The sequence below is a fragment of the Diaphorobacter oryzae DSM 22780 genome, assembly GCF_059568935.1.
The window spans coordinates 1-55,499 of record NZ_JCANUL010000008.1 but is presented as its reverse complement, the minus strand read 5'-3'; the positions used below and the strand labels follow the sequence as shown (position 1 = coordinate 55,499).

At 67.0% G+C, this 55,499-nt stretch carries 53 protein-coding genes, 6 tRNA genes and 1 pseudogene (1 of these 60 running past the window's edge); 29 read left to right on the top strand and 31 right to left on the bottom strand.

Going from position 1 to position 55,499, the window contains the following annotated elements:
* The 9 genes from cyoA to BP68_RS13385 form a co-directional block, all read left to right on the top strand.
* Positions 1-977 carry the 3' portion of a ubiquinol oxidase subunit II gene (gene cyoA, locus BP68_RS13425; RefSeq protein ID WP_496372556.1) on the top strand. The gene continues 70 nt to the left of window position 1, outside the view, so only the last 977 of its 1,047 coding nucleotides appear in the window; the start codon falls outside the window, past its left edge; its stop codon occupies positions 975-977.
* A gap of 63 nt (positions 978-1,040) precedes the next feature.
* Entirely contained in the window at positions 1,041-3,047 is a 2,007-nt protein-coding gene (gene cyoB / locus BP68_RS13420) for a cytochrome o ubiquinol oxidase subunit I (RefSeq protein WP_496372554.1), read from the top strand.
* Positions 3,040-3,675 (top strand): cytochrome o ubiquinol oxidase subunit III, encoded by a 636-nt coding sequence (gene cyoC / locus BP68_RS13415; protein WP_496372552.1) that lies wholly within the window; start codon positions 3,040-3,042, stop codon positions 3,673-3,675. Before cyoB ends, cyoC begins: the two co-directional genes overlap by 8 nt.
* Positions 3,676-4,077 carry a cytochrome o ubiquinol oxidase subunit IV gene (cyoD, locus tag BP68_RS13410; RefSeq protein WP_496372550.1) on the top strand — a complete coding sequence of 134 codons (402 nt, stop codon included), beginning with the start codon at positions 3,676-3,678 and terminating at the stop codon, positions 4,075-4,077.
* A 77-nt stretch (positions 4,078-4,154) separates the two neighbouring features.
* Positions 4,155-4,943 (top strand): SURF1 family protein, encoded by a 789-nt coding sequence (locus tag BP68_RS13405; RefSeq protein WP_496372744.1) that lies wholly within the window; start codon positions 4,155-4,157, stop codon positions 4,941-4,943.
* Positions 4,927-6,261, top strand: a complete 1,335-nt coding sequence (locus BP68_RS13400; protein WP_496372548.1) for an ATP-binding protein — start codon at positions 4,927-4,929, stop codon at positions 6,259-6,261. Before BP68_RS13405 ends, BP68_RS13400 begins: the two co-directional genes overlap by 17 nt.
* Entirely contained in the window at positions 6,251-6,784 is a 534-nt protein-coding gene (locus tag BP68_RS13395; RefSeq protein WP_496372546.1) for a response regulator transcription factor, read from the top strand. Before BP68_RS13400 ends, BP68_RS13395 begins: the two co-directional genes overlap by 11 nt.
* 97 nt (positions 6,785-6,881) lie before the next feature.
* Entirely contained in the window at positions 6,882-8,258 is a 1,377-nt protein-coding gene (trhP, locus tag BP68_RS13390; protein WP_496372544.1) for a prephenate-dependent tRNA uridine(34) hydroxylase TrhP, read from the top strand.
* Between the two features lie 158 nt (positions 8,259-8,416).
* Positions 8,417-9,304, top strand: coding sequence for a plasmid replication/partition related protein (locus tag BP68_RS13385; RefSeq protein WP_496372542.1), 888 nt, complete (start codon positions 8,417-8,419; stop codon positions 9,302-9,304).
* 7 nt (positions 9,305-9,311) lie between these two features.
* Here BP68_RS13385 and BP68_RS13380 read toward each other — a convergent pair whose 3' ends face one another.
* Positions 9,312-9,743 carry a hypothetical protein gene (locus BP68_RS13380; RefSeq protein ID WP_496372540.1) on the bottom strand — a complete coding sequence of 144 codons (432 nt, stop codon included), beginning with the start codon at positions 9,741-9,743 and terminating at the stop codon, positions 9,312-9,314.
* Positions 9,744-9,848: 105 nt separating this feature from the next.
* Here BP68_RS13380 and BP68_RS13375 point away from each other — a divergent pair.
* Positions 9,849-10,664: pseudogene (locus BP68_RS13375) on the top strand (MmyB family transcriptional regulator).
* Between the two features lie 221 nt (positions 10,665-10,885).
* On the opposite strand, the gene acnB reads toward BP68_RS13375, so the two are convergent.
* The 5 genes from acnB to BP68_RS13350 form a co-directional block, all read right to left on the bottom strand.
* A complete protein-coding gene (acnB, locus tag BP68_RS13370; RefSeq protein ID WP_496372538.1) occupies positions 10,886-13,477 on the bottom strand; it encodes a bifunctional aconitate hydratase 2/2-methylisocitrate dehydratase in 2,592 nt (863 codons plus the stop codon).
* Between the two features lie 94 nt (positions 13,478-13,571).
* Positions 13,572-14,198: a hypothetical protein gene (locus BP68_RS13365; protein ID WP_496372536.1), complete on the bottom strand. Its 627-nt coding sequence runs from the start codon at positions 14,196-14,198 to the stop codon at positions 13,572-13,574.
* 56 nt (positions 14,199-14,254) lie between these two features.
* Entirely contained in the window at positions 14,255-15,265 is a 1,011-nt protein-coding gene (locus BP68_RS13360; protein ID WP_496372534.1) for an HpcH/HpaI aldolase/citrate lyase family protein, read from the bottom strand.
* Positions 15,262-16,038: a trans-aconitate 2-methyltransferase gene (gene tam / locus BP68_RS13355; RefSeq protein WP_496372532.1), complete on the bottom strand. Its 777-nt coding sequence runs from the start codon at positions 16,036-16,038 to the stop codon at positions 15,262-15,264. Before tam ends, BP68_RS13360 begins: the two co-directional genes overlap by 4 nt.
* Before the next feature lie 11 nt (positions 16,039-16,049).
* On the bottom strand, positions 16,050-17,036 hold the full coding sequence (locus BP68_RS13350; protein WP_496372530.1) for a malate dehydrogenase: 987 nt from the start codon (positions 17,034-17,036) through the stop codon (positions 16,050-16,052).
* Between the two features lie 211 nt (positions 17,037-17,247).
* Between BP68_RS13350 and BP68_RS13345 the strand changes: the two genes are divergently transcribed.
* From BP68_RS13345 to BP68_RS13315, 7 genes are all read left to right on the top strand, one after another.
* Complete coding sequence (locus tag BP68_RS13345) at positions 17,248-18,039, top strand: GntR family transcriptional regulator (protein ID WP_496372528.1); 792 nt, start codon at positions 17,248-17,250, stop codon at positions 18,037-18,039.
* 134 nt (positions 18,040-18,173) lie between these two features.
* The gene (gene sdhC / locus BP68_RS13340) at positions 18,174-18,608 is read left to right on the top strand and encodes a succinate dehydrogenase, cytochrome b556 subunit (protein WP_496372526.1); all 435 of its coding nucleotides are present in this window, start codon (positions 18,174-18,176) and stop codon (positions 18,606-18,608) included.
* A 46-nt stretch (positions 18,609-18,654) separates the two neighbouring features.
* Positions 18,655-19,020, top strand: a complete 366-nt coding sequence (gene sdhD / locus BP68_RS13335; protein ID WP_496372524.1) for a succinate dehydrogenase, hydrophobic membrane anchor protein — start codon at positions 18,655-18,657, stop codon at positions 19,018-19,020.
* Between the two features lie 22 nt (positions 19,021-19,042).
* Positions 19,043-20,848 (top strand): succinate dehydrogenase flavoprotein subunit, encoded by a 1,806-nt coding sequence (gene sdhA, locus BP68_RS13330; RefSeq protein ID WP_496372522.1) that lies wholly within the window; start codon positions 19,043-19,045, stop codon positions 20,846-20,848.
* A gap of 27 nt (positions 20,849-20,875) precedes the next feature.
* Positions 20,876-21,580, top strand: a complete 705-nt coding sequence (locus tag BP68_RS13325; protein ID WP_496372520.1) for a succinate dehydrogenase iron-sulfur subunit — start codon at positions 20,876-20,878, stop codon at positions 21,578-21,580.
* A 5-nt stretch (positions 21,581-21,585) separates the two neighbouring features.
* The gene (locus tag BP68_RS13320) at positions 21,586-21,858 is read left to right on the top strand and encodes an FAD assembly factor SdhE (RefSeq protein WP_496372518.1); all 273 of its coding nucleotides are present in this window, start codon (positions 21,586-21,588) and stop codon (positions 21,856-21,858) included.
* Between the two features lie 41 nt (positions 21,859-21,899).
* Positions 21,900-23,210, top strand: a complete 1,311-nt coding sequence (locus BP68_RS13315) for a citrate synthase (protein ID WP_496372516.1) — start codon at positions 21,900-21,902, stop codon at positions 23,208-23,210.
* A gap of 277 nt (positions 23,211-23,487) precedes the next feature.
* On the opposite strand, the gene BP68_RS13310 is transcribed toward BP68_RS13315, so the two are convergent.
* From BP68_RS13310 to folC, 12 genes are all read right to left on the bottom strand, one after another.
* Positions 23,488-23,564: transfer RNA gene (locus BP68_RS13310), tRNA-Asp, on the bottom strand.
* A 54-nt stretch (positions 23,565-23,618) separates the two neighbouring features.
* Positions 23,619-23,694, bottom strand: a tRNA-Glu gene (locus BP68_RS13305).
* Positions 23,695-23,717: 23 nt separating this feature from the next.
* Positions 23,718-23,793 (bottom strand) — tRNA-Ala (locus tag BP68_RS13300).
* An 8-nt stretch (positions 23,794-23,801) separates the two neighbouring features.
* Positions 23,802-23,878 (bottom strand) — tRNA-Asp (locus BP68_RS13295).
* 54 nt (positions 23,879-23,932) lie between these two features.
* Positions 23,933-24,008: transfer RNA gene (locus tag BP68_RS13290), tRNA-Glu, on the bottom strand.
* A 30-nt stretch (positions 24,009-24,038) separates the two neighbouring features.
* Positions 24,039-24,114, bottom strand: a tRNA-Ala gene (locus tag BP68_RS13285).
* A gap of 64 nt (positions 24,115-24,178) precedes the next feature.
* Entirely contained in the window at positions 24,179-25,585 is a 1,407-nt protein-coding gene (gene gltX / locus BP68_RS13280; protein WP_496372514.1) for a glutamate--tRNA ligase, read from the bottom strand.
* 4 nt (positions 25,586-25,589) lie between these two features.
* Entirely contained in the window at positions 25,590-26,798 is a 1,209-nt protein-coding gene (locus BP68_RS13275; protein WP_496372512.1) for an O-succinylhomoserine sulfhydrylase, read from the bottom strand.
* A gap of 118 nt (positions 26,799-26,916) precedes the next feature.
* Positions 26,917-28,425, bottom strand: a complete 1,509-nt coding sequence (gene purF / locus BP68_RS13270) for an amidophosphoribosyltransferase (RefSeq protein WP_496372510.1) — start codon at positions 28,423-28,425, stop codon at positions 26,917-26,919.
* Between the two features lie 83 nt (positions 28,426-28,508).
* A complete protein-coding gene (locus BP68_RS13265; protein ID WP_496372508.1) occupies positions 28,509-28,997 on the bottom strand; it encodes a CvpA family protein in 489 nt (162 codons plus the stop codon).
* Positions 28,998-29,033: 36 nt separating this feature from the next.
* Positions 29,034-29,885, bottom strand: coding sequence for an SPOR domain-containing protein (locus BP68_RS13260; RefSeq protein ID WP_496372506.1), 852 nt, complete (start codon positions 29,883-29,885; stop codon positions 29,034-29,036).
* Positions 29,886-29,899: 14 nt separating this feature from the next.
* Positions 29,900-31,225, bottom strand: coding sequence for a bifunctional tetrahydrofolate synthase/dihydrofolate synthase (gene folC, locus BP68_RS13255; protein ID WP_496372504.1), 1,326 nt, complete (start codon positions 31,223-31,225; stop codon positions 29,900-29,902).
* A gap of 48 nt (positions 31,226-31,273) precedes the next feature.
* Between folC and BP68_RS13250 the strand changes: the two genes are divergently transcribed.
* The 4 genes from BP68_RS13250 to argG all read left to right on the top strand — a co-directional run bounded on the left by BP68_RS13250 (position 31,274) and on the right by argG (position 34,313).
* Positions 31,274-31,660 (top strand): ArsC family reductase, encoded by a 387-nt coding sequence (locus tag BP68_RS13250; protein WP_496372502.1) that lies wholly within the window; start codon positions 31,274-31,276, stop codon positions 31,658-31,660.
* 115 nt (positions 31,661-31,775) lie between these two features.
* Positions 31,776-32,438 (top strand): glycine zipper 2TM domain-containing protein, encoded by a 663-nt coding sequence (locus tag BP68_RS13245; RefSeq protein WP_496372500.1) that lies wholly within the window; start codon positions 31,776-31,778, stop codon positions 32,436-32,438.
* A 147-nt stretch (positions 32,439-32,585) separates the two neighbouring features.
* Positions 32,586-32,903: a pyrimidine/purine nucleoside phosphorylase gene (gene ppnP / locus BP68_RS13240; protein ID WP_496372498.1), complete on the top strand. Its 318-nt coding sequence runs from the start codon at positions 32,586-32,588 to the stop codon at positions 32,901-32,903.
* Between the two features lie 66 nt (positions 32,904-32,969).
* Entirely contained in the window at positions 32,970-34,313 is a 1,344-nt protein-coding gene (argG, locus tag BP68_RS13235) for an argininosuccinate synthase (RefSeq protein ID WP_496372496.1), read from the top strand.
* A 102-nt stretch (positions 34,314-34,415) separates the two neighbouring features.
* Here argG and queC read toward each other — a convergent pair whose 3' ends face one another.
* The 3 genes from queC to BP68_RS13220 all read right to left on the bottom strand — a co-directional run bounded on the left by queC (position 34,416) and on the right by BP68_RS13220 (position 37,207).
* A complete protein-coding gene (gene queC / locus BP68_RS13230) occupies positions 34,416-35,126 on the bottom strand; it encodes a 7-cyano-7-deazaguanine synthase QueC (RefSeq protein WP_496372494.1) in 711 nt (236 codons plus the stop codon).
* Entirely contained in the window at positions 35,123-35,797 is a 675-nt protein-coding gene (locus BP68_RS13225; RefSeq protein WP_496372492.1) for a 7-cyano-7-deazaguanine/7-aminomethyl-7-deazaguanine transporter, read from the bottom strand. The genes queC and BP68_RS13225 overlap by 4 nt, the downstream gene beginning before the upstream one ends.
* A gap of 198 nt (positions 35,798-35,995) precedes the next feature.
* Positions 35,996-37,207, bottom strand: coding sequence for a helix-turn-helix transcriptional regulator (locus BP68_RS13220; protein WP_496372490.1), 1,212 nt, complete (start codon positions 37,205-37,207; stop codon positions 35,996-35,998).
* A 274-nt stretch (positions 37,208-37,481) separates the two neighbouring features.
* Here BP68_RS13220 and BP68_RS13215 point away from each other — a divergent pair, with 274 nt between their 5' ends.
* The 4 genes from BP68_RS13215 (at position 37,482) to BP68_RS13200 (ending at position 41,336) form a co-directional block, all read left to right on the top strand.
* Positions 37,482-38,591, top strand: coding sequence for an IPTL-CTERM sorting domain-containing protein (locus BP68_RS13215; protein ID WP_496372488.1), 1,110 nt, complete (start codon positions 37,482-37,484; stop codon positions 38,589-38,591).
* 26 nt (positions 38,592-38,617) lie between these two features.
* Positions 38,618-39,142 carry a superoxide dismutase [Cu-Zn] SodC gene (sodC, locus tag BP68_RS13210; protein WP_496372486.1) on the top strand — a complete coding sequence of 175 codons (525 nt, stop codon included), beginning with the start codon at positions 38,618-38,620 and terminating at the stop codon, positions 39,140-39,142.
* 213 nt (positions 39,143-39,355) lie between these two features.
* Positions 39,356-40,888, top strand: a complete 1,533-nt coding sequence (locus BP68_RS13205; protein WP_496372484.1) for a DASS family sodium-coupled anion symporter — start codon at positions 39,356-39,358, stop codon at positions 40,886-40,888.
* 82 nt (positions 40,889-40,970) lie between these two features.
* Entirely contained in the window at positions 40,971-41,336 is a 366-nt protein-coding gene (locus BP68_RS13200; RefSeq protein ID WP_496372482.1) for an SPW repeat protein, read from the top strand.
* 114 nt (positions 41,337-41,450) lie between these two features.
* On the opposite strand, the gene murB is transcribed toward BP68_RS13200, so the two are convergent.
* Positions 41,451-42,539, bottom strand: coding sequence for a UDP-N-acetylmuramate dehydrogenase (gene murB / locus BP68_RS13195; protein ID WP_496372480.1), 1,089 nt, complete (start codon positions 42,537-42,539; stop codon positions 41,451-41,453).
* Between the two features lie 66 nt (positions 42,540-42,605).
* On the opposite strand from murB, the gene BP68_RS13190 reads away from it, so the two are divergent.
* The 3 genes from BP68_RS13190 to BP68_RS13180 are packed head-to-tail and all read left to right on the top strand — an operon-like array spanning position 42,606 to position 44,763.
* Complete coding sequence (locus tag BP68_RS13190) at positions 42,606-43,091, top strand: YajQ family cyclic di-GMP-binding protein (RefSeq protein WP_496372478.1); 486 nt, start codon at positions 42,606-42,608, stop codon at positions 43,089-43,091.
* A gap of 17 nt (positions 43,092-43,108) precedes the next feature.
* On the top strand, positions 43,109-43,750 hold the full coding sequence (locus BP68_RS13185) for a retropepsin-like aspartic protease family protein (RefSeq protein ID WP_496372476.1): 642 nt from the start codon (positions 43,109-43,111) through the stop codon (positions 43,748-43,750).
* 14 nt (positions 43,751-43,764) lie between these two features.
* Positions 43,765-44,763, top strand: a complete 999-nt coding sequence (locus tag BP68_RS13180) for an HD-GYP domain-containing protein (RefSeq protein WP_496372474.1) — start codon at positions 43,765-43,767, stop codon at positions 44,761-44,763.
* 22 nt (positions 44,764-44,785) lie between these two features.
* On the opposite strand, the gene plsY is transcribed toward BP68_RS13180, so the two are convergent.
* The 8 genes from plsY to BP68_RS13140 all read right to left on the bottom strand — a co-directional run bounded on the left by plsY (position 44,786) and on the right by BP68_RS13140 (position 53,635).
* The gene (plsY, locus tag BP68_RS13175) at positions 44,786-45,418 is read right to left on the bottom strand and encodes a glycerol-3-phosphate 1-O-acyltransferase PlsY (protein WP_496372472.1); all 633 of its coding nucleotides are present in this window, start codon (positions 45,416-45,418) and stop codon (positions 44,786-44,788) included.
* A gap of 129 nt (positions 45,419-45,547) precedes the next feature.
* A complete protein-coding gene (locus BP68_RS13170) occupies positions 45,548-46,759 on the bottom strand; it encodes a GGDEF domain-containing protein (protein ID WP_496372470.1) in 1,212 nt (403 codons plus the stop codon).
* Positions 46,760-46,777: 18 nt separating this feature from the next.
* Positions 46,778-47,296 (bottom strand): Cys-tRNA(Pro) deacylase, encoded by a 519-nt coding sequence (gene ybaK / locus BP68_RS13165; RefSeq protein WP_496372468.1) that lies wholly within the window; start codon positions 47,294-47,296, stop codon positions 46,778-46,780.
* A 70-nt stretch (positions 47,297-47,366) separates the two neighbouring features.
* Entirely contained in the window at positions 47,367-48,428 is a 1,062-nt protein-coding gene (locus BP68_RS13160) for an aldo/keto reductase (protein WP_496372466.1), read from the bottom strand.
* Between the two features lie 78 nt (positions 48,429-48,506).
* Complete coding sequence (locus tag BP68_RS13155; RefSeq protein WP_496372464.1) at positions 48,507-49,388, bottom strand: LysR family transcriptional regulator; 882 nt, start codon at positions 49,386-49,388, stop codon at positions 48,507-48,509.
* A 22-nt stretch (positions 49,389-49,410) separates the two neighbouring features.
* On the bottom strand, positions 49,411-50,496 hold the full coding sequence (locus BP68_RS13150) for an ABC transporter ATP-binding protein (protein WP_496372742.1): 1,086 nt from the start codon (positions 50,494-50,496) through the stop codon (positions 49,411-49,413).
* A gap of 16 nt (positions 50,497-50,512) precedes the next feature.
* A complete protein-coding gene (locus BP68_RS13145) occupies positions 50,513-52,252 on the bottom strand; it encodes an ABC transporter permease (RefSeq protein ID WP_496372462.1) in 1,740 nt (579 codons plus the stop codon).
* Positions 52,253-52,309: 57 nt separating this feature from the next.
* Positions 52,310-53,635 (bottom strand): ABC transporter substrate-binding protein, encoded by a 1,326-nt coding sequence (locus tag BP68_RS13140; protein WP_496372460.1) that lies wholly within the window; start codon positions 53,633-53,635, stop codon positions 52,310-52,312.
* Between the two features lie 193 nt (positions 53,636-53,828).
* Here BP68_RS13140 and BP68_RS13135 point away from each other — a divergent pair, with 193 nt between their 5' ends.
* Complete coding sequence (locus tag BP68_RS13135) at positions 53,829-54,758, top strand: alpha/beta fold hydrolase (RefSeq protein ID WP_496372458.1); 930 nt, start codon at positions 53,829-53,831, stop codon at positions 54,756-54,758.
* Positions 54,759-54,797: 39 nt separating this feature from the next.
* Here the strand turns inward: BP68_RS13135 and BP68_RS13130 are convergent.
* The coding region (locus BP68_RS13130) for a sensor histidine kinase (RefSeq protein WP_496372456.1) at positions 54,798-55,499 on the bottom strand (702 nt) is incomplete at its 5' end.

Here is a 55,499-nt window from a genome sequence, read left to right as displayed (position 1 = left end):
GTTGCAGCAAGGCCGTCGTACTGAACCCCGCGGGCGATATCGCCGCCCAGCAGGGCAACCTGGTGGTCACCGCCACCCTGTTGATGCTGATCATCATCGTGCCGGTGATCATCCTGACGCTCCTGTTCGCCTGGAAATACCGCCAGAGCAACACCGAGGCCGAGTACGACCCGGAATGGCACCACTCCACCTCGCTGGAGCTGGTGATCTGGACGGTCCCGCTGATGATCATCATCGCCCTGGGCGCACTGACCTGGATCGGCACCCACAAGCTCGACCCCTACCGCCCGCTGGACCGCCTGGACGCCCAGCGCGCCCTGCCCGCGGACGTGAAGCCGCTGGAGGTGCAGGTGGTCGCGATGGACTGGAAGTGGCTGTTCTTCTACCCCGAGCAGGGCATCGCCACCGTGAACGAGCTGGCCGCGCCGGTGGACCGCCCCATCCTGTTCAAGCTCACGGCCACGTCCACCATGAACGCCTTCTACGTGCCCGACCTGGCCGGCATGATCTACGCCATGCCCGGCATGCAGACCGAGCTGAATGCGGTGATCAACAAGCCCGGAGTGTTCCACGGCCTGGCCTCGCACTACAGCGGCCCGGGTTTCTCCGGCATGACCTTCAAGTTCCACGGCCTGAGCAATGCCGACTTCGCCCAGTGGGTGGACAAGGCCAAACAGGAGGGCCAGCCGCTGGACAAGGGCACCTACCTGAACCTGGTCAAGCCCAGCGAGCGCGACCCCGTGCAGCGCTTCTCCACCGTGGAAGAAGGCCTGTACAACAAGGTGCTCAACCGCTGCGTGGAAGACGGCCAGATGTGCATGCACGACATGATGGCCATCGACGCACGCGGCGGCGAGGCCTTCCTCAAGGCCTCCGGCCTCACCCTGCCGCAGGACGTCTGCACCGCCGTCAATGCGCCGCAGATCCTCGCCGCGCTGGACGCCCGCGCCACCCCCGAGGCAGCCACCCCACAGTGAGTTTGACGGGCCTGGCGGCGCCGGCGCAATCCGGTGCGGGGCCTACTAGCCAAGAGATTCGATATGTTGTCTGAACAAACTACCCCAGCCCACTGGCTGTTGGGTCGCATCACCTGGGACTCGATCCCGATGGCGCACGAACCCATCGTGCTGTGGACCTTCATCGCGGTGGTCCTGGGTGGCATGGTGATGCTGGCCGGCCTCACCAAGTTCCGCCTGTGGGGCCCGCTGTGGCGCGACTGGATCTGCTCGATCGACCACAAGAAGATCGGCATCATGTACATGATCCTGGGCCTGGTCATGTTCCTGCGCGGCTTCGCCGACGCGGTGATGATGCGCCTGCAGCAGTCCATGGCCTTCGGCGAGAGCATGGGCTACCTGCCGCCGCACCACTACGACCAGATCTTCACCGCCCACGGCGTGATCATGATCTTCTTCGTGGCCATGCCCTTCGTGACGGGCCTGATGAACTATCTGGTGCCGCTGCAGATCGGCGCGCGCGACGTGTCCTTCCCGTTCCTGAACAACTTCAGCTTCTGGATGACCACGGGCGGCGCCGTGCTGGTGATGATCTCGCTGTTCCTGGGCGAGTTCTCCACGTCCGGCTGGCTGGCGCTGTCCAACCTGGGGGCACAAAACCCCGGGGTCGGGCTGGACTACTACATCTGGGGCCTGCAGGTCGCGGGGGTGGGCACCACCTTGTCGGGCATCAACCTGATCGTGACCATCATCAAGATGCGCGCGCCAGGCATGAACCTGATGAAGATGCCCGTCTTCACCTGGACCGCCCTGTGCACCAACGCGCTGATCGTGGCCTCGTTCCCGGTGCTGACCGCAGCCCTGGTGCTGATGTCCCTGGACCGCTACCTGGGCATGAACTTCTTCACGAACGACCTGGGCGGCAACCCCATGCTGTACGTGAACCTGATCTGGATCTGGGGCCACCCCGAGGTGTACATCCTGATCCTGCCGTGCTTCGGCGTGTTCTCCGAGATCGTGTCCACCTTCAGCCGCAAGCGCCTGTTCGGCTACACCTCGATGGTCTACGCCACGGTGTGTATCACCATCCTGTCGTACCTGGTGTGGCTGCACCACTTCTTCACCATGGGTTCGGGCGCGAGCGTGAACACCTTCTTCGGCATCACGACGATGATCATCTCGATCCCGACGGGCGCCAAGATCTTCAACTGGCTGTTCACCATGTACAAGGGCCGCATCCGCTTCACGGTGCCCATGCTGTGGACGATCGGCTTCATGGTGACCTTCGCCATCGGCGGCATGACCGGCGTGCTGCTGGCCGTGCCCCCGGCCGACTTCGTGCTGCACAACTCGCTGTTCCTGATCGCCCACTTCCACAACGTGATCATCGGCGGCGTGGTGTTCGCCGTGTTCGCCGGCATCAACTACTGGTACCCCAAGGCCTTCGGCTACAAGCTCGACGAGTTCTGGGGCAAGTGCTCGTTCTGGTTCTGGCTGGTCGGCTTCTGGGTGGCGTTTACGCCCCTGTACATCCTGGGCCTGATGGGCGTGACCCGCCGCGCCAACCATTTCGAAGACCCCTCGCTGCAGATCTGGTTCGTCATCGCCGCCTGCGGCGCCGGCCTGATCGCGCTGGGCGTGGCCTGCTTCTTCATCCAGCTGATCGTGAGCCACTTCAAGCGCGACCAACTGCGCGACGAGACCGGCGACCCCTGGGGCGGCCGCACGCTGGAGTGGGCCACCTCTTCGCCCCCGCCGCAGTACAACTTCGCCTTCACACCCGTGGTGCATGAGATCGATGCCTGGTGGGACATGAAGAAGCATGGCTACCAGCGCCCGCTGACGGGCTTCCAGCCGGTCCACATGCCCGCCAACACCGGCGCCGGCATCGTGATCGCGGGCCTGTCCACCCTGCTGGGCTTTGCGCTGATCTGGCACATGTGGCCGCTGGCCATCGCCTCGTTCGCCGCCACCATCCTGGCGTCGATCATCCACACGTTCAACTACAAGCGTGACTACTACATCCCGGCCGCCGAAGTGGCCGCCACGGAAGACGCACGCACCCAGCAGCTTGCAGCAGCCCATGTCTAATACGCACACCCTCCCCACAGGCGGCGCGGCCGCCCTGGCGCAGCGCGAGTACCACCTCGCGCACGAGCCCCATCCCGAGAACGGCACGTCCCTGGGCTTCTGGCTCTACCTGATGAGCGACTGCCTCATCTTCGCCGCGCTGTTCGCCACCTACGGCGTGCTGGGCCGCAGCTATGCGGCCGGCCCCACGGGCGCGCAGCTGTTCGACCTGACGCTGGTGGCCATCAACACGGCCTTCCTGCTGATGTCGTCCATCACCTTCGGCTTCGCCATGCTGCAAAAGCAGGCGGGCAACGTGAAGGGCACGCTGACCTGGCTGGCCGTCACCGGCCTGCTGGGCCTGGCCTTCCTGGGCGTGGAGCTGTACGAGTTCGCGCACATGATCCACCAGGGTGCCACGCCCCAGCGCAGCGCCTTCCTGTCGTCGTTCTTCACGCTGGTCGGCACGCACGGCCTGCACGTGACCTTCGGCCTGATCTGGCTGGTGACGCTGATGATCCAGATCAGCAAGCACGGCCTGATCCATGAGAACAAGCGCCGCCTGAACTGCCTGTCCATGTTCTGGCACTTCCTGGACGTGGTCTGGGTCGGCGTGTTCACCTTTGTGTACCTGATGGGAGTGCTGTAAATGAGCGCACAGACAACGCACGCCGGTCACGACGACCACCACGAGCACGATGACCTGCACGTCGCCAAGGGCGACTACGTCAAGGGCTTCATCCTGGCGGTCATCCTCACCGTGATTCCCTTCTGGCTGGTGATGGGCAACGTGATCGAAAGCCGCACCACGGCCGTCCTGGTGCTGGGCGTCTTCGCCATGGTCCAGATCGTCGTCCACATGGTCTACTTCCTGCACATGAACGGCAAGATCCAGGGCGGCTGGACCATGCTGTCCACCATCTTCACGGTGGTATTCCTGGCCATCACCATCGCGGGCACCCTGTGGGTCATGTTCCACATGAACGCCAACATGATGCCCGCGCACGCCAACCCCATGGCCAGCCCAGCCCAGACCCAGACGGCACCTTGAGCCCCCTCAACGCCGACTCCCTGGAGCTGGAGCGGGAGCGCACGCACCGGCCTGCGCGCCCGCACTCCAATCTCACGATGGCGATGCTCGCTTTGGCGGGCATCGCCTTGTTCGTTGTGTTCGCCTCGCTCGGCTGGTGGCAGGTAGAGCGCCGCGCCTGGAAGCTCGCGCTGATCGAGCGCGTGGAGCAGCGCCTGCACGCCGCCCCCGTTCCCCTGCCGGCGCGCGCCAACTGGCCGAACGTCAGCGCCGCCAGCCATGAATACCTGCCCGTGCAGGCCCGCGGCCGCTGGCTGGACGACAAGACGGTGCTGACCCAGGCCACCACGGAGCTGGGCGCTGGCTTCTGGGTGCTCACCCCGCTGCGACTGGAAACCGGGGGCCAGGTACTGGTCAACCGAGGCTTCATTCCCCAGGCGCAGCGCAGCCAGTGGGCGTCCGGCAGCCGTGCGCCGGACGTGCAGGCCGACGGCGCGCCCGTGCAGCTCCAGGGCCTGCTGCGCATGACCGAGCCTGGTGGCGGTTTCCTGCGCAGCAACGACCCGGCGCAACAGCGCTGGCACTCGCGCGACGTGGCCGCCATCGCCCAGGCACAGGGCCTGGACGCGCCCGCGCCCTTTTTCATCGACGCCGGCATTCCCGACGCGCGCGCCCTTGCCAGCGCGGACCTCGCCAGCCCGGGCGCCGGCCCCTGGCCGCGCCCCGGCATGACGGTGGTGCGTTTCTCCAACAGCCACCTGGTGTACGCAATCACCTGGTTCGGTCTGGCCGCCATGGTGGCTGCGGCGGCGGTCTATGTGGCACGCTACGAGCTTCGGCAACGTGCCGCCTTCCGCTCGCAGACCCCGCATGAGCCCGCAGCCTGACACCTCCGCACCTCCCGCCCACAAGGAGCGCTCGGCCGACGCCGCGGCGGGCCTGAAGAACCTGCACCAGCTGATCCAGCTGCGCTGGATCGCGGTCGTGGGCCAGATCTTCACCATCGAGGTCGCGTACTACAGCCTGCACCTGCCCCTGCCGGCGCGCGAGATGCTGCTGGTGGTGGGCTGCCTCGTCGTCTACAACGTGGTGAGCTTCCTGCGCTGGCGCACGGGCCGCGGCGTGCGCGACGTGGAGCTGTTCCTGGCGCTGCTGGTGGACGTGGCCGTGCTCACCGTGCAGCTGTACCTGAGCGGCGGCACCAGCAACCCCTTCGTCTTCCTGTACCTGCTGCAGATCGCGCTGGGCGCGGCCCTGCTGCGCGGCGGCCACATCTGGACCATGGTGCTGATCACGGCGCTGTGCTTTGCGCTTCTGGCGCACTACAGCGTGCCGCTGCAGCTGGCGCCCGACTTCGCGCGCGGACTGGCCAGTCCCTATGTGCTGGGCCTGCTGGTGTGCTTCATGCTCAACGCGGCGCTGGTGGTGATCTTCATCAGCCGCATCGGGCGCAACCTGCGCCAGCGCGATGCGCGCCTGGCCGCCATACGCCAGCGCGCCGCCGAGGAAGAGCATGTGGTGCGCATGGGCCTGCTGGCCTCCGGCGCGGCGCATGAGCTGGGCACGCCGCTGTCCACCATGGCCGTGATCCTGGGCGACTGGCGCCGCGAGCCGGCCCTCACCCGCGACGCCGTGCTGCTGGAGGAGATCGCCGAGATGCAGGCGCAGGTGCAGCGCTGCAAGACCATCGTCAGCGGCATCCTGCTGTCGGCCGGCGAGGCGCGCGGCGAGGCCTCGGCCCAGACCACCGTGTGCCAGTTCCTCGACACGCTGGCGCACGAATGGTGCGCCACGCGCTCGGTGGACACCTTCGCCTACGACAACCGCTTCGGCCAGGACAGCCCCATGGTGTCCGATGTCACGCTGCAGCAAATGGTTTTCAATGTGTTGGACAATGCGCGGGACGCATCGCCCCACTGGGTGGGCCTCGTGGCCGAGCGCAGGGATGACACGCTGTGCATCACCGTCTCGGACGACGGCCCTGGCTTCGCGCCCGCCATGCTCGCGCAGTTCGGCAAACCCTACCAGTCCAGCAAGGGCCGTCCCGGCGGCGGCCTGGGCCTGTTCCTGGCGATGAACGTGGCGCGCACGCTGGGCGGCAGCGTGAGCGCCGAGAACCGCCGGGGCGGCGGCGCGGTGGTCACCATCACGCTGCCGCTGGCCGCGATTGCGCTGCAGGAGACACCAACACACCATGGACGCTGAACGCTTGCTGCTCATCGTGGAGGACGACGAGGCCTTCGCGCGCACGCTCGCGCGCTCGTTCGAGCGGCGCGGCTACCGCGTGCTGCAGGCCGACAGCCTGGCGCAAACCGAGGCGCTGCTGGCCCAGCACACGCCCGGCTACGCCGTGGTGGACCTCAAGCTCAAGGGCGAGGCCACGGGCCTGGCCTGCGTGCGCCAGCTCCATGCGCACAGCGAGGACATGCTCATCGTCGTGCTCACGGGCTACGCCAGCATCGCCACGGCCGTGGAGGCCGTGAAGCTCGGCGCCAGCCACTACCTGGCCAAGCCGTCCAACACCGACGACATCGAGGCCGCCTTCGGCCTCTCCGAAGGCAATGCCGACGTGGAGCTCAGCAACCGCTCCAGCTCCATCAAGACGCTGGAGTGGGAGCGCATCCATGAGGTGCTGGCCGAAACGGGCTTCAACATCTCCGAGGCCGCACGACGCTTAGGCATGCACCGGCGCACCCTCACGCGCAAGCTCGACAAGCGGCGCGTCTAGCACACGGTTCAGCATCAAAAAAGCCTCTAGTGCTCACCCATAAAGCGCTTGCAGCTCCTGATTCAGGAGCATTCCGGAAAAACACGACAATCCCTCCATGACCCTCAAAGCCCCCGAACTGCTGCTGCCCGCCGGCTCGCTCGACAAGATGCGCGCGGCCTACGACTTCGGTGCCGACGCCGTCTATGCCGGCCAGCCGCGCTACAGCCTGCGCGCGCGCAACAACGAGTTCCGCCTGGAGCAGATCGCCCAGGGCATCCAGGAAGCGCACGCGCGCGGCAAGAAGTTCTTCGTCACCAGCAACCTGATCGCGCACAACGACAAGGTGCGCACCTACCTGCGCGACATCGAGCCGGTGATCGAGTGCAAGCCCGACGCCTTCATCATGGCCGACCCCGGCCTGATCATGATGGTCAAGGAGAAATGGCCCGAGACCGAGGTACATCTCTCGGTGCAGGCCAACACCACCAACTACGCCACGGTGAAGTTCTGGCAGAAGGCCGGCGTGTCGCGCATCATCCTGTCGCGCGAGCTGAGCCTGGACGAAATCGAGAAGATCCGCCAGGAATGCCCCGACATGGAGATCGAGGTCTTCGTGCACGGCGCGCTGTGCATCGCCTACTCGGGCCGCTGCCTGCTGTCGGGCTATTTCAACCGGCGCGACCCCAACCAGGGCACCTGCACCAACGCCTGCCGCTGGGAATACAAGACGCACGACGCCGCCGTGGACCCCAACACCGGCGAGGCGCTGGGCCAGCCCCTGGCGCAGGGCTTCAACTTCGAGACCGCCAAGAACGACCTGGACAACCAGTTCACCAGCACCTGCGGCGACCAGCAGCGCCACCCCCAGGCCGACGCCATCTACCTGCTCGAGGAAAAGGGCCGCCCAGGCGAGCTGATGCCCATCATGGAAGATGAGCACGGCACCTACATCATGAACTCCAAGGACCTGCGCGCCGTGGAGCATGTGGAGCGCCTGGTGAAGATCGGCGTGGACTCGCTCAAAATCGAAGGCCGCACCAAGAGCCTGTACTACGTGGCCCGCACGGCCCAGGTGTACCGCCGCGCCATCGACGATGCCGTGGCCGGCCGTCCCTTTAACCCCCATCTCATCACCGAGCTGGAAGGCCTGGCCAACCGCGGCTACACCGGCGGCCTGCTGGAGCGCCGCCCCGCCAACGACTACCAGAACTACGAGACCGGCCACAGCGTGCTGCAGCGCAGCCACTTCGTGGGCCAGGTGCGCGGCTGGGCCGACGGCCTGGCCGAGGTCGAGACCATGAACCGCTTCGCCGTGGGCGACACCATCGAGGTGATCCACCCCGCGGGCAACCGCACGGTGAAGCTGGAGCAGATGTTCAACCTGGACGGCGAGGCCGTGCAGGTGGCGCAGGGCAACCCCATCCGCGTGCGCATTCCGCTCCAGGGCCCGGTGGAGGGCGCGCTGATCGCGCGCCTGCTGCAGCCCTCCTGAAACCATAGCTGCTAGCGCTTGACAACAGGGAGCTTCAGGCACATTTCGTGCTGAAACGCCCTACAGACAAGCGCCAACAGCTCCTCTTTTTGCACAAAGGCCCCGCCGGGGCCTTTGTGCGTTCATTGCGTCAACCATTGCCCATCTGTTGAAAACCCATGAATCCTGAAGACATCGTCGTCCTGCCCGAACTCAAGGCCTACATCGACCCCCTCACGCCCGAGGAACATGACGCGCTGGAGCGCAGCATCCTCAACGAAGGCTGCCGCGACGCGCTGGTGCTGTGGGGCAACATCCTCGTGGACGGCCACAACCGCTTCGGCATCTGCAGCCAGCACGGCCTGCCCTTCAACACCGTGCAGAACACGCGCTTCCAGAGCATGGAAGACGTGCACCTGTGGATGATCGACCAGCACCTGGGCCGGCGCAGCGTGTCCGAGTTCCAGCGCGGCGTGCTGGCGCTGCGCAAGCGCGAGATCATCGCCGAGCGCCGCGCCGCCGCCGCCGCCGCCGTGGTGGCCGCCAAGGCCGAGGCCGCGCAGGCGCCCGAACAGGCCCCCTGGGACGGCGACACCGACCCGGTCGTCGCCAAGGCCCTGGCCGGCGTGCCCAAGGTGCCCGAGGACGCTCTGGACACGCGCGAGGCCCTGGCCCGCGCCGCGCGCCTGACGGCCGCCCAGGTCAAGGCCATCGAGACCATCCACCAGAGCGCCGCACCCGAGGTGGTGGCCGCCGTCAAGTCAGGCGACCTGTCGCTCAACGCCGCCGCCGTAGTGGCCACGCTGCCGGTGGACGAGCAGAAGTCGGCCGCGGCCGGTGGTGCGCAGGAGCTCAAGCAGGCCGCCAAGCGCGCCCGCGACGCCAAGAAAAAGCCCAAGGCCGAGGCGCCGCAGGGCGAAGCCGGCGATGCCGATGGCGCGACCGACACCGCTGCCGCCCCCAGCCTGGACAAGCTGCAGCAGCGCGTGACCGAGCTGGAGGCCGAGAACGAGCGCCTGCGCCAGCAGGTCAAGGCGCTGCAGGACCTGCTGGCCGAGCAGGGCTGAGCGCCCGTCAGGAGACCGCCGCGCGCACGCCCTGCACCGCCACGCGTGCGCGGCGCAGCGCCATCCACTGCAGTTCCGCCAGGGCCAGCACGGCCACCGCCTGCACGGCCACATAGGCCTGGCCCCAGCCGCCGGGCACCCACGTCGTACCCCACAGCACCACTGCGCTGGCCAGCACCCACAGGAAATTGCCCGCCACCAGCAGCGCCAGCGCGCCGCCGGCTGCCTCGCGCCGCAGGGCCAGCGACCCGGCCAGCAGCACGAAAGGCAGCAGCAGCCAGCCGCTGGCCAACAGCAACCGGGGCGACATGCCCAGCCATTCAGCCAGCGGCGCTGCCGCGCCCAGGTGCAGCGCCGCCATGCCGGCGCCTGCGGCGGCATCGGCCCAGAGCACGCGGCGCAGGTCGCCGGGGGACGTGAAAGCATCGATGAAGGCCATGGTGTGATCTCCTGAGGGGTTGAACATGGCCTGCATCGTCGGCACGCGGCGGCTGCGCGTCCATGACCTGGCAGGTCATGCCCACGCCGCGCGGCCGGCCCTACCATGCAGGCCATGCACCACGCTCCCGCCCTATCGACACCCGCCCCTTTTGGAGAACGCCTGCGCCACTGGCGCCAGCGCCGGCGCTTGAGCCAACTGGACCTGGCACACGCGGCCGAGGTGTCTACGCGCCACCTGAGCTGCGTGGAAACGGGCCGCGCCAGCCCCAGCCGCGACATGGTACTGCGCCTGGCCCATCGCCTGGACGTACCCTTGCGGGAGCGCAACGCGCTGCTGGTGGCCGCGGGCTATGCCCCGATGTACCGCGAACGCCCGCTCGATGCGCCCGAGATGGCCGATGCGCGCGTGGCGGTGCAGCGCATCCTGGACTGCCACGAACCCTGGCCGGCGCTCGCGATGGACCGGCACTGGAACCTGCTCATGGCCAACCGCATCGTGCCCCTGCTGCTGTCCGGCGTGGACGCCGAGCTGCTGCAGCCGCCCGTGAACGTGCTGCGCCTCAGCCTACACCCGGGGGGCCTGGCACCTCGCATCGCCAACCTGGAGCAATGGCGCGCACACCTGCTGGAGCGGTTGCGCCAGCAGATCCACGAGAGCAGCGACCCGATGCTGGCCGCCCTGCTGCAGTAACTGCAGGCCTACCCTTTGCCGCCTGCCAGCCCGCCGCTGCCGGGCGAGCACCTGGGCGTGCTCATGCCGTTCAAGTTCCGCACGCCAGCCGGCACGCTCCAGCTGGTGAGCACCACCACGGTGTTCGGCTCGCCCGTCGACGTGACGCTGCAGGAACTGGCGCTGGAAACGTTCTTCCCCGCCGACGACGCCAGCGCCGCCGCGCTGCGCGCGCTGGCCGCGGCCTGAACGGCACCGCCTCCCGGGGCCGTGACCACGGTCTCGGCGTGCAACATCCCCCGACGCGCGGGCACACACGGCGCGAGCATTTAAGTGAAAATGGCCACTAACGCAGCATCAGCAAGCGTCAACAGCTATTAATTAATGAGCAAAAAGAAACCCCCGCCAGGCATGCGCCCTGCGGGGGTTGACGGGAGGGGCCGCGCCGCGGCCCGGGCCTCAGCCGGCGATCAGGCCGTCACGCCCTTGGCGACCTCTGCATATTCCTCGATCTGGTCGAAGTTCATGTAGCGGTACACGCTGGCCTTGTCGGCATCGATCACGCCCATTTCCTTGAGGTATTCCTCCTTGGAAGGCAGCTTGCCCAGGCGCGAGGCGATGGCAGCCAGCTCGGCCGAGCCCAGGAACACGTTGGTGTTCTTGCCCAGGCGGTTGGGGAAGTTGCGCGTGCTGGTGGAGATCACCGTCGCGCCTTCGCGCACCTGTGCCTGGTTGCCCATGCACAGCGAGCAGCCGGGCATTTCGGTACGCGCACCGGCCGTGCCGAAGGCGGCGTAGTGGCCTTCCTTGATCAGCTCGCTCTGGTCCATCTTGGTGGGCGGTGCCACCCACAGCTTGACGGGGATGTCGCGCTGGCCGCCCAGCAGCTTGGCCGCTGCGCGGAAGTGGCCGATGTTGGTCATGCACGAACCGATGAAGGCTTCATCGATCTTGGTGCCGGCCACTTCGGACAGGAACTTGGCGTCATCGGGGTCGTTGGGGCAGCAGACGATGGGTTCCTTGATGTCGGCCAGATCGATCTCGATCACGGCTGCGTACTCGGCGTCCTTGTCGGCTTCCAGCAGGTCGGGCTTGGCCAGCCAGGCTTCGACCTTCTCGATGCGGCGCTGCAGGGTCTTGGCGTCCTGGTAACCGTCGGCGATCATGTTCTTCATCAGAACGATGTTCGAGGTCAGGTATTCCTTGATCGGCTCGGGGTTGAGCTTGATCGTGCAACCGGCGGCGGAACGCTCGGCCGACGCGTCGGACAGCTCGAACGCCTGCTCCACCTTCAGGTCCGGCAGACCTTCGATTTCCAGGATCTTGCCCGAGAAGATGTTCTTCTTGCCGGCCTTGGCCACGGTCAGCAGACCGGCCTTGATGGCGTACAGCGGGATGGCATGCACCAGGTCGCGCAGGGTCACGCCGGGCTGCATGGAGCCCTTGAAGCGCACCAGCACGGATTCGGGCATGTCCAGAGGCATCACGCCCGTAGCGGCGCCGAAGGCCACCAGGCCCGAACCTGCGGGGAAGGAAATGCCGATGGGGAAGCGGGTGTGCGAGTCACCGCCCGTACCGACGGTGTCGGGCAGCAGCAGGCGGTTGAGCCAGCTGTGGATCACGCCATCGCCAGGACGCAGGGCCACGCCGCCGCGGTTGGAGATGAACGCCGGCAGTTCGCGGTGGGTCTTCACGTCCACGGGCTTAGGGTAGGCCGCCGTGTGGCAGAAGGACTGCATCACCAGGTCAGCCGAGAAGCCCAGGCAAGCCAGGTCCTTCAGCTCGTCGCGGGTCATGGGGCCGGTGGTGTCTTGCGAACCCACGGTGGTCATGCGGGGCTCGCAGTAGGTACCGGGGCGCACGCCCTGGCCTTCGGGCAGGCCGACGGCACGGCCGACCATCTTCTGCGCCAGGGTGAAGCCGGCGTTGGACGCGGCCGGTGCCTGGGGCAGACGGAACGCGGTCGATGCAGGCAGGCCCAGGAATTCACGGGCCTTGGCGGTCAGCGAACGGCCGATGATCAGGTTGATACGGCCACCGGCTTGCACTTCGTCCAGCAGCACGTCGCTCTTCAAGGCGAACTCGGCCACGGTCTCGCCATTCTTGAGCAACTTGCCGTCGTAGGGCAGCACGTCGATGACGTCGCCCATTTCCAGCTTGGACACGTCGACTTCGATCGGCAGCGAGCCCGAGTCTTCCTGGGTGTTGAAGAAGATGGGGGCGATCTTGCCGCCCAGGGTCACACCACCAAAGCGCTTGTTGGGCACAAAGGGGATGTCCTGGCCGGTGGCCCAGATCACGCTGTTGGTGGCCGACTTGCGCGAAGAACCGGTGCCGACCACGTCGCCCACGTAGGCGACCAGGTGGCCCTTCTTCTTCAGGTCTTCGATGAACTGCATCGGGCCGCGCTTGCCGTCTTCCTCGGGCTTGAAGGCCGCATCGGGACGGGTGTTCTTCAGCATGGCCAGGTAGTGCAGCGGAATGTCAGGGCGGCTCCAGGCATCGGGCGCGGGCGACAGGTCGTCGGTGTTGGTTTCGCCGGGCACCTTGAACACGGTGACGGTGATTTTTTCCTGGACCTTGGGACGCGAAGTGAACCACTCGGCATCGGCCCAGCTCTGCATCACTTCCTGGGCCTTGGCGTTGCCGGCCTTGGCCTTGGTGGCGACGTCGTTGAAGAAGTCGAACATCAGCAGCGTCTTCTTCAGCGCATCGGCGGCCACGCCCGCCACTTCGGCGTCGTCCAGCAGCTCAATCAGGGGGTGCACGTTGTAGCCGCCCACCATGGTGCCCAGCAGCTCGGTGGCCTTGGCCTTGGAGATCAGGCCCACCTTCAGGTCACCGTGGGCCACGGCGGCCAGGAAGGACGCCTTGACCTTGGCGGCATCGTCCACACCCGGCGGCACGCGGTGGGTCAACAAGTCCAGCAGGAAGGCATCTTCACCAGCGGGAGGGTTCTTGATCAGCTCGATCAGCTCGGCAACCTGCTTGGCATCGAGCGGCAGCGGGGGAATGCCCAGTGCGGCGCGCTCGGCCACATGGTCGCGATAGGCTTTCAACATGTCTTCTTTCTCCGGATGGTCTAGGTTTTCAAAGTGGGACGACAGCCGGCCACCACGCCCTCACTCGGGGTGGTCCGCCGGCTGGCGACAGGGCTTACCTGGCTGCGGGGTTGTCCAGCAGGCTCGGCGGAGGATTCTTCTTGATGGCCTCTGCCACCACCACCTGCTGCGGGCTCATGCACTCGTCGGCCATGCGCTGGCCCAGCTTCTGGTTCATGAGCATGGACTTGTTGGCGATCTGGATCCACACCGCGCCGGCGCGCTGGTCCTCCAGGCGCACGGTGCCGGTGGAGGTGGCCACGGGCATCATGTGGTACCTGAAGCCCTTGCCCTCCACATGGAAGCGTCCTGGCATCTGCGCATCGGCCTCGATGTTGACGAAGGCGCCCAGTTCACAGGCCATGCGGCCGGTGTACACGTTGCCAGCGATCTCCAGCTCCTCGGGAGTCAAGGCGGCCTCTGCCGCGGCGATGCCCGAAGCCACCTGCATGGCACCGCTGTGCAGGCGGGTGCGGCTGCTGGTGGGCGAAGCCTTGGCCACGACCGTGCTTTTCTTCTCGCTGGCGGCCTGGGTGGACTTGGCCGGTTTTGCGGTGCTCTTGCTGGCGCTCTTTTTGGCCTGCGCGCTGGCGGCTGGCTTGCCGGCCGGCTGCGATGCCGTCTGCGCCAAGGTCAGTGCGGGGCCCAGCAGCATCAGGGCGGAAACGATGAGGGTCTTCATGGGGACTCCTGCGAAGGTGGGGTGGAATGGCAACTGCAGCAGCAAGAATACCTGTCTCAGCAGCAAGCAGCCTCAGCCTTGGCAAACCAGGCCCGCGCCTCCGGGGGGAGCACGCGGCCGGTCTGGTGCGCACGCTCGAGCACCTGCCAGAAATACCGGTAACTGGCTCGGTCGTGCAATACGCCATCCTCGCTGATGGGAGCCCAGTCAGCGTGGATGGCGGCAGCGATGATGCGGGCGGCCCGCTCGATCTCGTTTTGCTCGGGCGCGAAGGCCGCCAGGATGGGGCGGATCTGCGCCGGGTGGATGCTCCACATGCGCGTGTAGCCGAACTCACACGCGGCGCGGCCCGCAGCACCCTGCATGGCGGCGGCATCGCTGAACTCGGTCACCACGCAGTGCGAAGGCACCTTGCCATTGGCATGGCAGGCGGCGGAGATTTCCAGCTTGGCGCGCACGACGAGCGGATGCTCGAACTGCCCGGCCGAGGTCATCCCCGATGCCGGAATGGCGCCGCCATGGGCAGAGACGAAATCCATCAGGCCGAAGCTCAGGCTTTGAATGCGCGGATGCGAGGCGATCTCGAACGCGCGGTGCACAGCAGCCGGCGACTCGATGAGGGCATGCAGCGGCAGATGCCTGGCACCGGCAGCGACCAGCGCACGCTCGGCCAGCAGCACGTCATCCACCGATTCCACCTTGGGCAGCATGATGTGGCACAGGCGGTCCCCCGCCTCACCCGCGATGATGGCCATGTCCTGCGCGAACGCCGGATGGTCCACGGTGTGCACACGTGCCGCCACGCGCGCACCAGGCGCCGCCGCCTGGGCCAGTTGTGCAACCAACGTGGCGTGCTCGCGCTCTTGCCCCACGGGGGCTCCATCCTCGCAGTCCAGCGTCACGTCGAACACGCAATGCCCGAATTCTTCCTGCAGCTCCTGCTGCAGCTGCAGGCTTTTGCGCATACGCACTTCCACGCCACTGTAGTGGTCGCAGACGGGGATGCACGTGGCACCGGCTTGCGCGCCAAGCAGAACTTCAGCGGGATGGGCAACGGACTTTGTCATGGGGCTCGCTGGGCAACGATGAACATACGGGGGAAGGCCAACAACCTGCGGCCGTCGGCCCGCACAGCATAGGCCTCGTCTATGCGCTGCGTGTATGCGTGCACGAAGCTGTCACGCAGCGCCGGGGGCAAGGGATTCAAAAAAGGCCGCAGGCCGGTCGCCTGAAACCACTCCACGATGGCAGCCGGCGAAGGCATGACATGGCGGTATACCGTGTGCCACACATCCACCCGCGAGGCCAGCGGCGCCAGAACGTCGTAGTAGGCCTCGGCGTCCAGCAGCGCCGCGCGCTGGTTCGCTGCTTCGTGCAGATGCTGTTTCCAAGGCGCCTGTTCGGCGAGTTCACGCATCAAGCGGTGCGAAGGCTCGTCCAGGTTGTCGGGCACCTGCACGGCCAGCACGCCCCCGGGGGCCAGGCTGTGCAGCAACCTTGCAAACAGTTCCTTGTGTCCGCCAACCCACTGCAGGGAAGCATTGGCAAAAATCAAATCGGGCGCCACAGTGGGCGCCCAATCTGCAATATCGGCCAACACGAACTCCGCCCCGGGCAGGCGCTTACGCGCGCTGAGCAACATGGCCTCGGAATTGTCCAATCCCGTCACCTGCGCCCGCGGAAAGCGCTGCGTAAGCAGCTCGGTGGAGTTGCCCGGCCCACACCCCAGGTCCACCACATGGCGGGGGGCGGGATGGGGGACCCGCGCCAGCAGCTCAGCCGCCGGGCGCGTACGCTCGCTGTCAAAGCGCGAGTAGAGCGCGGGGTCCCAATCGAGCATGTGCGCGCGATTTACAGCAGATGCTTGACGCCGTCCTGCTCGCCCTGCAGCTCGGCCAGGGTCTTGTTGATGCACTCTTGCGAGAAGGCATCGATAGGCAGGCCCTCGACGATCTTGTACTCGCCGCCTTCGCAGGTAACGGGGTAGCCGAACATGACGTCCTTGGGGATGCCGTATTCGCCATTGGACGGAATGCCCATGGTGACCCACTTGCCGTTGGTGCCCAGTGCCCAGTCGCGCATGTGGTCGATGGCGGCGTTGGCAGCCGAGGCGGCCGACGACAGGCCACGGGCGGCGATGATGGCCGCGCCGCGCTTGCCCACGGTGGGCAGGAACACTTCAGCGTTCCAGACTTGGTCGTTGATGGTGTCCTTCACGGACTTGCCATTCACGGTGGCGAAACGGTAGTCGGCGTACATCGTGGGCGAGTGGTTGCCCCACACGGCCAGCTTTTCGATGTCGCCCACGGCGCAGCCGATCTTGGCAGCGATCTGCGAGGCAGCGCGGTTGTGGTCCAGGCGCAGCATGGCGGTGAAGTTCTTGGCCGGCAGGTCAGGCGCCGACTTCATGGCGATGTAGGCGTTGGTGTTGGCGGGGTTGCCGACCACCAGCACGCGCACATTGCGCGAAGCCACGGCATTCAGGGCCTTGCCCTGGGCGGTGAAGATCTGTGCATTGGCGGCCAGCAGGTCAGCGCGCTCCATGCCGGGGCCGCGGGGACGGGCGCCGACCAGCAGTGCGTAGTCGGTGTCCTTGAAGGCGGTCATGGGGTCGGCATGGGCCTCGATGCCGGCCAGCAGCGGGAAGGCGCAGTCTTCGAGTTCCATGATCACGCCCTTGAGCGCGTTCTGTGCCTTCTCGTCCGGGATTTCCAGCAGCTGCAGGATGACGGGCTGGTCCTTGCCCAGCATTTCGCCGGAAGCAATGCGGAACAGCAGGGCATAGCCGATTTGGCCAGCGGCACCGGTAACGGCCACGCGAACGGGTTTCTTGCTCATGGGAAAACTCCAGAAAGAGGTGAGAGTGAAGGTGTTGGTGCAAGGTCGCACCAGCGCCAGTCATCAGCAGCCCGTGCCCCGCAAAACAGCGTTGAAGTTTACCGCTGATTCGTGCGCAGGGTCAATTTGTCTTATGTCTTATATAAGATATGATCTTCATAGCAGTTTGCGGCAAACAGCCGCCCACAGGCCCAGCCCGCACAACCCAGCCATGTCCTCCTCGCTCCCGACCGTCACCGAAGGCACGCCCTCCACAATCGGCGCCTCGGGAGTCAGCACACCCGCCTTCAGCCCGCTGTACCAGCAGATCAAGGGACTCATCCTGCACAGCCTGCAGCACGGGGAATGGAAGCCCGGCGAGGCCATCCCCAGCGAAATCGAACTGGCCGCCCGCTTTCGCGTGAGCCAGGGCACCGTGCGCAAGGCCATCGACGAACTGGCCGCAGAAAATCTCGTCATGCGTCGACAGGGCAAGGGCACCTTTGTTGCCACCCATGCCGAGCGCCAGGTGCAATACCGTTTCCTGAAGCTGCTGCCCGACTCGGGCGACGCCCGGGTAGAGGGCCCGGCCCAGCGCACCATTCTGGAGTGCCGCCGGCTGCGCGCCAGTGCGGAGATCGCCCGAACCCTTGCGCTGCGCGCCGGCGATCCCGTGATCCAGACCAAGCGCATCCTCTCCTTTTCGGGCATACCCACGATCCTGGAAGACATCTGGCTTCCAGGCCAGGCCTTCAAGGGGCTGACCGCCGAACAGATGAGCAACTATCAGGGCCCCACCTACGCCATGTTCGAACTCGACTTCGGCGTGCGCATGGTGCGCGCCGAAGAAAAGATCCGCGCCGTGCTTCCCGACGAAACCCAGGCACGATGGCTGAACGTCCCGCCCGGCACCCCACTGCTCAGCGTGGAGCGACTGGCTTACACATATAACGATGTTCCCATGGAGTTACGTCGCGGCCTGTACCGAACCGACACACACCACTATCACAATGAACTGAGCTGACCCCCGTCTGCACCCAAGCGCAAACAGCGAGAATACGCAGTCACCACAAGTCCCTTGTGTTGCATTGCAATAGAATTTTGGGTTGTTTGCATCCGCGCAATTACAACGCAGTTACATCCACGAAAGCACCAGCCATGACAGAGCTCGCCAAAAAACGGCCTGAGTACCGCAATATCAATATCTTTCACGACGTAAGGACCTACCGCCTGCCTTTGGCCGGCTGGGTGTCCATCCTGCATCGCGTCAGCGGCATGATCATGTTCCTGCTGCTGCCCTTCGTGATCTGGATGTTCGACACCTCGGTGTCCTCCGACATTTCTTTCGGCAAGTTCACCTCCGCATTCACGGCAGGGTTGGGCTTCGTGCCTGGCTGGTTCGTGAAGCTGGTGGCACTGGCACTGATCTGGGCCTACCTGCACCACCTGATTGCCGGCCTGCGCCATGTATGGATGGACGTGAGCCATGCCGCAGTGAGCAAGGAGTTCGGTAAGAGCTCGGCCATCGTGACGCTGGTGGCGAGCATCGGCCTGACCGTGATCCTGGGTGCCAAGCTTTTTGGCCTGTACTGATCGGCCCTCACGCCCATCGCCCTCCCCGCAAGAATAAGGAATCCTCATGTCCGTAAATTACGGCTCTAAGCGCACCGTCGTCGGTGCCCACTATGGCGTGCGCGACTGGCTGGCCCAGCGCGTGACCGCCGTCCTCATCGCCCTCTTCACCCTGGCCGTGCTGGCCCAGGTGATTTTCACCAAGGGCCCCGTCGGTTATGACGTCTGGGCCGGCATCTTCTCTGCCCAGTGGATGAAGGTGCTGACGTTCTCCGTGATCGTGGCGCTGGTCTGGCACGTCTGGGTCGGCGTGCGCGACATTTGGATGGACTACGTCAAGGCAGCGGGCCTGCGCCTGGTGCTGCAGGTCTTCACCATCGTCTGGCTGGTGGCCTGCGCCGGCTGGGGCTTCCAGGTTCTGTGGCGTCTCTGACTCCCGCGATTGAAAGAAAACAATGAGCTACACCAAAGCCAACATCACCAAGCGCAAATTTGACGTCGTCATCGTCGGCGCCGGCGGCTCCGGAATGCGCGCCTCGCTGGAACTGTCTCGCGCCGGCCTGAGCGTGGCCTGCCTGTCCAAGGTCTTCCCCACCCGCTCGCACACCGTGGCGGCCCAGGGCGGCGTGTCTGCATCGCTTGGCAACATGTCCGAGGACAACTGGCACTATCACTTCTACGACACCATCAAGGGCGGCGACTGGCTGTCCGACCAGGATGCCGTGGAGTTCATGTGCCGCGAAGCGCCCAACGTGGTGATCGAGCTGGAGCACTTCGGTATGCCGTTCGACCGCAACCCCGACGGCACCATCTACCAGCGCCCCTTCGGCGGCCACACCGCCAACTACGGCGAGAAGCCCGTGCAGCGCGCCTGCGCGGCGGCTGACCGTACGGGCCACGCCATGCTGCACACGCTGTACCAGCAAAACGTGGCCTCCAAGACCAACTTCTTCGTCGAGTGGATGGCGCTGGACCTGATCCGCAACGCCCAGGGCGACGTGGTCGGCGTGACCGCACTGGAACTGGAAACCGGCGACCTGTACGAGTTGCACGCCAAGGCCGTTCTGCTGGCTACTGGCGGCGCCGGCCGCATCTTCGCGGCATCCACCAACGCCTTCATCAACACGGGCGACGGCCTGGGGATGGCCGCACGCGCCGGCATCCCGCTGCAGGATCTGGAGTTCTGGCAGTTCCACCCCACCGGCGTGGCCGGTGCAGGCGTGCTGCTGACCGAAGGCTGCCGCGGCGAGGGCGCTATTCTTTTGAACAGCAACGGCGAACGCTTCATGGAGCGCTACGCCCCCACGCTGAAGGATCTGGCTCCGCGCGATTTCGTCTCGCGCTCGATGGACCAGGAAATCAAGGAAGGCCGCGGCTGTGGTCCGAACAAGGACTACATCCTGATGAAGCTCGACCACCTGGGCGCGGATACGATCCGCAAGCGCCTGCCCTCGGTGGAAGAGATCGGCCACAACTTCGCCAACGTGGACATCACCAAGGAGCCAATCCCCGTAGTGCCCACCATCCACTACCAGATGGGCGGCATCCCGACCAACATCCACGGCCAGGTCGTGGTATGGGACGGCCAGCAAAACAACATCGTCAAGGGTCTGTACGCCGTGGGCGAATGTGCCGCTGTTTCGGTGCACGGCGCCAACCGCCTGGGTACGAACTCGCTGCTGGATCTGCTGGTGTTCGGCAAGTCTGCGGGCAAGCACATCACCACGTTTGCCCGGGAGTATGGCGAGTTCCAACCCATGCCTACCGACAGTTCGGACCGCACCCTTGAGCGCCTCAATGCCCTGGAAGAGTCCAAGGACGGCATTTACGCCCAGGACCTGGCCAACGATATCCGCGCCACCATGCAGCAGCACGCGGGCGTGTTCCGCACGCAAAAGGGCATGGACGAGGGCGTGGTCAAGATCAACGCCATCCGTGAAAAAGTGGGCCAAGTCACACTCAAGGACAAATCCAAGGTCTGGAACACCGCCCGCATGGAAGCGCTGGAGGTGGACAACCTGATCGAAGTTGCCCAAGCCACCATGGTTTCGGCCGCCGCGCGCACCGAATGCCGTGGCGCCCACACCGTGTACGACTACGAACACCCCGCCGACCATCCCGAGTTCCCCCTGGGCCGCAACGATGTGGAATGGCTCAAGCACACGCTGTGGCACAGCGCTGACAACAGCCTGACCTACAAGCCCGTGAATATGAAGCCCCTGACCGTGGACAGCATTCCGCCCAAGGTCCGCACGTTCTAATCCCGTCGCCCACGAAAGAACATCCCAATGAAGCGTACTTTCAAAATCTACCGCTACGACCCGGACAAGGACGCCAAGCCTTACATGCAAACCGTCGAGCTCGAGCTGGACGGCCACGAGCGCATGCTGCTGGACGCGCTGGTCAAGCTGAAGCAACTGGACCCCACCATTTCGTTCCGCCGTTCCTGCCGCGAAGGCGTCTGCGGCTCTGACGCGATGAACATCAACGGCAAGAACGGCCTGGCCTGCCTGACGAACATGAAGACCCTCAAGGGCGACATCGTTCTCAAGCCCCTGCCAGGCCTCCCGGTGATCCGCGACCTGATCGTGGACATGACTCAGTTCTTCAAGCAATACAACTCGATCAAGCCTTACCTGCAAAGCGACATCTACGCCGCTCCCAGCAAGGAACGCCTACAGTCGCCCGAAGAGCGCGAAGAGCTCAATGGACTGTACGAGTGCATTCTGTGCGCCAGCTGCTCTACGAGCTGCCCCTCGTTCTGGTGGAACCCTGACAAGTTCGTGGGCCCTGCCGGCCTGCTGCAGGCTTACCGCTTCATTGCGGACAGCCGCGACACTGCCACCAGCGAGCGCCTGGACAACCTGGAAGATCCGTACCGCCTCTTCCGCTGCCACACCATCATGAACTGCGTGGACGTGTGCCCCAAGCACCTGAACCCCACGAAGGCCATTGGCAAGATCAAGGAATTGATGGCACGCCGTGCCATCTGAGAACCATGGCTGACGAAGCGCTTTTGGACGAACGCGAAGTGTCCATTCTGCGGTGGCGTTGCCGCCGCGGGCTGGTGGAGAACGATCTGTTTCTCGAGCGCTTCTTCACGAACCACGGTTCGCGCCTGACTGCCCGTCAGGCGCGAGGACTCACAGCATTGATGGACTTATCGGACAACGATCTGCTGGACCTGCTGCTGCGCCGCAAGGAGCCAGCAGGTGAAGTCGATACGGACGAAGTCAAGGAAGTGCTGGAACAGCTGCGCCAACGCGCATAGCACCCACCTAGTGCAGGCCAAACTACAGAAGGAAACTGGAAATGAAACTGGCAGACAACAAAGCGACGCTATCGTTCAGCAACGGCAGCCCGAGCGTGGACCTCCCCGTGTACCAAGGCAGCATCGGACCCGATGTGGTCGATATCCGCAAGTTGTACGCGCAAACGGGCATGTTCACGTATGACCCTGGTTTCCTTTCCACGGCCTCCTGCCAGTCCTCCATCACCTACATCGACGGCGACAAGGGTGAACTGCTGTACCGCGGCTTTCCCATTGAGCAACTCGCCACCCAGTGCGACTACCTCGAGACCTGCTACCTGCTGCTGAACGGCGAACTGCCCAACGCCACGCAAAAGGCGGAGTTCAGCGATCGCGTGACCAAGCACACCATGGTCAACGAGCAGATGCAGTTCTTCCTGCGCGGTTTCCGCCGTGACGCGCACCCCATGGCCGTGTTGACCGGGCTGGTGGGCGCACTGTCGGCCTTCTACCACGACAGCACGGACATCAATAACCCCGAACACCGCGAGATCGCCGCCATTCGCCTGATCGCCAAGATGCCCACGCTCGTGGCCATGGCCTACAAGTACGGCAAGGGCGAGCCGTACATGTACCCTCGCAACGACCTCTCCTACGCCGGAAACTTCCTGCGCATGATGTTCGGCACGCCCTGCGAGGACTACAAGGTCAACCCCGTGATCGAGCGCGCGATGGACCGCATCTTCATCCTGCACGCCGACCATGAGCAGAATGCCTCCACCTCCACAGTGCGCCTGTGCGGCTCTTCGGGCACCAACCCGTTTGCCGCCATCGCCGCCGGCGTGGCCTGTCTGTGGGGCCCTGCCCACGGCGGCGCCAACGAAGCCTGCCTCAACATGCTGGAAGAAATCCAGGCCATGGGCGGCGTCGCCAAGGTCGGCGAGTTCATGGAGAAGGTCAAGGACAAGAACTCCGGCGTCAAGCTGATGGGTTTTGGCCACCGCGTGTACAAGAACTATGACCCCCGTGCCAAGCTCATGCAGGAAACCTGCAACGAGGTACTGGCCGAGCTGGGCCTGGAGAACGACCCGCTGCTCAAGCTGGCCAAGCAACTCGAAAAGATTGCCCTGGAAGACGACTACTTCGTGCAGCGCAAGCTTTACCCGAACGTGGACTTCTACTCCGGCATCGTGCAGCGCGCCATCGGCATTCCCGTGAACCTGTTCACCGGCATCTTCGCCTTGGCTCGTACCGTGGGCTGGATTGCCCAACTGAACGAGATGATCGGCGATCCCGAGTACAAGATCGGCCGCCCCCGCCAGCTCTTCGTGGGCGCTGAGCGCCGCGACGTGCCGGCTATTGGCCAACGCTAATCGCGCCTGGCCCCACCCCAGAAAGGGGGCCAGAAGCGAACAAGCCCGTGGGCAAAATGTCCACGGGCTTTTTCTTTGGTGATGTCCCCGTTGAGAGTGGAAAGACACCGATAGCCGTCCGCAGCAAGGCTTGTGTTTCGCGTGTCCACCGGGCAATTGAAAGCTGCTATGCCGCAGGAGCATTGGTGCAGTACCAGTGCTCATTAATGGAAAAATCAACAGGGCAAATGAAAAAGCCGTTGCAAATTATTAATTTGCAACGGCTTTTTGCTTTACTTGGCGGAGTGGACGGGACTCGAACCCGCGACCCCCGGCGTGACAGGCCGGTATTCTAACCAACTGAACTACCACTCCGCGTGGTGTGACTTTTGCTCACTGCCTATACAGCAAGCCAAGTGCCACAAAACTTGGCGACCCTACGGGGATTCGAACCCCGGTACTCACCGTGAAAGGGTGATGTCCTAGGCCTCTAGACGATAGGGTCAAAACCTAGAAAACTAACAATCTTGGTGGAGGTAAACGGGATCGAACCGATGACCTCTTGCATGCCATGCAAGCGCTCTCCCAGCTGAGCTATACCCCCGAAGACATTGGCGGAGTGGACGGGACTCGAACCCGCGACCCCCGGCGTGACAGGCCGGTATTCTAACCAACTGAACTACCACTCCGCGTGGTGTGACTTTCGCTCACTGCCTAGGCAGCAAGCCAAGTGCCACAAAACTTGGCGACCCTACGGGGATTCGAACCCCGGTACTCACCGTGAAAGGGTGATGTCCTAGGCCTCTAGACGATAGGGTCAAAACCTAAGAACTTCCGTTCAATTTTCAGTGGTGGAGGTAAACGGGATCGAACCGATGACCTCTTGCATGCCATGCAAGCGCTCTCCCAGCTGAGCTATACCCCCTTGGATTTCAACAATTACTTAGTAACCGTTGTCATCACCTGAGCCTCGAATTATAGACAGGTTTTTAGCGGTTTTTCAATCGTGCGATGATTTTTTCGCGCCCAAGCAGTTCGAGCACCGCGTCGACCGATGGCGTATGCGCCGTGCCCACGGTGAGCACCCGCACGGGCATGGCCAGTTGCGGCATCTTGATGCCTTGCTCCTTGAGCACATCCTTGATCGCAGCGGCAATCGCCTCCTTGTTCCACTCCACCCTTTCCATGGCGGCAGCAAAGGCGTTCAGCACGGGGGCGGCGGCGTCGGTGACATGCTTGGCGTAATCCTCGGCGTTGCGCTCCAGACCGTCCACGTAGAACAACCGGGCCCAGTGGGCCAAGTCCACCAGGGTATCGCAGCGGTCCTTGAACAGGCCGCAGATGCGCGGCAGACGATCATCGGCATCCAGCAGGGCCTCGGCCACGCCGGTCTTGGCCATGAAGGGGCGGACCAAGGCCGCCAACGCCGCGTCGTCCATCGCCTTGAGGTGCTGGGCATTGACCCAGCGCAGCTTGGCTTCGTCGAATTGGCCTGCGCTGCGGCCCAGGTGGTCCAGATTGAACCATTCCAGGAACTGGGCACGGCTGAAGATCTCGTCGTCGCCATGGCTCCAGCCCAGGCGGGCCAGGTAGTTGACCATGGCGTCGGGCAGGTAGCCTTCGTCGCGGTACTGGGTGACGGCCTTGGCGCCATTGCGCTTGCTCATCTTCTCGCCCTGCTCGTTGAGCACCGTGGGCAGGTGGGCGAACACCGGCACCTGGGCGCCCAGGGCCTCGAAGATGTGGATCTGGCGCGGCGTGTTGTTGACGTGGTCGTCGCCGCGAATCACATGGGTGATGGCCATGTCCATGTCGTCCACGCAGACGCAGAAGTTGTAGGTGGGCGTGCCGTCGGGGCGCGCGATCACCAGATCGTCCAGCTCGCTGTTCTGGAACTCGATGCGGCCCTTGCACTTGTCCTCCCAGGCCACGACGCCGTCTTGAGGCGTTTTGAAGCGCAGCACGGGACGCACGCCTTCGGGCACGGGCGGCAGCACCTTGCCCTCTTCGGGGCGCCAGGTGCCGTCATAGCGCGGCTTTTCCTTGTTCGCCATCTGGCGCTCGCGCAGCGCGTCCAGCTCTTCCACACTCATGTAGCAGGGATAGACATGGCCCGATGCCTGCAGGCCGGCCAGCACTTCCTTGTAGCGGTCCATGCGCTGCATCTGGTAGAACGGACCTTCGTCATGGTCGAGCTGCAGCCAGGCCATACCCTCCAGGATGACGTCGACCGACGCCTGGGTCGAGCGCTCCAGGTCGGTGTCCTCGATGCGCAGGATGAAGTCGCCACCGGTGGCGCGCGCAAAGGCCCAGGGGTAGAGCGCCGAGCGGATATTCCCCAGGTGGATGAAGCCCGTCGGAGACGGGGCGAAACGGGTGCGTACTTTTTGGGTCATAGGTTCAGGCAGTCAGGCCGCGAAGGCCGCGCAACAGATCGTCCTGGATGTCTTCGGGATGCTCCAGCCCTACGGCCAGCCGGATCACGCCCTGGCTGATGCCCGCGGCCTGCCGCTGCGCCTCGGTCAAGCGACCGTGCGAGGTGGTGGCCGGGTGGCTGATGATGGTCTTGGTGTCGCCCAGATTGGTAGCGAGCGAGATCAGCTGGCAACTGTCGAGCACATGGAATGCCTTGGCGCGCGCGGCCTCGGGCGTGTCGCCCGCCAGTTCGAAGGCCACCACGCCGCCGCCCAGCCCGCTCTGCTGGCGCATGGCCAGCGCGTGCTGCGCGTGCGAGGGCAAGCCGGGGTAGAACACCCGCGCCACCTGGGGCTGGGCTTCGAGCCAGCGGGCGATGGCCAAGGCGTTCTCGCAGTGGGCCTTCACGCGCACACTGAGCGTCTCCAGGCCCTTGAGCACTACCCAGGCATTGAAGGGCGAAAGCACCATGCCCGCCGTGCGTATCACGGGCGCGAACCTTTCGCCGACGAGCTGGCTGCTGGCACACAGCGCACCGGCCATGACGCGGCCCTGCCCGTCCAGGTACTTGGTGCCGGAGTGCATGACGATGTCCGCGCCCAGGGTCAAGGGTCTTTGCAGGATGGGCGTGGCAAAGGCGTTGTCCACCGCCAGCAGGGCGCCGGCCTTGCGGGCGATGTCGGCCAGGGCGGCGATGTCGCAGACCTCGGTGAGCGGGTTGGTGGGCGTCTCGGCGAACAGCAGCCGGGTATTCGGGCGAACGGCGGCGCGCCACTCATCCACATCGGTCTGCGAGCAGAACGTGGTTTCCACGCCGAACTTGCCGAACTCCTTGGCGAACAGGTTGAGCGTGGAGCCGAACATGGAGCGCGACAGAACCACGTGGTCGCCGGCCTTGAGCAGGCCCATGATCATCAGCAGGATGGCCGCCATGCCGCTGGCCGTGCCGATGGCGGCCTCCGAACCCTCGAGCGCGGCCAGGCGCTGCTCGAAGCTGGTGACCGTGGGGTTGGAGGTGCGCGCGTAGGTGTAGCCCTCGCCGGTGGCGAAGCGCTCCGCCGACGTGGCGGCGTCCGGCTGCACGAAGCCCGTGGTCAGGTACATCGTTTCGGAGTTCTCGCCGTACTGGCTGGGCGCGACGGCGGCACGGATGGCAAGCGTTTCGGGGCGCAGGCCAGAGGGAAGATTGCTCACGATGAGATTCCTGTTTGAGAAAAACAGGAGCTGCTGGCGCTTTATCAACAAGGGTTTCAGACATATTTCATGCTGAAACCCTTGTACAGCAAGCGCTGACAGCTCACTTTTTCATTGCTTACGCTTCTTGCGCGTTCGGCAGCGACAGGCGGGAAGTGTCCTCCCGCTCCTCTTCGCCGCCGCGGTTGCGGCCCTCGTTCAGGGCCGTCACCTCTTCATCCGAGATGTCGCCGGTGATGTACACGCCGTCGAAGCACGAGGCCTCGAAGCCCTGCACCGCCGGGTTGATCTTGCCCACGGCCTGCTTCATGGCCTCCACATCCTGGTAGATGAGCGCGTCGGCGCCGATCACCTGGCGGATTTCCTCCACCGTGCGGTTGTGGGCCACCAGCTCGCCGCGCGTGGGCATGTCGATGCCGTACACGTTCGGGTGGCGCACCGGCGGCGCGGCCGAGGCCAGGTACACCTTCACGGCGCCGGCGTCGCGCGCCATCTGCACGATTTCCTTGGAAGTGGTGCCGCGCACGATGGAGTCGTCCACCAGCAGCACGCGCCGGCCCTTGAACTCGCTGCTGATCGCGTTGAGCTTCTGGCGCACCGACTTCTTGCGCGTGGACTGGCCCGGCATGATGAAGGTGCGGCCCACGTAGCGGTTCTTGACGAAGCCCTCGCGGTACGGAATGCCCAGCAGCTGCGCCAGCTGCATGGCGCTGGGGCGGCTGGATTCGGGAATGGGGATGATGGCGTCGATCTCGTTGGGCGGCACGGTGGAGACCACGCGCTTGGCCAGCGTTTCGCCCATGTTCAGGCGCGCCTGGTAGACCGAGATGCCGTCCATCACCGAATCGGGGCGCGCCAGGTACACGTACTCGAACACGCAGGGGCTGAGCGTCGACTTCTCGGCGCACTGCTGCGTCTCCACGCGGCCGTCGAGGTGCACGAACACGGCCTCGCCCGGCGCGATGTCGCGCTCGAGCTGGTGCAGCGTGCCCTCCAGCGCCACCGACTCGCTGGCCAGCATCACCGTGCCGTCCGCGCTCCGGCCCATGCACAGCGGGCGGATGCCGAAGGGGTCGCGGAAGGCCAGCAGGCCGTAGCCCGCAATCTGCGCGATCACGGCATAGGAGCCCTTGATGCGCTTGTGCACGGCGCGCACGGCGGCGAACACGTCGGCGGCCTGCAGGGGCGCACCGCTCGTGGCGCGCGAGATCTCGTGCGCCAGCACGTTGAGCAGCACCTCGGAGTCGCTCTCGGTGTTGGTGTGGCGGTGGTCGGTGTCGGCCAGTTCGCGGCGCAGCTGCTTGGCGTTGGTCAGGTTGCCGTTGTGCACCATCACGATGCCGAAGGGCGCGTTCACGTAGAACGGCTGCGCCTCTTCCTCGCTCGACGCATTGCCGGCCGTGGGATAGCGCACCTGGCCCAGGCCGACCATGCCGGGCAGCGCCCGCATGTTGCGCGTGCGGAACACGTCCTTCACCATGCCCTTGGCCTTGTGCATGAAGAACTTGCGTCCTTCCTGGGTGACGATGCCCGCGGCGTCCTGCCCCCGGTGCTGCAGCAGCAGCAAGGCGTCATAGATCAGCTGATTGACAGGGGCCGAGCTGACCACGCCGACGATTCCACACATAGTTCGCGTTCCATTTCCTGGGCGGGAGGATTCCCGCCGATAACAATCTTGCGCCTGCCGCCGGCTGGAGCGGCCCGGCCCCATCACGAAGGCAGATGCCTTCCCAATTCCTCAGGCAGCGCGGGCCTCAATCCCTTGAGCGCCCCTTGCAACATGGGGGCGGCCTGCGACTCTTTCCACCACACGGCCTCCTGCACCGGCGTCCAGCCGGCCACCAGCACCACGGCCAGCAGCAGCACCAGGCCCCGCAGCACGCCGAACAGCGCGCCCAGCGCCCGGTCCGCGGGCCGCAGCCCCACGGCCTCGACCAGCTTCTTGACCGCCCAGGCCACCAGGCCAAAGGCGAACACGGCCCCGACGAACACCACCGCAAAACCGGCCACATGGCGCCAGGTGGCGTCCGCTTGCCCCATGGGCAGCAGGGCGCCCATGTCGTCGGCGAACCACTGCGCCGCGAAAAAGGCCACCACCCACCCAGCCAGCGACAGCAGCTCAAACACCAGGCCGCGCCACGCCCCGATCAACAGGGACGCGGCCAGCACCGTCAGAAAGATCCAATCCAGCGCCGCCATGCGCAGTCCGTTCGGCAGCAGCCGCCCTTGTCCGGGTTACAGCGCCAGCACCGACGCGGGCAGGCCCGCATTCTTGGCGCGCCCGGCGGCCTTGTCGGCCTCGGCACGGCTGGTGAACGGGCCCACGCGCACCCGCGTGCGCTTGCCGTCCTTGGTGTCCACCACCTGGGTGTAGGTCTTGAGCCCCGCGCGCTCCAGGCGGTCGCGCACCTCGCGGGCCTTGTCCGCCTCGGCAAACGCGCCCACCTGCACGATGAAGCGCTCCTGCTCGCCTGCCGTAGCGCTCGTGGCCTGCGCCTGCAGCTCGCGGCCTTCCAGCAGGGCGCGGGCGCGGGCGGCCTCGTCCTGCCGAGCCGGCTTGGGTTCGGGCTTGGGTTCAGATTTGGGTTCGGGCTTGGGCTCCGGCTTCTGTGCCGGGACCAGCTTCGGCTCGGGCTTGGGTTCGGGTTTGGCCTCCACCTTGGCCGGCGCCTTCGGCTCCACCGGGGCGCGCGGCTGCGGTGCCGGTGCGGGGCTGGGCTCAGCGCGCGCGCTGGAAGCCACGACCTCCTCGCCCGCATCCAGCCCGGCGCCGGGAGGCTCGGAAGCCGAGGCGGGCGCCGCCGTGGCGCCGCCCTTTTGCGGCACCACCAGCGGGGCTACCTTGTCGCGGTCGGGAATGTCGATGGCCACGTTCACCGGAATCGGCCGTGGCTGGGTGTCGAACAGCAGCGGAAAGCCCACCACGCCGGCCAGCACCAGCACGGCCGCGCCGATGAGGCGATGGCGCGCGCGGCGGCGCATCTCGTCGATGCTCTCGGCCTGGGAGCTGCGTGAGCGCTTGGCGGGTTTGCTGCTGTCACCCTGCTGCTGTTGCTTGCCGGGCCAACGAAACTTGAAAAATGCCATGGAGTGTGGACTCGTTATGCGCCCAGATGCTTGGCCTGCAGGCGGGGCACTCCGTTTTTGAGCACGCCGCCCACCGTATAGAACGAGCCAAAGACCACAATTCTATCAGCGGGGTCCGCCGCCTCCACGGCCGCCTGCAGCGCCTCCTCGGGGCTGGCGTGCAGGCTGGTGGCCACCGGGCGGCGCCCGCCGGCCACCATCTGCAGCGCGTTCCATTTCTGCTGCAGGCTGGCGGCGCTCTCGGCGCGCGGCGTGGGCAGGTCGGTGAAGTACCAGCGGTCGATCACCGCCCCCACCTTGGCCAGCATGGGCGCCAAGTCCTTGTCGGCCATGGCGCCAAACACCGCATGCGTGGTGGGGAAGTAGCCCATGGCGTCCAGGTTCGCCGTGAGCGCCGCCACCGAGTGCGGGTTGTGGGCCACGTCCAGCACCAGCGTGGGCTGGCCCGGCACGATCTGGAAACGCCCGGGCAGCTCCACCAGCCCAAGCCCCGCGCGCACGGCCTGGGCCGTGATGGGCAGGCGATCGCGCAGCGCCTCCAGCGCGGCCAGCGCGCCCGAGGCATTGACCAGCTGGTTGGCGCCGCGCAGCGCCGGATAGGCCAGACCCGCATAGCGGCGGCCACGCCCGGCCCAGCCCCACTGCTGCTTGTCGCCCGAGAAATTGAAGTCCTGGCCGAAGCGCCACAGGTCGGCGCCGATCTCGCGCGCATGGTCGATCACGCTCTGCGGCGGCATGGGATCGCTGACCACCACGGGACGGCCGGTGCGCATGATGCCGGCCTTCTCACGGCCGATGGTTTCGCGGTCCGGGCCGAGGAACTCCACATGGTCGATGTCCACGCTGGTGATGACGGCGCAGTCCGCGTCAACGACGTTCGTGGCATCGAGCCGACCGCCCAGCCCCACCTCCAGAATGGCGACGTCCAGGCGCGCTTGGCTCATGCGCCGCAGGATGGCCAGCGTGGTGAACTCGAAATAGGTCAGCGAAACCTCGTTGCCGTCCAGGGTCCTGGCGCGTTCCACGGCCTCGAAATGCTCCACAAGGGACTGGGCATCGACGATTTCGCCATGGATGCGGCAGCGCTCCTCGAAATGCACCAGGTGCGGCGAGGTGTAGACACCCGTGCGGTAGCCCGCCTGCAGGGCCACGGCCTCCAGCATGGCGCAGGTCGAGCCCTTGCCGTTGGTGCCGGCCACGGTGATCACGGGGCAGTCGAAGCGCAGCCCGAGCCGGCGCGCCACCTCGCCCACGCGCGCCAGGCCCATGTCGATGTTCTTCGGGTGCAGCTGCTCGCAGTGGCCGAGCCAGCCTTCCAGTGTCTGGGGAAGAGTGTGCATAGAGCCTTGAATTGTCGCCGAGCCGCGCATGGGCGATGATCCAGGCCCATGAGTATCCCCACGATCATCGTCTACGGCATCCCCAACTGCGACACCGTCAAGAAGGCCCGCACCTGGCTCCAGGAGCGCGGCCTGGCCTACCAATTCCACGACTTCAAGAAGCAGGGCGTGCCCGCCGAGCGCCTGCCGGCCTGGATGGCCGCCGTGGGCTGGGACAAGCTGCTCAACCGCCAGGGCACGACCTGGCGCAAGCTGGGCGCCGCCGTGCAAGGCGGCGTGACGGACGCCGCCAGCGCCGCGGCCCTGATGGCGCAGCAGCCCTCGGTCATCAAGCGCCCGGTGGTCGAATGGAGCGGCGAGCCCACGGGGGCCGTGACCGTGGGTTTCAACGCCGATGCGTGGAACGACCGGGCCCCGGAAGGCTCCAATAAATAAAGCGGTACACATCTTTACGCAGATTTACGGGCCTGCGCTGGTGTGTTGAAACGCCGCGCCGAAACTTATGGCCGGTCTGGCGCGTTGTAGACCGACCGAAAGGAGCTTTGAGCCCATGAACAAGATCGTCGTATTGGCCACCCTGGCCACGGTGGCCGTGGCCGTCCAGGCCCAGGAGCAGGGCCGCGTGCTCTCGGCCACCCCCGTCACGCAGCAGGTGGCGACGCCGCAGCAGGTCTGCAACAACGAAACCATTTACAGCGGCGCCCGCCCCACCACGGGCGGCGGCGCGGTGCTGGGGGCCATCGCCGGCGGCGCCGCGGGCAATGCCATCGGCGGCGGCAGCGGCCGCGCGGCCGCCACGGCGCTGGGCGTGATCGGCGGGGCCGTGCTGGGCAACCAGATCGAGAGCGGCCGCCCCGGCTACCAGAATGTGCAGCGCTGCACCACCGAGACCTATTACGACAACCGCGTGATCGGCTACGACGTGGTGTATGAATACGCCGGCCGGCGCTACACCACCCGCACGCAGAACGACCCGGGCGACTGGATTCCGCTGACCGTGCAGCCGGCCGTGCAAGGCATGTCCGGCTACTCCTCGAACTACCCTCCCGGCTATGCCAACGACGGCGGCTACGTGCAGCCCGGCGTGGTGGTGTCCACCCAGCCCGGCCCGCCCGCCTATGTGGTGGAGCCGCCCCCCGCAGTGATCGAGTACCGCGGCTACTACGGCAATCCCTACCGCCCGCCGCGCCACCACGACTACTACTGGCGCTGAGGCCCGGCCCTGCCGTCCCCTGTCGCTCTCGGCCGCCCGGCAAGGAGTTCCACGGAACTCCTTTTTTCATGCCCTGCCCCGCACCGCCGCCGGGGCGCACGGTGCGGGCCTAGAATTGCCGTTTTGTCCCTACACCCGCATCCATCCATGACCACCGAGAAGATCGACGGCGTTTCCGTCACCACCAAGGCCAACGTGTACTTTGACGGCAAATGTGTGAGCCACAACCTCACCTACCCCGACGGCACGCAGAAATCGGTCGGCGTGGTGCTGCCCGCCACGCTCACCTTTGGCACCGGCGCCCCCGAGATCATGGAATGCGTGGGCGGCTCCTGCGAGTACCAGTTGGACGGCTCCGACGCCTGGGTGAAGGTAGGCGCCGGCGAGAAGTTCAGCGTGCCGGGCAACTCCAAGTTCAACATCCGCGTGGCCGAGGCCTTTCACTACATCTGCCACTACGGCTAAGCATGTTTTAGGCCTCTGGCGCTTACCAGATAAGCGCCAGCAGCTATCATTTTCGAGAGAATTTCCATGGCAACCATCCTGCAAAACCTCCCCGTCGGCCAGAAGGTCGGCATCGCCTTCTCGGGCGGCCTGGACACCAGCGCGGCGCTGCGCTGGATGAAGAACAAGGGCGCCCTGCCCTACGCCTACACGGCCAACCTGGGCCAGCCCGACGAGGCCGACTACGACGAGATCCCGCGCAAGGCCATGGAATACGGCGCCGAGAAGGCCCGCCTGATCGACTGCCGCACGCAGCTGGCGCACGAGGGCATTGCCGCCATCCAGGCCGGCGCGTTCCACATCAGCACCGGCGGCATCACCTACTTCAACACCACGCCGCTGGGCCGCGCCGTGACGGGCACCATGCTGGTGGCCGCCATGAAGGAGGACGACGTCCACATCTGGGGCGACGGCTCCACCTTCAAGGGCAACGACATCGAGCGCTTCTACCGCTACGGCCTGCTCACCAACCCGTCCCTGCGCATCTACAAGCCCTGGCTGGACCAGCAGTTCATCGACGAGCTGGGCGGCCGCGCCGAGATGTCGGCCTTCATGACCAAGGAAGGCTTTGGCTACAAGATGAGCGCCGAGAAGGCCTACAGCACCGACAGCAACATGCTGGGCGCCACGCACGAGGCCAAGGACCTGGAATACCTCTCCAGCGGCATCCGCATCGTCAACCCCATCATGGGCGTGGCGTTCTGGAAGCCCGAGGTGGACGTGCCGGCCGAAGAGGTGTCGGTCACCTTCGACGAAGGCCAGCCCGTGGCCATCAACGGCAAGGAAATCGCCGACCCCGTGGAGCTGTTCCTGGAGGCCAACCGCATCGGCGGCCGCCACGGCCTGGGCATGAGCGACCAGATCGAGAACCGCATCATCGAGGCCAAGAGCCGCGGCATCTACGAGGCCCCCGGCATGGCGCTGCTGCACATTGCCTACGAGCGCCTGGTCACCGGCATCCACAACGAAGACACGATCGAGCAGTACCGCGTCAACGGCCTCAAGCTGGGCCGCCTGCTGTACCAGGGCCGCTGGTTCGACCCCCAGGCCATCATGCTGCGCGAAACCGCCCAGCGCTGGGTAGCCCGCGCCGTGACCGGCACCGTCACGCTGGAGCTGCGCCGCGGCAACGACTACTCGCTGCTCAACACCGAAAGCCCCAACCTGACCTACGCGCCCGAGCGCCTGTCGATGGAAAAGGTGGAAGACGCGCCGTTCAGCCCGCTGGACCGCATCGGCCAGCTGACCATGCGCAACCTGGACATCTCCGACACGCGCGACAAGCTCGGCGTGTACTCGCGCGCCGGCCTGCTGTCGCTGGGCGGCAATGCGGCCCTGGCGCAGCTGGAAGACGGCAGCGCCAAAAAATAAGAGCCAAACAAGCCTCTGGCGCTTATGCAGCAAGCGCCAGCAGCTACCAAAACAGAAGCAACTGCCCCGCTGGAAAGCCGGGCGGTTTTTTTGTGCCTGTGTCTAGGGGCGCTGCGCCAGCCACCGCGCCCAGCCCTGGGCCCGCAGCTCGCAGGCGGGGCATGTGCCGCAGCCGTAGCCCCAGTCGTGCAGCCGGTCGCGCTGGCCCAGGTAGCAGCTGTGGGAGTCGCGCCGGATCAGCTCGACCAGGGCGTCGCCGCCTAGCGCATGGGTCAGCGCCCAGGTGTCGGCCTTGTCCCGCCACATCAGCGGGGTCTCCAGCGTCAGCGGCCGGTCCACCCCCAGGCTCAGCGCCACCTGCAGGGCCTTCAGGGTGTTGTCGCGGCAATCGGGGTAGCCGGAATAGTCGGTCTGCGACATGCCGCCCACCAGCACCTCCAGCCCGCGCCGGTAGGCCAGCGCCGCCGCCAGCGTGAAGAACAGCAGGTTGCGCCCCGGCACGAAGGTGTTGGGCAGGCCGTCGGCCTGCATGGCGATGGCCACGTCGTCGGTCATGGCGCTGCCGCCCAGCTGGGCCAGCACGTCCACGGTCAGCAGATGGTCCTGCCCCAGCCGCCCCGGCCATTGCATGGCCTGCATGCCCTCGCGCAGTTGGGCGCGGCAGTCCAGCTCGGCGCGGTGGCGCTGCCCGTAGTCGAAGCCCAGGGTCTCCACATGGCCGTAGCGCGCCAGCGCCCAGGCCAGGCAGGTGGCGGAGTCCTGCCCGCCCGACAGCAGCACCAGCGCGCGCCGCTGGAACGCGGCGCCGCTCATGGCGCGGCCGCCATCGCCGGCGCGGCGCCCTGGCGCATGGTGCGCACGATGGCCGCCAGCGCCACGCCATAGGCGGGCACGAAGAACAGCAGGCTCACGGCCAGCTTGATCACGTAGTCCACCACGGCGATCTCGCCCCAGTGCGCGGCCATGAAGGCGTCAGGACTGCGCCAGAACGCCAGCGAGAAGAATGCCGCCGTGTCCAGCGCCTGGCCGAAGACCGAGGCCGCCGCGGGCGCCAGCCACCACGCACGGCTCTTTTGCCGGATGCGGTCGAACACCTGGATGTCCAGCAACTGGCCCAGCACATAGGCCGCGAAGCTGGCGAAGGCGATGCGGAACACGAAGGTGTTGAAGTCGCCCAGGGCATCCCAGCCGTTGAAGCGGCCCTCATGGAACAGCACGCCCACCACGTAGGACACCGCCAGCGCCGGCAGCATGGCGCGGGCGATGACGCGGCGCGCCTCGGCCTTGCCGATCAGCCGCACCGTCAGGTCGGTGGCCAGGAAGATGAAGGGAAAGCTGAACGCCCCCCAGGTGCTGTGAAAGCCCAGCAGCGTGATGGGCAGCTGCACCAGGTAGTTGCTGGCGATGACGATGGCGATGTGGAACGCCACCAGGAGGGAAAGGTAGAACGGCACGCGCGATGGCGGTGCCTGCAGCGAGGTCATGGCTGTCCTTTTTGGTGAATGGGGGTGAGGGAACCCATGCTGGCGATATTGCCGGGCGGCGATTGTAGGCGTTGGCCGGCGCGCCCGCGCACGGCGCACGCCAAAGCCCTGCAACGCCGGCACTGGCGCAATCCATAAGCAAATCACGCAAAAGACGCCGCCACACAATCGCCACCAGCTATCAAAACAGAAGCAATCCTAGTCTGCCGCCCCCTGCACATGGGCCGGCGTCAGCAGCATCAGCCGCGCCACCAGCGCAATCAGGTCCTGCTGGCGCTGGGTGTTCGTCTTGGCGAACAGCGCGCTTAGCTGCGTGCGCACGGTGGAAATGCGCGAGCCGCGCGCGTCCGCGAAGTCCTGTGGCGTGTGGCCGCGCATCAGCGCGCGCAGCAGCGCGGCCTCGGTGGGGCTCAGGCGGTAGGCCTGGCGCGCCAGTTCCACGGCGGCGGCGCAGTCGAGGTGGCGCTCCATGATCACCCAGGCCACGCCGGGTGCGCGGTAGCCCAGCCCCAGGGCCGCCAGATCGCTCACCGACAGCGTCACCAGCACCAGCGCCCCCGGCAGTTCGGCGCAGCCGCTGCGCCCCAGCAGCGACTGGCGAAACAGCGCGCGCAGCTGCGCATCGGCCTCGCCCAGCAGCACCGGGCCGCGCTGCAGGCTGCGCAGGGCCCGGCTTTCCGGCCGGGCGCTGAGTGTACGCGCGCGGGCGTTGGCATGCAGCAGCCGGCCGGTGGTGTCGAAGAACAGCAGGCCCATGGGCATCTGCTCCATCAGCGCCTCCAGGCCCTGGGTGCGCGTGCGCAGGGCCATCATTTCGCGGTGCAGGTAGGCGGCCTGCTGCACGCCGGCGAATTCGCCGCAAAAGCGCGCCACGTCGTCCGCGCCAAAGCCCTCGCCGCCGCCGCGCCGGCACAGCACCATGTTCAGGTGCCCCACCGGATGCGGCGCGTGGCGGCTGCCGCCCAGCAGGCGCGCGGTGATGTCGCGGGGGCGCAAGAATTCGCTGTAGAACGCCGTGCGCCGAAAGCCCTGCGCATGCTGCTGCGTGGCGTCGATGACGGCCCAGGCCGCTGCGCCCGGCGGCGCGCTTTGCGCATGCCGCGCCACGGCGGCCTCCCACAGCGGGTCTTCCAGCCGCAGCTCGCCCATGTAGCTTTGCACCGTCTCGAATCCCAGGCCCGTGGCCAGCAGCGCGGGCATGCCCTCGCTCGACGGCGACTGCAGCCAGTAGTCCGCATGGGGGTTCGCTGCGAACTCCCGGCCCCAGGGGGCCAGTTGCTCCAGCCCGCCTGACAGAAAGGCGGCCCCCTGCAGCTCGGCGTGGAAGCTGGCCGCATAGCCCGCCAGCGCATGGTTCCAGCGTGCGTGATCGGCCACGGCGCCCAGTAGTTCATTCAAGGCAGGGTGCATGGGGACTCCTTTCGCGGGCAAGGGCATCGACAGGCATGGCCGCGCGGATTCTAGGGCGGCCCCGCTCTGGGCCGGGGCCCGCCCCGGCCCTCTTCCTGCTGCTGCCGCAGCCGCGTTGCGGCCCCGCGTCAAAGCATCGTTCAGGTGAAGGATGGCCGCCCGGTCCGCGGCGAAGGATGTGCCGGGCTGGGTGCGTCAAAGCGGCATGAAAGTGCCGCGCATCCTTCAGGTGCAGGATGCGCACGGACCCGCCGGATTCCTACATTCGCGGCGCATGAACTACCTCATACCACCCCCCTCCTCTGTCGTGGCCCGCCTTGCCATCACCGCAACTCTGGCCCTGGCAGGCCTGGCAAGCCAGCCCGCAGCGGCCCAGCCGGTCACGGTCACCCTGCTCCACAACCTCGACCAGGCCCAGGCGTGCGGCGCGACGGGTTTCCCCGATGCCGCCGCGCGCTTTCGCACCGGCAGCCTCCCCTTGAACATCGAAGCCATCCAGTTCACCTGGCACGCCGTGGGCGCCACCCCGGGCCGCAACCGCCTCGGCATCTTCGTGCACGACGCTGCGGCCAACCGCCCCGGCAGCACCCAGGTCGGCGGCTGGAAGGAAACCAATGCGGACACCCAGGTGGGCACCATGACCTACAACAGTGCCAGCGACATCGTGCTGCAGCCCGACACCGACTACTGGGTGCTGGCCGACATCACGGACGGCTCCCAGCCCACCTGCACGACCAGCCCCAATTTTTCGGCCCACGGCCCCGCCGGCAGCAGCCCCACGCTGAACCGCGTCGCCGCCATCGGCGATGCGGACACCATGGCCTGGCCCGTACTTCACACCGCACTGACCGTGGTGTACGCCCTGGACGGCACCGAAGGCACGCCGCCACCGCCCACCGCGCCCGACATGGCCATCGGCGCCATCAACCTGCCCGCCACGGGCACCGTGGGCACCACCTATGCGGGCAGCTTCGACTGCACCAACGTCGGCCAGCGCAGCACCCTGCCGGGCTCCCTATGCACCGCCACCGGCCTCCCGCCCGGCCTTGCCGTGGAGGCCTGCACCCTCAGTCCGGGCCATGCGCCCTGGAGCTCGCAGGACGTCATACCCGCCGGAGAGGGAATCACCTGCCGCATTGCCGGCACGCCCACGGCGGCGGGTGTCTATTCCGTCCTCCTGCGCACCGACTCGGAGGTCGATGCCAATGCGAACAACAACGAAGCACGGCACACCATCAACATCGCCGCCGCAGGCCCTGGCCCCGGTCCCGGTCCCACGCCCGGAAGCGTCCAGTCCGTGCCCACGCTGTCCGAATGGGCAATACTGCTGCTCGGCGGCCTGGTCCTGGCTGCAAGCGTGGGCTGGAGCCGCCGCCCGCGCTGATTCCACCCTTCAAGGAGCGAAACACCATGCATCGTTTTCTGACCCGCCTGGCCCTGTGCGCCGCCTGCGCCACAGCCGTCGCCCATGCCCAGACCACCGTGACGCTGGATCTGGTGGACGCCTCGGGCGCCACCCGCGCCGTGGGCTCCGTGGCCCTGGCCGATTCCGGCTACGGACTGGTACTCACCCCCGCCCTGCAGGGCCTGCCCCCGGGCGTGCACGGCTTTCACGTCCATGAGAAGGGCAACTGCGCGGCGCAGGAGGTCGGCGGCAAGCTGGTTCCCGCCGGCGCCGCGGGCCGCCATTACGACCCGCAGGGCACGGGGCGGCACGGCACGCCGTGGGGCGACGGGCATCTGGGCGACCTGCCCGCGCTGTTCGTGGATGCCGAGGGCCGCGCCAGCACGCCCGTGCTGGCCCCGCGCCTGAAGCTGGCCGACGTGGCTGGTCGCGCGCTGATGGTGCACGCCGGCGGCGATAACCACGCCGACCATCCCGCGCCACTGGGCGGCGGCGGCGCCCGCATCGCCTGCGGCGTGATCGCGCGGTAGGCCGCAGGCGCGCACGCGGCACATGGCGCCGCCGCCGCGCCATGTACTCGGCGCGCCATGCGCCTGCGGGCCCAGCCCCTCAAAGTCTTGACGCACATCATGGTTGCACCGCAACTCGGCGCCCTGTCACACGGTGCACCGGGACGGCGGCGCACAATGGCCGCAGGCTTTCCAGGCCCCGCCAGGGGCTCCACAGCACATCAGCGAACTGCCATGACCTCTGCTCCCGCCGCCTCGCCCCAGCCCGCCACCCCACCCGTCGCCGGGCCCACGCGCACGCAGCGCGCGGGCCTGTGGGCGGCCATGGCCGTTCTGCTGGCGGTCGTGTTCATGCCGGCGGTGCCGGGCCTGCCACAGGCGGGGCAGATGATGCTGGGCATCCTGGCGTTCGCCGTGATCCTGTGGATGACCGAGGCGCTGGACTACGCGGTGAGCGCCGTCGTCATCGGCGCGCTGATGATCGTGCTGCTGGCCGTCAGCCCCGTTCCTGGCCAGGAGGCCGCCGGCGCCATGATGGGCACCCGGGCGGCCCTGCCCTATGCGCTGGGCGGCTTCAGCAACAGCGCCGTGGTGCTGGTGGCGGCTGCCTGCTTCATTGCCGCGGCCATGACGGCCACGCAGCTGGACAAACGCATCGCGCTGCAGGTGCTGTCGTACGTGCCGGCGCGGGCCAACCATGTGGCCATGGGGGCCATCCTGGTGGGGTTTCTGCTGTCGTTCATCGTGCCCAGCGCCACGGCGCGCGTGGCCTGCCTGATGCCCATCATGCTGGGCTTTCTGTCGGCCTTCGGGGCGGACCGGCGCAGCAAGTTCGCGGCACTGGTGGTGATCACGGCCGCCCAGACCGCCAGCGTGTGGAACGTGGGCATCAAGACCGCCGCCGCGCAGAACATGGTGGCCGTCGGCTTCATCGAAAAGCAGTTCGGCCAGACCATCACCTGGGGCGAGTGGTTCGTGGCGGGCGCGCCGTTCTCCGCCGTGCTGACCTTTGCGCTGTACTTCATCATGACGCGCATGCTCAGGCCCGAGATGGACCACATCGCCGGCGGGCGCGAGGCCATCCGCCGCCAGCTGGCCGAACTCGGCCCCATGACCGGCAAGCAGTGGAAGCTGCTGGGCATCACCCTGGTGCTGCTGGGCTTCTGGGCCACCGAGGGCGTGCTGCACGATGTGGACACCACCACCTCGACCATCGTGGCCATTGCCCTCATGCTCATGCCGCGCATCGGCGTGATGAACTGGAAGGAGTCGCAAAAGGGCTTTCCCTGGGGCACGGTGCTGCTGTTCGCGGTGGGCATCGCCATGGGCTCGGCCCTGCTCAAGACCGAGGCCGCGCCCTGGCTGGCCCGCCTGATCGTGGACAACCTGGGCCTGGCCAACGCCACGGCCTTCGCCATCTTCATGCTGCTGTCGCTGTTCCTGATCGTGATCCACCTGGGCTTTGCCAGCGCCACGGGCCTGGCCTCGACCATGATCCCCATCATCATCAGCGTGCTGCAGGCCGTGCAGACGCCGGGCATCAACCCCATCGGCCTGACCATGCTGCTGCAGTTCGTGGTGAGCTTCGGCTTCATCCTGCCCGTGAATTCGCCCCAGGGCATGCTGGCCTACGGCACCGACACCTTCGACATCAAGGACTACGTGCGCACGGGCCTGGTGCTCACCGTGGCGGCCACCGTGCTGCTGGTGGTCTTCGCGCTGACCTACTGGCCGTGGATGGGCTACATGACCACCGCCGCGGGCTGAGTCCCGGGCATGGAACCATGCCGCGTCCTGCCGATCCAACCAGTTGCCACAGCGCACGTTTGCTGCGGCAGGAGGTACAGCCATGAAGCAATTGAAGCATTGGCAGGACCCGCTCAACGCACTGTTGGGCGCCTGGATGGCCCTGTCTCCCTGGGTTCTGGGCTACCAGGACCAGATGACCCCCACGGCCAACGGCGTGGTGATCGGCGCGGCGCTGATCGCCGCCGCCCTGGGAGCCATCTTCGTGCCGCGAGCCTGGGAGGAATGGACGGAGGCGGTACTGGGCCTGTGGATGGTCATCTCGCCCTGGGCCCTGGGTTTCAGCATGCACATGGACGCGATGCGCAGTGCCGTGGTTTCGGGCATCGTGGTCATGGGCCTGGCCCTGTGGGTGCTGGCCTCCGACAAAGACTACAGCGCCTGGTGGCGCGACCGCGCGGCACATTGACGCCGCGCAGCACGAAAAAACCGCCTTCGGGCGGTTTTTTCATTGTTTTGAGCCTTCAGCGCTTATCCAGCAAGCGCAAGCAGCTATTAAATATATAGCAAACAACCCGCCGCGTCACACGACGACCGGCTCGGGCTCCAGCCGGATGCCGAAGCGCTCGTACACGCTGGTCTGTATGGCCTTAGCCAGGGTCATGACCTCGCCGCCGGTCACGCTGTCCTGGCATGTGCCGCGGTTGACCAGCACCAGGGCCTGCCTTTCGTACACCCCCGCCTTGCCCACGCTCTTGCCCTTCCAGCCGCAGGCGTCGATGAGCCAGCCCGCCGCGAGCTTGATGGAGCCGTCGGGCATGGGGTAGTGCACTATTTTTGGATCGCGCGCGATGATGTCCTGGCACTGCTCAGGCGTCACCGTGGGGTTCTTGAAGAAGCTGCCGGCATTGCCGATCACGGCCGGGTCCGGCAGCTTGGCGCGGCGGATCTCGCACACCCAGTCGAAGACCTGCTGCGCCGTGGGGCGCTCCACCCCCGCCTCGACGCGCCTGCGCTCCAGGTCCAGGTAGGCCAGCTCGGGCCGCCAATCCTTGGGCAGGAGGAAGCGCACATGGGTGATCACCGCCCGCCCCGCCAGGCCCATGCCCCGGCCCCAGTGGCCGGGCAGGCCGCCGCCCTCCTGCGGCGCCTGCGGCGCGGCGCGCTTGAACACCGAGTCGCGGTAGCCGAAGGCGCACTGCGCCGCATCCAGCGTGAAGGGCTGGCCCGTGGCCAGATCGATGGCGACCAGCGAGTGAAAGCGGTCCTGCAGCTCCACGCCATAGGCCCCGATGTTCTGCACCGGCGCCGCGCCCACGGTGCCCGGGATCAGCGCCAGGTTCTCCAGACCGGGGTAGCCCTGCGCCAGCGTCCAGGCCACGGCCTCGTGCCAGACCTCGCCGGCGCCGGCCTCGACGATCCAGGCCCGGTCGGTCTCCTCCAGCAGGCGCAGGCCCTTGATCTCCATCTTGAGCACCACGGGCTTCACGTCGCCCGTGAGCACGATGTTGCTGCCGCCGCCCAGCACGAACATGGGCTGGCGGCTCAGGCGGTGGTCGGCCAGCAGGTCGTGCACGTCCTGTGCCGAGCGCACGCGCACCAGCGTATGGGCGCGGGCGGCAATGCCGAAGGTGTTGCAACTCTGCAGGGGGACGTTTTTCTCGACTAACATCGGTCGGATTGTCGCACCCGGTCCCCCAGGGCACCGGGCCTGTACCGAGTTTCCGAGAGTGATGCCATGCCTTCTTTTGATACCGTCTGTGAAGCCAACTTCGTTGAAGTGAAGAACGCCGTGGAGAACACTGCCAAGGAAATCGGCACGCGCTTCGACTTCAAGGGCACCTCCGCCGCCGTGGAACTCAAGGACAAGGAAATCACCCTGTTCGGCGACGCCGACTTCCAACTCCAGCAGGTGGAGGACATCCTGCGCGGCAAGCTCACCAAGCGCAACGTGGACGTGCGCTTCCTGGACGTGCAAAAGCCCCAGAAGATCGGCGGCGACAAGCTCAAGCAGGTGGTGAAGGTCAAGAACGGCATCGACAGCGAGCAGGCCAAGAAGATCCAGAAGCTCATCAAGGAAAGCAAGCTCAAGCTGCAGGCCGCCATCCAGGAAGACAAGGTGCGCGTGACCGGCGCCAAGCGCGACGACCTGCAGGCCGCCATGGCCCTGATCCGCAAGGACATCGCCGACCTGCCCCTCACCTTCGACAACTTCCGCGATTGATCCCGCCCCGCCGCCGCATGCGCCGCCCTCTGCCCACCCTGGCCACCGCCCTGGCGCTGGCCGTCTCCCTGGCCGCGCAGGCGCAGAACGTGGCGCTGACCGGCATCCTGGGCACCAAGGCCCTGCTGGTGGTGGACGGCAGCGCGCCGCGCGGCGTGGCGCCGGGCGAGACGCACATGGGGGTCAAGGTGGTTTCGGTGGGGCGCGACGACGCCGTGGTGGACATCGCCGGCAGCCGCCGCACGGTGCTGCTGGGCGAAGCGCCGGTGAGCATCGGCAGCGGCGGCGCGGGCCAGCGCATCGTGCTCAAGGCCGATGCGCGCGGGCACTTCATCAACAGCGGAACCATCAACGGCCGAGTGATGCAGTACATGGTGGACACGGGCGCCTCCTCGGTCGCCATCGGCCGTCCCGACGCGCAGCGCATGGGCCTGAAGTTCGAGCAGGGCGAGCCCGTGATGATGAGCACGGCCAACGGCCTGGCCCAGGGCTGGCGCATGCGGCTGGAATCCGTGCGCATCGGCGACGTGGAACTGCGCGGCGTGGAGGCCGTCATCACCCCCCAGCCCATGCCCTATGTGCTGCTCGGCAACAGCTTTCTGCGCGAGTTCCAGATGAGCCGCGCCGGCAACGAGATGGTGCTGCTCAGGCGCCCCTGATCCGCCCTCGCCCTATGTCCGCCCAGCCGCAAACCCGCAACGCCGAGCCCTCCGACAGCGATTACGAGGACCTGCTCGGCCAGTGGTCGGACCTGGAGTCCGCCCTGTCCGTGCTGCTGGCGCGGCCGCACAGCACACAGGACTTCGTCGCCAAGGTGCGCCAGTGCGACCGCTGGCTGCAGGACCTGGTGGCCCACGACATCGACGCGGCGCTCTACCTGATGTTCCAGCTCGCCGCCACGTCCACGGTGGGCTACAGCGCCTCCCACGCCCTGGTGTGCGGCACGCTGTGCCACATCCTGGCGCTGGAGCTGGGGCTGCCGGTGCACGAGCGCGACAGCCTGGTGCGCGCCGCCTTCACCATGAACATCGGCATGACCGCGCTGCAGGACGCGCTGGCCGCGCAACGCGAGCCGCTCACCACCGAGCAGCAGCAGGCCGTGGCCCGCCACCCGCAGGTGGGGCTGGACATGCTGGAAGACCTGCACATCACCGACGACCTGTGGCTGGAGGTGGTCGCCATGCACCACGCGCAGCTGCCGGAGTCGGCACCACTGGCCGGCCTGCCGGCGCAGGAGCGGCTCACCCGCATCCTGGGCACCATCGACCGCTATGCCGCCATGATCAGCCCGCGCAAGTCGCGCGCGGGCAAGAGCGCCACCGACTCGGTGCGCGCCATCGTCGGCCAGGATGCGGTGCAGCGCGACGAGGTCAGCCTCACCCTGGTGCGCACCGTGGGCCTGTGCCCTCCGGGCACCTTCGTGCGGCTGGACAGCGGCGAGACGGCGATCGTGCTGCGCCGCAGCGAACGGGCCAACTTCCCCCTCGTCGCCAGCGTGCTGGACGCCCAAGGCGAGCCGCTGGCCTCGCCCGCGCTCTACCACACGGTGCGCGGCCAGCCGCGCATACAGTCGGCGCTGGCGCGCTCGGCGGTCACGGTGGAGCTGCGCCACCGCACCATGGTCCGCCTGGGCCTGTACGCGGCGCAGCGCACCAGCACCCTCGAAGGCTGAGCCCCCGCGCGGCGGGCCTTCTTCAGCCCTGCTTCTTGGAGCCCAGGCGCGATTCCTTGCCCTGGACCAGCCGCTCGATGTTCGCCTTGTGGCGCCAGGCCAGCAGGGCCGACATCACGGCAATGGCCACGCCCACGCGCGCATCGGTGTACCAGGCCATGCCGCCGCCCAGCACGTAGAAGAACGGCGCGAACACGGCCGCCACCAGCGAGGCCAGCGACGAGTAGCGAAAGAAGAACGCGATGATGACCCAGGTGAGCAGCGTTGCCAGCCCCAGCCAGCCGCTGACGCCCAGCAGCACCCCCAGCGCCGTGGCCACGCCCTTGCCGCCCTCGAAGCGGAAGAACACCGGCCACAGGTGACCCAGGAAGGCCGCCAGGCCCACCAGGGCCATGGTGCCCTCCTCCAGCCCGTAGGGCTCGCCGAACCAGCGCACCAGCACCACCGGCAGCCAGCCCTTCAAGGCGTCGAACAGCAGCGTGACCACCGCCGCGGCCTTGGAGCCGGAGCGCAGCACATTGGTAGCGCCCGGGTTCTTGCTGCCGTAGGTGCGCGGGTCGGACAGACCCATGACGCGGCTGACGATCACGGCAAACGACAGGGAACCCAGTAGGTAGGCGGCGACAGTCGCCACGACGGAATAGGCAAAGGACACGCGACGGCTTTCTCGAAAGCGGGCTGGTTGGAAGGGAGATGCTGCGCTTTCAGGGCGGTCCACGTTCCGGGAACGTGCTCCTGATCGCAGCGCTCCATTCTGCCATCCGCCGTGCTCCGGCCAGCGGGCTCAGGCAGGCCTGAGCACAGCGGCGGCGGTGTCCGCCTCCTCGGGGGCGCGCTCTCCCTGACGCCCCTGCTCAATGCGGTTGCGCCCCGACACCTTGCCCCGGTACAGGGCGGCATCGGCCTCCTGCATGGCGGTGTCGAATCCGTCCGGCCCATGGAAAGCGGGCGAGATCCCGATGGTCGCCGTGCAGCGCACCAGCGCCTGCGCGCCGGGCACCACCACCGCCTGCCGCTCGATGGCCGCCCGCAGGCGCTCGGCCAGGTGCATGGCGCCCTCTTCATCCGCATCGAAGCAGACGACGACGAACTCCTCTCCGCCCGTGCGGCTCGCCAAGTCACCGCGGCGCATCGCGTGGCGCAGCAACTCCGCCACATGGCCCAGCACCACGTCGCCGGTTTTGTGGCCCCAGGAATCGTTGATGCGCTTGAAGTGGTCGATGTCGAGCATCAGCAGGCGCGCGGGCCCCGCCGTGCGCGAGCGGAAATGCCCCTCCAGCCCCGCCAGCAATCCGCGCCGGTTCAGCAGCTGCGTCAGCGGATCGCGCGCCGCCGACTCGCGCAGCGCATCGGTCAGGCGGCGCAGCACCAGCCAGACCATGGAGGGCGCCAGCACCGTGGCGAGAAAGGACATGTAGATGTAGAACACGACCTGGAAGCGTTGCCCCATGTCCAGCGCCGCCAGGCCGCCCCGGGCCACCAGCACGCACTTGATGGCGTTCAGCACGCACAGCCCGCCGATGAGCACGGCGAAGAGCGTCATCTCCACGCTCAGGTCCTTGGCAATGCTGCGCATGGCGTAGATCACGGCCACGGTCATGGCCGCGAAGATCAGCGCGGACACCAGCGAAATCATGGCGTAGCGCGCAACGGAGCCCAGCAGCCACTGCACCAGCACCTGCGCCACCGTGTAGGCCAGCGCCGCGGCGAGCAAAGGCTTCAGCAGGGGCGCCGGGCGGCCGAAGAACCGCATGGCCCCCACCCAGTAGACCAGGGGCACGCACACGGTGAGCGTGTGGTTGACCACGCTCAACGCATCCCAGTCCGGAGGGCCGCCCAGCAGTTGCAGCACGTAGGCCGTGCCCAGCATGGCATTGCCCGCGGCAAAGGCGTCCATGCCCAGCGGATTGCCCTGCAGCCGCCGGCCGATCAGCCCGAACATGACGGCAAAGCACAGCAGGTGCACGCACAGCATGCCGACGATGATGTTTGCCATGCCGCGCGGCCCTTGCGCCTAGCCGCGCCCCGCGGGCTCTTCGCCCAGCGCGCATTGCACCGGCCGGGCGTCCAGCAACTGCACGCAGACCTGCGGGTCCAGCTGCACCAGAAAACCGCGCCGCCCGCCGTTGATGGCGATGCGCGGCAGCGCCAGGATGCTTTCCTCGATGAACACGGGCATGGCCTTGCGCGTGCCGAAGGGCGAGGTGCCGCCCACCAGGTAGCCGCTGTGGCGGTTGGCCACCTCGGGCTTGCAGGGCTCCACGCTCTTGGCGCCGATCTGGCGCGCCAGGTTCTTGGTGGACACCTTGCAGTCGCCATGCATCAGCACGATGAGCGGCCTGGCGTCCTGGTCCTGCATCACCAGCGTCTTGACGACCATGTGCTCGGCAAGGCCGAGCTGCCGCGCCGACTCCTCGGTGCCGCCATGCTCCACGTAGTCGTAGGGATGCTCGGTGAACGCCACCTGGTGCGCGCGCAGCAGCTGCGTGGCGGGCGTTTCGCTCACATGGGCGGTCTTGTCTTTCTTGGCCATGGCTTTCAAAAACAATAGCTGTCAGCGCTTGATACAAGCGCGCTCAAGGCCATTTTGGCCTAAAAGCACGTCACTGCGCCGGGTCGCGCAGTTCCCAGCGCACCGCGTCGATGGCGTCCCGCAGCGCCTGCGGCAGGCGCGTGTCCCAGGCGTCCAGATCCTCGTCGAGCTGGGCCAGCGAGGTCACGCCGATGATGGTGCTTGCCACGCGCCAGTTCTGGTAGCAAAAGGCCAACGCCATCTGCGTGGGCGACAGGCCATGGTCGCGCGCCAGCTGGTTGTAGCGCCGCGCGGCGGCCAGTGCCTCGGGTCGGCCCCAGCGCTGCTTGCGCACCGATTCGTAGCGCGCAATGCGTGCCTGCTGCGGCGCGCCGGCTTCGGTGGGCGCATGCCGGTCGAACTTGCCCGTGAGCAGGCCGAAGGCCAGCGGCGAATAGGCCAGCAGCGACACGCCCAGGCGGTGGCAGCTCTCGTCCATGCCGTTGTCCCAGCTGCGGTTGAGCAGGCAGTACGGGTTCTGCACCGACACCACGCGCGGCAGACCGTGGGCCTCGGCCAGGCGCACGAACTCGTGCACGCCGTAGGGCGTCTCGTTCGACAGGCCCACGTGGCGAACCTTGCCCGCCTGGACGAGCGCGGCCAGCGCCTCGAGCTGCTCCTGGATGGGCGTGCTGGAAGTTTCCTTGGCGGGGTCGTAGTACAGCGCGCCGAAGGCGGGCACATGCCGCTCGGGCCAGTGAATCTGGTAAAGGTCGATGACGTCAGTCTGCAGCCGGCGCAGGCTGCCCTCGCACGAGGCCACGATGTCGGCCGCCGTCATGCCCTTGCCCTCGCGCACCCAGGGCATGCCGCGCGAGGGGCCGGCCACCTTGCTGGCCAGCACCACCTTGGCGCGCGCACCCGGGCGCTGGGCCAGCCAGCGGCCGATGATGGATTCGGTGGCGCCGTAGGTCGCCTCGCGCGCGGGCACGGCGTACATCTCGGCGGTGTCGATGAAGTTAACGCCGCGCTCCAGCGCGCGGTCGAGGATGGCGTGGGCATCCGGCTCGCCCACCTGCTCGCCGAAGGTCATGGTGCCGAGGCAGATGGGGGTGACGTGCAGATCGCTCTGGCCGAGGGGAAGGGTATTCATGCGCGCTTTTCCTGGGAACAAGCGCCGCAGTGTACGGACTCCCGCACGACCGTGCAGACCTAGGGAGCCATGCCCGCCCTACGCCAGACCCCAGATGCCGCGCAGCACCGACAGCGTGGCCACGATGGCCGGGTCGTGCTCGGCCGCGCGCGGGTGGATGAAGCTCAGCAGCGCGCCCACGCGGGTATGCGGCCAGACCACCACCTCGTCGCGCTCGCTCGCGGACAGGGCCGCGTCCTCGCGCAGCAGCGCCAGGCCCACGCCCGAGCGCACCAGGGCCAGCGGCGCCGCGGCCTCGTCGCATTCCACGACCTGGTGCGGCACCAGCCCCTGGCGCGCGAACATGTCCTTGAGCAGCGTCTGCGCGTGGTGCTGCGGCGGCGCGCCGATCCATGGCATGGCGGCAATGTCACGCCAGCCCGCATGCAGGAGCTGCTGGCGCATGGCGAACGGGCCCGCGATGCGGTAGTGCTGCGTCTGCAGCGCCAGCCCCGCCACCTCGCGCGGGATATGGGGCCCGATGTAGAACGCGCAGTGCATGAGCCCGGCCGCGACCTGGTCGCGCAGCTCCTCGGCCAGGCCGCCGCGCGTCTTGATGTCGAGCAGCGGCAGCGCCCGCACCAGCCCGCCCAGCAGCGAGCCCAGGCGCAGCGATTCGGGGTCGGCGACGGTGCCCAGCTGCAGCGTGCCCGTGACCTCGCCCTGCAGCTCGCGCGCCCGGCCCAGCAGGTGGCCGGCTGCCGTGAGCACCTGTTCGGCATCCACGAGCAGCGCTTCGCCCGCCCGCGTGAGGCTGATGCGGCCCGGGCGCCGGTCGAACAGGGCCACGCCCAGCTCTTCCTCCAGCGCCTTGATCTGCGCCGTGATCGCGGGCTGCGTCACGTGCAGGGCCTCGGCCGTGCGTGTCACGTTGCCCAGCTTGGCGGCCGTGACGAAGGCGCGCAGCTGATAGATCTCCATGCGGCTCGCTCTACCCGGCCGCTCAGCGGTCCAGGTAGCGCAGCTGCGTGGGCTCGATGCCCAGGCGCACCTGCTCGCCCGGCTCGAACATCGCCAGACCCGCGTAGTGCGGCTGGTCGGCCACCATGGCCACCTCGCCCACGCGCACGCGGTAGCGCGAGAACTCGCCGAGGAACTCGGCGCTCTCCACGCGGCCGTCGAGCCACACGCGCGAGGCGTCGCCATGCTCGTCGCGCACCCGGATGCTCACCTGGTGCGGGCGGAACGCAATGGCGTTCGGCCCCGGCACGGGCGGCTCGGGTGGGCGCGGCAGGACGATGTCCCCCAGCCCCTTCACATGGAAGTTGAGTGTCTCGCCGCCCACAGCGGTGACCTGCCCCTCGAGCAGATTGGCCGTGCCCACGAAGCCCGCCACGAACCGGTTCTGCGGAAAGTCGTATAGCCCCGCGGCCGATCCCACCTGCTGCAGGATGCCCTTGTCCAGCACGGCCATGCGATCGGCCGTGGTCATGGCCTCTTCCTGGTCGTGCGTGACGAAGATGGTGGTCAGGCCCAGCTTGCGCTGCAGGTTCTTGAGTTCCTCGCGCATCTGCACGCGCAGCTGCTTGTCCAGGTTGGACAGCGGCTCGTCGAGCAGCAGCAGCTTGGGCTCAATGACCACCGTGCGCGCCAGCGCCACGCGCTGCTGCTGGCCGCCCGAGAGCTGCGCGGGTCGGCGCTGCGCATAGTCGGCCAGGCCCACCAGCTCCAGCACCGCGCCCACCTTGCGCTTGATGGCGTCGCGGCTCTCGCGCCGCTCCACCAGGCCGAAGGCCACGTTGTCCCACACCGTCATGTGGGGCCACAGCGCGTAGTTCTGGAACACCATGCCCACGTTGCGCGCATGCGGCGGCACGGTGCTGATGTCCTGCCCGTCCACCAGCAGCTCGCCGCGCTGGTGGCGGTTGAAGCCGGCGATGAGCCGCAGCAGCGTGGACTTGCCCGAGCCCGAGGGGCCGAGCAGCGCGAAGAACTCGCCCGGCTCGACCTTGAGGTTCACGTCGCGCAGCACGGGCGTGGCGCCATAGCTCAGGCTGATGTGGCGGCACTCGAGAGAGACTTTGTTCAGATGCATGGTTTCACCCTTATTGGGATTGCACGGTGGCGCGCGAGCGTTCCACGAAGCGGTGCGAGAAGTACGTGCCCAGACCCACGACGATCACGGCCAGCACACCCAGCGCGGCACCCGGCCCGCGGCCCGAAATGCTCTGCATGTACAGATAGATGCCGTAGCTCATGGGTGCCTGGCTTTGCGCCGACGAAAGCAAGATGGTGGCCGACAGCTCCACGGCCGCCGTGATGAAGCTCGTCACGAAACCGGCCAGGATGCCGCCCGCCATGAGCGGCACCATCACCCGCCGAATGGTGGACAGCTTGCTCGCGCCCAGGCTCTGCGCCGCCTCCTCCAGCGAGATGTGCACCTGCTGCAGCGCCGCCATGCACGAACGCAACGCATAGGGCAGGCGCCGCACCGCGTAGGCCAGCATGATAAGCACCCAGGTGGTGACCACCGGCGTGTCGGTGAACGGCAGGTTCACCCCCTTGAACATGCGCAGGTAGCCGATGGCCAGCACCATGCCGGGGATGGCCAGCGCGGCCGATGCCAGATAGTCGAGCCACTGGCGTGCGGGCAGCTGCGTGCGCAGGATCAGGTAGGCGATGGCGGTGCCGATCACCACGTCCAGCCCCGCCGCCATCAGGCAGTACAGCAGCGTGTTGCCGATCATGCCGCCCGCGTCCTGGAACACGGTGGCGTAGTGCTCCAGCGTGTAGGCGTCGGGCAGCACCGAGAAGCTCCACACCTTGGAGAACGACATCAGCAGGATGCCCAGGTGCGGCGCCAGCGTGACGGCCAGCACGATCAGGATCCAGCCGTAGGCCAGCACCGATTCCCAGGGGCTCAGGCTGCGCTTTTGCAGCGCGCTGCCGCCCTTTTGCATGGTGGCGTAGTCCTTGCCCTTCATCACGCGCGCGGCCAGCCACAGGGCGAGGATGGAGAACGCGATCATGATCACGCTGATGACGTAGCCCAGCGGATCGTCGATGCCCACCGAGGTGATGCGCAGGTAGGCCTGCGGCGCCAGCATGTTGGTCACGCCCATCACCAGCGGCGTGCCCAGGTCGTCGAACACCTTCACGAACACCAGGGCCGCGCCCGCCAGGTAGCCCGGCATGGCCAGCGGGAAGATCACGCGGCGAAACAGCCGCCAGCCGCGCGCGCCCAGGTTCAGCGCAGACTCCTCCATGGCGCCGTCGATGTTGCGCATGGCGGCCACGAGGTTCAGCAGGATGAACGGGAAGTAGTGGATGCTCTCGACGAAGGTCACGCCGATGAGGCCGTCCATGATGGGAATGGTGAAGCCGAACCAGTCGTTGAGCAGCAGGTTCACCGAGCCGCTGCGCCCGAAGATAAGCTGCAGCGCCACGGCCCCCACGAAGGGCGGCATGATGAGCGGCAGCACGCCCAGCGTCTGGATCAGCAGCGCGCCGCGGAACTCGAAGCGCACCGTGAGGTAGGCCAGCGGCACCGCGATGACGCTGGCGAAGAACACGCTGGCCAGCGAAACGATCAGGCTGTTGAAGAACGACTCGCGGAACACGCTCTGGCTGAAGAAGTTGCCGAAGTGTCCGAGCGTGAGCGCCCCTGTCTCATTGACGAAGGCCGTGTACACGACCATGCCCACGGGCACGATCAGAAAGCACAGCAGAAAGGCAAGGATGAGCCCGAAGGCGGTCCAGGGCCCGATGCCCGAGAGCGCGCGCCACGGGCGCAGGCCCGCCGTGGGCAGCCCGGGCGCGCCGGGCTGCGTGGTGGTGACTGACATGATGGAATCTCCGCAGACGTCCACCGCGCCGCCGTGGCGCGGTGGAACGGGGATGGCTTACTTGGCCAGGCCGCGAGCCTCGTTGGCCAGTTGCTGGGCGCGTTCGTAGTTGGCGCGGGCCTTGTCGGCCCACATCTGCTCCAGGCCCGTGAGCTGCTTGGAGACCGCCACGTCGCGGCGGTTCTTGCGGAACAGCTCCAGGAACTCTTCGTTCTTCACGTTGTCGCCGCCCACCAGCGGCGTGTAGGCCAGGCTGCGCGCCTGGGCCAGCAGCTCGCTGCCCTTGGCGTTCGGCTTGGCCTTGAGGGCCTTGGCTGCCTCGTGGATGGCGCGCGTGGCGGCCTGCAGCTCCTTCAGGCGGAAGGTCACCATCTGGTCGAACAGGCTGATGACCACCTGGTAGCGCGCCTCGCCCACGGCGGAGTCGAACTGCACCTTGGCGCGGCTGGCCACCTCCTGCGGCACGGGATAGCCGGCGGGCGCCTTCAGCATGCCGTAGGGCAGGATGGGCAGGCGGCTGATCTTGGGGTCGAACAGCAGTTGCTGGCCCGGCACGGACATGGTGAAGGCCATGAACTTCTTGGCCTCGTCGGCGTTCTTGGCGCCCGCGATGAGCGCGATGTTGGCCGGCACCACGGCCGTCATGCTCGGATAGGCGAAGTCCACGGGGAAGCCCGAGTACTTGCCCGCCAGGCCGAAGAAGTCGATCACGATGCCCACGCCGTACTGGCCGTTGTTCACGCCGTCCGGCACGGCGAAGCTGCGGTCGGTGACGGCGGCGGCGTTGCCCATCATGGCCAGCAGTTGCGACCAGCCCTTGTCCCAGCCCTCACCCTGCAGGATGGTCTCCACCGTGAGCTGCGTGGTGCCCGAGCGCGAGGGCGAGCTGATGGCGACGTGGCCGAAGTACTCGGGGCGCGTGAGGTCGCTCCACTCCTTGGGCGCGGGCAGCTTGTGCGCCTGCAGGTAGCGCGTGTTCCACATGATGCCGTAGCCCGCCAGCGCCTGGCCGTAGTACATGCCCTGCGGGTCGTTCAGCGGGTAGTGGCCGATCTTCTCGGGCGCGCTCTTGTTCACGGTCTCGGGCGCGCTCTGCAGCAGCTTGTTGCGCGCCAGCACCTCGAACGCGTCGGGCGCGCTGGCCCACATCACGTCGGGCCGCTGGCCCTCGGGCAGCTCGCGCACGTAGGCCACCGAAGCCGTGGTGTTCTTGTTCAGGATCTCTATCTTGATGCCGGGGTTGGCCGCCTCGAAGGCCTTCTGGTAGGCCGTCGTGAGCTCCTTGGGGAACGATGTCAGCACGGTAACGGTGCCCGCCTGCGCGGCCCCGATACCTCCGAACATCGTGGCGGCCAGTGCCGCCGCGAGAATGCTGCGCTGCATGCTTGTCTCCTCTTGTGGTTATGGAATCGGTGCCACTCTAGGCCCTGTGCGCGCGCAGCGCCAATCATTGTTTCTGATGCGCGGCATCAGGCGCACGGCACATCGGGTAAACACCAGGCCTCTGCGGGCAACGCGCATGCACTGTCCCGGCGACGACTGCGGCGCACGCGGCGCGGCGGAATAATCGGCCGCCATGTACCAGCCCCACCGCACCAGCCGCTCCGAATCCGTCCGCATCCGCACCCTGGACTACCACGTACGCCTGTGGGGTCCCGCCCGTCCGGCCCGGCCCGGCCTGGCGCCGCTCGTGCTGCTGCACGGTTGGATGGACGTGGGGGCCTCGTACCAGTTCGTGGTGGACGCGCTAGGCGCCGCCTTCGCCGAGGGGCGGCCCATCATCGCGCCCGACTGGCGCGGCTTCGGCCGGTCCATGGCGCCCTCGCCCTGCGACCACTACGTGTTCGCCGACTACCTGGCCGACCTGGACCAGCTGCTGGACCACTACGCGGGCGAGCAACCCGTGGACCTGGTGGGCCACAGCATGGGCGGCAACGTGGCCATGTTCTACGCGGGCGTGCGGCCCGCGCGCATCCGCCGGCTCGTGAACCTCGAGGGCTTCGGCCTGCCCGCCACGCGCCCCGACCAGGCCCCGGGCCGCTACGCGCAGTGGATGGACGAGATTCGCCAGTGGGAGCGCGGCGAGATGGCGCTCAAGGACTACGACAGCGCCGAGGGCGTGGCCCAGCGCCTGGTGAAGACCAACCCGCGCCTGCCCGCCGACAAGGCCGCGTGGCTGGCGCGGCACTGGGCGCACCAGAAGGCCAACGGCCGCTGGGCCATCCAGGGTGACGCCGCGCACAAGATCGTGAGCGCGCAGCTCTACCGCGTGGACGAGGCCCAGGCCCTGTACCAAGCCATCACCGCACCCGTGCTGTCGGTCGAGGCCAGCGACGACAGCCTGGGCCGGTGGTGGAAGGACCGGTATTCGCTGGCCGACTACCACCAGCGCCTGGCCCATGTGCGCAACGCACGCACGGCCGTGGTGCAGGACGCGGGGCACATGCTGCACCACGACCAGCCGCAGGCCGTGGCGGCGCTGATCGAGGCCTTTCTTTCAGATTAAATTGGCCTCTTGCGACCGCCCATCAAGCGCAAATAGCTATTAATTTAACAGCAAATTCACACCCACCACAGTCCTGCCGGGGCGCGATTCCATGTGGAGCGTGCCGCCCATGCGCTCGGCGCGCGCGGCCATGCTGCGCATGCCCACCGACAGGCCGGCGCCGCGCACGGCCTCCACGTCGAAGCCCCGGCCATCGTCCTCGATGCGCACGGCCAGCAGGCCCGGTGACGACGGCGAGGCGCCGGCAGCGCCCTCTTCCAGGCGCAGCTCCACGCGCACATGGCCGGCCTGGCTGTGCTTGATGACGTTGGACAGCGCCTCCTCCACCAGCCGCGTCAGGCTCAGGCACTGCAGCGCGCTGGGCCGCTGCTGCCAGCGCGGCGCAATCTGCCACGAAGAGCGCACACCCATCTCGTCCAGGATCCGCGTGAACCGGTGGCGCAGCGGCGCCGCCCACTGCACCGGCGTCTCGGGCACCGTCGCACCCGCGCTCGAGCCGTGGTCTATCACCTGCCGCAGGTCGTCGCGCAGCACCTTCAGCAGCGACAGCACCCGCTCGCTGGGCAGCGGCTGCGGCGCCTGCTCCACCAGCGCCATGCTGCGCACCAGGCTGCCGCCCAGGCCATCGTGCAGGTCGTGCGCGATCTCCATGCGCTCTTGCAGCTTGGCGTGCTGCAGCGCCTGCGCATGCTCCCGTTCCAGCGCCTGGGCCAGCTCCGCGCGCGCGCTGGCCACATGCTC

What these genes read in the sequence shown, in the direction of transcription:
- BP68_RS13260 (WP_496372506.1), bottom strand. Translation starts at nt 29,885, where the DNA reads ATGGCATTTTTCAAGTTTCGTTGGCCCGGCAAGCAACAGCAGCAGGGT.
- BP68_RS13185 (WP_496372476.1), top strand. Translation starts at nt 43,109, where the DNA reads ATGCGCCGCCCTCTGCCCACCCTGGCCACCGCCCTGGCGCTGGCCGTC.
- BP68_RS13160 (WP_496372466.1), bottom strand. Translation starts at nt 48,428, where the DNA reads ATGAATACCCTTCCCCTCGGCCAGAGCGATCTGCACGTCACCCCCATC.
- sdhA (WP_496372522.1), top strand. Translation starts at nt 19,043, where the DNA reads ATGAGCTACACCAAAGCCAACATCACCAAGCGCAAATTTGACGTCGTC.
- BP68_RS13190 (WP_496372478.1), top strand. Translation starts at nt 42,606, where the DNA reads ATGCCTTCTTTTGATACCGTCTGTGAAGCCAACTTCGTTGAAGTGAAG.
- murB (WP_496372480.1), bottom strand. Translation starts at nt 42,539, where the DNA reads ATGTTAGTCGAGAAAAACGTCCCCCTGCAGAGTTGCAACACCTTCGGC.
- ppnP (WP_496372498.1), top strand. Translation starts at nt 32,586, where the DNA reads ATGACCACCGAGAAGATCGACGGCGTTTCCGTCACCACCAAGGCCAAC.
- BP68_RS13250 (WP_496372502.1), top strand. Translation starts at nt 31,274, where the DNA reads ATGAGTATCCCCACGATCATCGTCTACGGCATCCCCAACTGCGACACC.
- BP68_RS13380 (WP_496372540.1), bottom strand. Translation starts at nt 9,743, where the DNA reads ATGGCCTTCATCGATGCTTTCACGTCCCCCGGCGACCTGCGCCGCGTG.
- BP68_RS13215 (WP_496372488.1), top strand. Translation starts at nt 37,482, where the DNA reads ATGAACTACCTCATACCACCCCCCTCCTCTGTCGTGGCCCGCCTTGCC.
- BP68_RS13345 (WP_496372528.1), top strand. Translation starts at nt 17,248, where the DNA reads ATGTCCTCCTCGCTCCCGACCGTCACCGAAGGCACGCCCTCCACAATC.
- trhP (WP_496372544.1), top strand. Translation starts at nt 6,882, where the DNA reads ATGACCCTCAAAGCCCCCGAACTGCTGCTGCCCGCCGGCTCGCTCGAC.
- BP68_RS13155 (WP_496372464.1), bottom strand. Translation starts at nt 49,388, where the DNA reads ATGGAGATCTATCAGCTGCGCGCCTTCGTCACGGCCGCCAAGCTGGGC.
- BP68_RS13395 (WP_496372546.1), top strand. Translation starts at nt 6,251, where the DNA reads ATGGACGCTGAACGCTTGCTGCTCATCGTGGAGGACGACGAGGCCTTC.
- BP68_RS13385 (WP_496372542.1), top strand. Translation starts at nt 8,417, where the DNA reads ATGAATCCTGAAGACATCGTCGTCCTGCCCGAACTCAAGGCCTACATC.
- BP68_RS13205 (WP_496372484.1), top strand. Translation starts at nt 39,356, where the DNA reads ATGACCTCTGCTCCCGCCGCCTCGCCCCAGCCCGCCACCCCACCCGTC.
- BP68_RS13320 (WP_496372518.1), top strand. Translation starts at nt 21,586, where the DNA reads ATGGCTGACGAAGCGCTTTTGGACGAACGCGAAGTGTCCATTCTGCGG.
- BP68_RS13145 (WP_496372462.1), bottom strand. Translation starts at nt 52,252, where the DNA reads ATGTCAGTCACCACCACGCAGCCCGGCGCGCCCGGGCTGCCCACGGCG.
- BP68_RS13365 (WP_496372536.1), bottom strand. Translation starts at nt 14,198, where the DNA reads ATGAAGACCCTCATCGTTTCCGCCCTGATGCTGCTGGGCCCCGCACTG.
- folC (WP_496372504.1), bottom strand. Translation starts at nt 31,225, where the DNA reads ATGCACACTCTTCCCCAGACACTGGAAGGCTGGCTCGGCCACTGCGAG.
- gltX (WP_496372514.1), bottom strand. Translation starts at nt 25,585, where the DNA reads ATGACCCAAAAAGTACGCACCCGTTTCGCCCCGTCTCCGACGGGCTTC.
- BP68_RS13325 (WP_496372520.1), top strand. Translation starts at nt 20,876, where the DNA reads ATGAAGCGTACTTTCAAAATCTACCGCTACGACCCGGACAAGGACGCC.
- BP68_RS13245 (WP_496372500.1), top strand. Translation starts at nt 31,776, where the DNA reads ATGAACAAGATCGTCGTATTGGCCACCCTGGCCACGGTGGCCGTGGCC.
- sodC (WP_496372486.1), top strand. Translation starts at nt 38,618, where the DNA reads ATGCATCGTTTTCTGACCCGCCTGGCCCTGTGCGCCGCCTGCGCCACA.
- BP68_RS13405 (WP_496372744.1), top strand. Translation starts at nt 4,155, where the DNA reads ATGGCGATGCTCGCTTTGGCGGGCATCGCCTTGTTCGTTGTGTTCGCC.
- BP68_RS13315 (WP_496372516.1), top strand. Translation starts at nt 21,900, where the DNA reads ATGAAACTGGCAGACAACAAAGCGACGCTATCGTTCAGCAACGGCAGC.
- cyoC (WP_496372552.1), top strand. Translation starts at nt 3,040, where the DNA reads ATGTCTAATACGCACACCCTCCCCACAGGCGGCGCGGCCGCCCTGGCG.
- BP68_RS13265 (WP_496372508.1), bottom strand. Translation starts at nt 28,997, where the DNA reads ATGGCGGCGCTGGATTGGATCTTTCTGACGGTGCTGGCCGCGTCCCTG.
- acnB (WP_496372538.1), bottom strand. Translation starts at nt 13,477, where the DNA reads ATGTTGAAAGCCTATCGCGACCATGTGGCCGAGCGCGCCGCACTGGGC.
- cyoD (WP_496372550.1), top strand. Translation starts at nt 3,676, where the DNA reads ATGAGCGCACAGACAACGCACGCCGGTCACGACGACCACCACGAGCAC.
- argG (WP_496372496.1), top strand. Translation starts at nt 32,970, where the DNA reads ATGGCAACCATCCTGCAAAACCTCCCCGTCGGCCAGAAGGTCGGCATC.
- BP68_RS13360 (WP_496372534.1), bottom strand. Translation starts at nt 15,265, where the DNA reads ATGACAAAGTCCGTTGCCCATCCCGCTGAAGTTCTGCTTGGCGCGCAA.
- BP68_RS13180 (WP_496372474.1), top strand. Translation starts at nt 43,765, where the DNA reads ATGTCCGCCCAGCCGCAAACCCGCAACGCCGAGCCCTCCGACAGCGAT.
- ybaK (WP_496372468.1), bottom strand. Translation starts at nt 47,296, where the DNA reads ATGGCCAAGAAAGACAAGACCGCCCATGTGAGCGAAACGCCCGCCACG.
- BP68_RS13225 (WP_496372492.1), bottom strand. Translation starts at nt 35,797, where the DNA reads ATGACCTCGCTGCAGGCACCGCCATCGCGCGTGCCGTTCTACCTTTCC.
- BP68_RS13200 (WP_496372482.1), top strand. Translation starts at nt 40,971, where the DNA reads ATGAAGCAATTGAAGCATTGGCAGGACCCGCTCAACGCACTGTTGGGC.
- BP68_RS13140 (WP_496372460.1), bottom strand. Translation starts at nt 53,635, where the DNA reads ATGCAGCGCAGCATTCTCGCGGCGGCACTGGCCGCCACGATGTTCGGA.
- BP68_RS13400 (WP_496372548.1), top strand. Translation starts at nt 4,927, where the DNA reads ATGAGCCCGCAGCCTGACACCTCCGCACCTCCCGCCCACAAGGAGCGC.
- BP68_RS13170 (WP_496372470.1), bottom strand. Translation starts at nt 46,759, where the DNA reads ATGGCAAACATCATCGTCGGCATGCTGTGCGTGCACCTGCTGTGCTTT.
- purF (WP_496372510.1), bottom strand. Translation starts at nt 28,425, where the DNA reads ATGTGTGGAATCGTCGGCGTGGTCAGCTCGGCCCCTGTCAATCAGCTG.
- BP68_RS13220 (WP_496372490.1), bottom strand. Translation starts at nt 37,207, where the DNA reads ATGCACCCTGCCTTGAATGAACTACTGGGCGCCGTGGCCGATCACGCA.
- tam (WP_496372532.1), bottom strand. Translation starts at nt 16,038, where the DNA reads ATGCTCGATTGGGACCCCGCGCTCTACTCGCGCTTTGACAGCGAGCGT.
- BP68_RS13135 (WP_496372458.1), top strand. Translation starts at nt 53,829, where the DNA reads ATGTACCAGCCCCACCGCACCAGCCGCTCCGAATCCGTCCGCATCCGC.
- sdhC (WP_496372526.1), top strand. Translation starts at nt 18,174, where the DNA reads ATGACAGAGCTCGCCAAAAAACGGCCTGAGTACCGCAATATCAATATC.
- sdhD (WP_496372524.1), top strand. Translation starts at nt 18,655, where the DNA reads ATGTCCGTAAATTACGGCTCTAAGCGCACCGTCGTCGGTGCCCACTAT.
- queC (WP_496372494.1), bottom strand. Translation starts at nt 35,126, where the DNA reads ATGAGCGGCGCCGCGTTCCAGCGGCGCGCGCTGGTGCTGCTGTCGGGC.
- BP68_RS13350 (WP_496372530.1), bottom strand. Translation starts at nt 17,036, where the DNA reads ATGAGCAAGAAACCCGTTCGCGTGGCCGTTACCGGTGCCGCTGGCCAA.
- cyoB (WP_496372554.1), top strand. Translation starts at nt 1,041, where the DNA reads ATGTTGTCTGAACAAACTACCCCAGCCCACTGGCTGTTGGGTCGCATC.